This is a genomic window from Flavobacterium zhairuonense, assembly GCF_004352915.1.
In the GTDB taxonomy this organism is placed as follows: domain Bacteria; phylum Bacteroidota; class Bacteroidia; order Flavobacteriales; family Flavobacteriaceae; genus Flavobacterium; species Flavobacterium zhairuonense.
On record NZ_SJSY01000069.1, the window covers coordinates 173,015 to 230,685 of the forward strand.

The 57,671-nt window shown below is 32.6% G+C and carries 53 protein-coding genes and 1 tRNA gene (2 of these 54 running past the window's edge); 32 read left to right on the plus strand and 22 right to left on the minus strand.

Going from position 1 to position 57,671, the window contains the following annotated elements; genetic code table 11:
* From EYY60_RS07525 to EYY60_RS07540, 4 genes are all read left to right on the plus strand, one after another.
* Positions 1-4,764, plus strand: the 3' portion of a protein-coding gene (locus EYY60_RS07525; RefSeq protein WP_132988768.1) for a DUF3883 domain-containing protein. 51 nt of this gene lie to the left of the window's left edge; the window shows 4,764 of its 4,815 coding nt (coding positions 52-4,815); the start codon falls outside the window, past its left edge; it ends in the stop codon at positions 4,762-4,764.
* 173 nt (positions 4,765-4,937) lie between these two features.
* Positions 4,938-6,155, plus strand: coding sequence for a DNA cytosine methyltransferase (locus EYY60_RS07530; protein ID WP_132988769.1), 1,218 nt, complete (start codon positions 4,938-4,940; stop codon positions 6,153-6,155).
* Between the two features lie 3 nt (positions 6,156-6,158).
* The gene (locus EYY60_RS07535) at positions 6,159-8,699 is read left to right on the plus strand and encodes a sensor histidine kinase (protein ID WP_132988770.1); all 2,541 of its coding nucleotides are present in this window, start codon (positions 6,159-6,161) and stop codon (positions 8,697-8,699) included.
* Positions 8,683-9,597, plus strand: a complete 915-nt coding sequence (locus tag EYY60_RS07540) for a response regulator (protein ID WP_132988771.1) — start codon at positions 8,683-8,685, stop codon at positions 9,595-9,597. Before EYY60_RS07535 ends, EYY60_RS07540 begins: the two co-directional genes overlap by 17 nt.
* A 45-nt stretch (positions 9,598-9,642) precedes the next feature.
* Here the strand turns inward: EYY60_RS07540 and EYY60_RS07545 are convergent, their stop codons facing one another.
* From EYY60_RS07545 to EYY60_RS07555, 3 genes are all read right to left on the minus strand, one after another.
* Entirely contained in the window at positions 9,643-11,199 is a 1,557-nt protein-coding gene (locus tag EYY60_RS07545; protein WP_132988772.1) for a PDDEXK family nuclease, read from the minus strand.
* Positions 11,200-11,350: 151 nt separating this feature from the next.
* Entirely contained in the window at positions 11,351-11,908 is a 558-nt protein-coding gene (locus EYY60_RS07550) for a hypothetical protein (RefSeq protein WP_132988773.1), read from the minus strand.
* A 72-nt stretch (positions 11,909-11,980) separates the two neighbouring features.
* Positions 11,981-12,979, minus strand: coding sequence for a hypothetical protein (locus tag EYY60_RS07555; RefSeq protein WP_132988774.1), 999 nt, complete (start codon positions 12,977-12,979; stop codon positions 11,981-11,983).
* A gap of 591 nt (positions 12,980-13,570) precedes the next feature.
* On the opposite strand from EYY60_RS07555, the gene EYY60_RS07560 reads away from it, so the two are divergent.
* Positions 13,571-13,795, plus strand: a complete 225-nt coding sequence (locus EYY60_RS07560) for a hypothetical protein (RefSeq protein ID WP_132988775.1) — start codon at positions 13,571-13,573, stop codon at positions 13,793-13,795.
* 30 nt (positions 13,796-13,825) lie between these two features.
* Here EYY60_RS07560 and EYY60_RS07565 read toward each other — a convergent pair whose 3' ends face one another.
* A complete protein-coding gene (locus EYY60_RS07565) occupies positions 13,826-14,416 on the minus strand; it encodes a riboflavin synthase (protein WP_132988776.1) in 591 nt (196 codons plus the stop codon).
* Between the two features lie 57 nt (positions 14,417-14,473).
* Here EYY60_RS07565 and pdxA point away from each other — a divergent pair, with 57 nt between their 5' ends.
* From pdxA to EYY60_RS07630, 13 genes are all read left to right on the plus strand, one after another.
* Positions 14,474-15,523, plus strand: coding sequence for a 4-hydroxythreonine-4-phosphate dehydrogenase PdxA (pdxA, locus tag EYY60_RS07570; protein ID WP_132988777.1), 1,050 nt, complete (start codon positions 14,474-14,476; stop codon positions 15,521-15,523).
* 105 nt (positions 15,524-15,628) lie between these two features.
* Positions 15,629-16,171 carry a YceD family protein gene (locus tag EYY60_RS07575; protein ID WP_132988778.1) on the plus strand — a complete coding sequence of 181 codons (543 nt, stop codon included), beginning with the start codon at positions 15,629-15,631 and terminating at the stop codon, positions 16,169-16,171.
* A gap of 9 nt (positions 16,172-16,180) precedes the next feature.
* Positions 16,181-16,375, plus strand: coding sequence for a 50S ribosomal protein L32 (gene rpmF, locus EYY60_RS07580; protein ID WP_008465217.1), 195 nt, complete (start codon positions 16,181-16,183; stop codon positions 16,373-16,375).
* A 173-nt stretch (positions 16,376-16,548) separates the two neighbouring features.
* Entirely contained in the window at positions 16,549-17,547 is a 999-nt protein-coding gene (locus EYY60_RS07585) for a beta-ketoacyl-ACP synthase III (RefSeq protein ID WP_132988779.1), read from the plus strand.
* 23 nt (positions 17,548-17,570) lie between these two features.
* Positions 17,571-18,056 (plus strand): acetyl-CoA carboxylase biotin carboxyl carrier protein, encoded by a 486-nt coding sequence (accB, locus tag EYY60_RS07590; RefSeq protein ID WP_026728324.1) that lies wholly within the window; start codon positions 17,571-17,573, stop codon positions 18,054-18,056.
* 110 nt (positions 18,057-18,166) lie between these two features.
* Positions 18,167-19,513: an acetyl-CoA carboxylase biotin carboxylase subunit gene (gene accC, locus EYY60_RS07595; protein ID WP_132988780.1), complete on the plus strand. Its 1,347-nt coding sequence runs from the start codon at positions 18,167-18,169 to the stop codon at positions 19,511-19,513.
* A gap of 293 nt (positions 19,514-19,806) precedes the next feature.
* Positions 19,807-20,103, plus strand: coding sequence for a hypothetical protein (locus tag EYY60_RS07600; protein ID WP_132988781.1), 297 nt, complete (start codon positions 19,807-19,809; stop codon positions 20,101-20,103).
* 75 nt (positions 20,104-20,178) lie between these two features.
* On the plus strand, positions 20,179-20,475 hold the full coding sequence (locus EYY60_RS07605) for a hypothetical protein (protein ID WP_132988782.1): 297 nt from the start codon (positions 20,179-20,181) through the stop codon (positions 20,473-20,475).
* 49 nt (positions 20,476-20,524) lie between these two features.
* Positions 20,525-20,821, plus strand: coding sequence for a hypothetical protein (locus EYY60_RS07610; RefSeq protein ID WP_132988783.1), 297 nt, complete (start codon positions 20,525-20,527; stop codon positions 20,819-20,821).
* A 23-nt stretch (positions 20,822-20,844) separates the two neighbouring features.
* Positions 20,845-21,132, plus strand: coding sequence for a hypothetical protein (locus EYY60_RS07615; RefSeq protein WP_132988784.1), 288 nt, complete (start codon positions 20,845-20,847; stop codon positions 21,130-21,132).
* Between the two features lie 19 nt (positions 21,133-21,151).
* Entirely contained in the window at positions 21,152-21,448 is a 297-nt protein-coding gene (locus EYY60_RS07620) for a PepSY-like domain-containing protein (protein ID WP_132988785.1), read from the plus strand.
* Positions 21,449-21,466: 18 nt separating this feature from the next.
* Positions 21,467-21,763, plus strand: a complete 297-nt coding sequence (locus EYY60_RS07625; protein ID WP_132988786.1) for a PepSY-like domain-containing protein — start codon at positions 21,467-21,469, stop codon at positions 21,761-21,763.
* Positions 21,764-21,912: 149 nt separating this feature from the next.
* A complete protein-coding gene (locus tag EYY60_RS07630; RefSeq protein WP_132988787.1) occupies positions 21,913-23,265 on the plus strand; it encodes a sigma-54-dependent transcriptional regulator in 1,353 nt (450 codons plus the stop codon).
* On the opposite strand, the gene EYY60_RS07635 is transcribed toward EYY60_RS07630, so the two are convergent.
* Positions 23,262-25,703, minus strand: coding sequence for a hybrid sensor histidine kinase/response regulator (locus tag EYY60_RS07635; protein WP_132988788.1), 2,442 nt, complete (start codon positions 25,701-25,703; stop codon positions 23,262-23,264). The two genes, EYY60_RS07630 and EYY60_RS07635, sit on opposite strands and share 4 nt — an antisense overlap.
* A gap of 180 nt (positions 25,704-25,883) precedes the next feature.
* Positions 25,884-27,785 (minus strand): S9 family peptidase, encoded by a 1,902-nt coding sequence (locus EYY60_RS07640; RefSeq protein ID WP_132988789.1) that lies wholly within the window; start codon positions 27,783-27,785, stop codon positions 25,884-25,886.
* Between the two features lie 261 nt (positions 27,786-28,046).
* On the opposite strand from EYY60_RS07640, the gene EYY60_RS07645 reads away from it, so the two are divergent.
* The 5 genes from EYY60_RS07645 (at position 28,047) to EYY60_RS22265 (ending at position 32,417) form a co-directional block, all read left to right on the plus strand.
* On the plus strand, positions 28,047-29,159 hold the full coding sequence (locus EYY60_RS07645; RefSeq protein WP_132988790.1) for an NAD(P)/FAD-dependent oxidoreductase: 1,113 nt from the start codon (positions 28,047-28,049) through the stop codon (positions 29,157-29,159).
* On the plus strand, positions 29,159-29,932 hold the full coding sequence (mtgA, locus tag EYY60_RS07650; RefSeq protein WP_132988791.1) for a monofunctional biosynthetic peptidoglycan transglycosylase: 774 nt from the start codon (positions 29,159-29,161) through the stop codon (positions 29,930-29,932). Before EYY60_RS07645 ends, mtgA begins: the two co-directional genes overlap by 1 nt.
* Positions 29,922-30,878: a lipid A deacylase LpxR family protein gene (locus tag EYY60_RS07655; RefSeq protein WP_132988792.1), complete on the plus strand. Its 957-nt coding sequence runs from the start codon at positions 29,922-29,924 to the stop codon at positions 30,876-30,878. Before mtgA ends, EYY60_RS07655 begins: the two co-directional genes overlap by 11 nt.
* Before the next feature lie 64 nt (positions 30,879-30,942).
* Positions 30,943-31,572, plus strand: coding sequence for a hypothetical protein (locus EYY60_RS07660; RefSeq protein WP_132988793.1), 630 nt, complete (start codon positions 30,943-30,945; stop codon positions 31,570-31,572).
* 668 nt (positions 31,573-32,240) lie between these two features.
* Positions 32,241-32,417 carry a hypothetical protein gene (locus EYY60_RS22265; RefSeq protein WP_162847861.1) on the plus strand — a complete coding sequence of 59 codons (177 nt, stop codon included), beginning with the start codon at positions 32,241-32,243 and terminating at the stop codon, positions 32,415-32,417.
* 115 nt (positions 32,418-32,532) lie between these two features.
* On the opposite strand, the gene EYY60_RS07665 is transcribed toward EYY60_RS22265, so the two are convergent.
* Positions 32,533-32,606 (minus strand) — tRNA-Ala (locus EYY60_RS07665).
* A 144-nt stretch (positions 32,607-32,750) separates the two neighbouring features.
* On the opposite strand from EYY60_RS07665, the gene EYY60_RS07670 reads away from it, so the two are divergent.
* From EYY60_RS07670 to EYY60_RS07680, 4 genes are all read left to right on the plus strand, one after another.
* Positions 32,751-33,515, plus strand: coding sequence for an enoyl-CoA hydratase/isomerase family protein (locus EYY60_RS07670; protein WP_132988794.1), 765 nt, complete (start codon positions 32,751-32,753; stop codon positions 33,513-33,515).
* A 71-nt stretch (positions 33,516-33,586) separates the two neighbouring features.
* A complete protein-coding gene (locus EYY60_RS22270; protein WP_162847857.1) occupies positions 33,587-33,763 on the plus strand; it encodes a hypothetical protein in 177 nt (58 codons plus the stop codon).
* A 33-nt stretch (positions 33,764-33,796) separates the two neighbouring features.
* Complete coding sequence (locus EYY60_RS07675) at positions 33,797-34,249, plus strand: 6-pyruvoyl trahydropterin synthase family protein (protein WP_035653234.1); 453 nt, start codon at positions 33,797-33,799, stop codon at positions 34,247-34,249.
* An 80-nt stretch (positions 34,250-34,329) separates the two neighbouring features.
* Positions 34,330-35,073, plus strand: coding sequence for a UDP-2,3-diacylglucosamine diphosphatase (locus EYY60_RS07680; RefSeq protein WP_132988795.1), 744 nt, complete (start codon positions 34,330-34,332; stop codon positions 35,071-35,073).
* Between the two features lie 82 nt (positions 35,074-35,155).
* Here the strand turns inward: EYY60_RS07680 and EYY60_RS07685 are convergent, their stop codons facing one another.
* The 11 genes from EYY60_RS07685 to EYY60_RS07735 form a co-directional block, all read right to left on the minus strand.
* The gene (locus EYY60_RS07685; RefSeq protein ID WP_132988796.1) at positions 35,156-36,367 is read right to left on the minus strand and encodes a cytochrome c3 family protein; all 1,212 of its coding nucleotides are present in this window, start codon (positions 36,365-36,367) and stop codon (positions 35,156-35,158) included.
* Between the two features lie 83 nt (positions 36,368-36,450).
* Entirely contained in the window at positions 36,451-36,807 is a 357-nt protein-coding gene (locus tag EYY60_RS07690) for a hypothetical protein (RefSeq protein ID WP_132988797.1), read from the minus strand.
* 85 nt (positions 36,808-36,892) lie between these two features.
* Positions 36,893-37,756, minus strand: a complete 864-nt coding sequence (locus EYY60_RS07695) for a carboxypeptidase-like regulatory domain-containing protein (RefSeq protein ID WP_132988798.1) — start codon at positions 37,754-37,756, stop codon at positions 36,893-36,895.
* A 196-nt stretch (positions 37,757-37,952) separates the two neighbouring features.
* Positions 37,953-38,309: a hypothetical protein gene (locus EYY60_RS07700; RefSeq protein ID WP_132988799.1), complete on the minus strand. Its 357-nt coding sequence runs from the start codon at positions 38,307-38,309 to the stop codon at positions 37,953-37,955.
* A 146-nt stretch (positions 38,310-38,455) separates the two neighbouring features.
* Positions 38,456-39,370, minus strand: a complete 915-nt coding sequence (locus EYY60_RS07705; RefSeq protein WP_132988800.1) for an alpha/beta fold hydrolase — start codon at positions 39,368-39,370, stop codon at positions 38,456-38,458.
* Positions 39,370-40,650 carry an MFS transporter gene (locus EYY60_RS07710; RefSeq protein ID WP_132988801.1) on the minus strand — a complete coding sequence of 427 codons (1,281 nt, stop codon included), beginning with the start codon at positions 40,648-40,650 and terminating at the stop codon, positions 39,370-39,372. Before EYY60_RS07710 ends, EYY60_RS07705 begins: the two co-directional genes overlap by 1 nt.
* On the minus strand, positions 40,640-42,340 hold the full coding sequence (gene recJ, locus EYY60_RS07715) for a single-stranded-DNA-specific exonuclease RecJ (protein ID WP_132988802.1): 1,701 nt from the start codon (positions 42,338-42,340) through the stop codon (positions 40,640-40,642). Before recJ ends, EYY60_RS07710 begins: the two co-directional genes overlap by 11 nt.
* 237 nt (positions 42,341-42,577) lie before the next feature.
* Positions 42,578-42,922, minus strand: coding sequence for a HopJ type III effector protein (locus EYY60_RS07720; RefSeq protein WP_008465164.1), 345 nt, complete (start codon positions 42,920-42,922; stop codon positions 42,578-42,580).
* Between the two features lie 2 nt (positions 42,923-42,924).
* Positions 42,925-43,344: a hypothetical protein gene (locus EYY60_RS07725; RefSeq protein WP_132988803.1), complete on the minus strand. Its 420-nt coding sequence runs from the start codon at positions 43,342-43,344 to the stop codon at positions 42,925-42,927.
* Between the two features lie 6 nt (positions 43,345-43,350).
* A complete protein-coding gene (rsmI, locus tag EYY60_RS07730) occupies positions 43,351-44,067 on the minus strand; it encodes a 16S rRNA (cytidine(1402)-2'-O)-methyltransferase (RefSeq protein ID WP_132988804.1) in 717 nt (238 codons plus the stop codon).
* A 111-nt stretch (positions 44,068-44,178) separates the two neighbouring features.
* Positions 44,179-45,231 (minus strand): hypothetical protein, encoded by a 1,053-nt coding sequence (locus EYY60_RS07735; RefSeq protein ID WP_132988805.1) that lies wholly within the window; start codon positions 45,229-45,231, stop codon positions 44,179-44,181.
* Between the two features lie 245 nt (positions 45,232-45,476).
* Between EYY60_RS07735 and EYY60_RS07740 the strand changes: the two genes are divergently transcribed.
* Both EYY60_RS07740 and EYY60_RS07745 read left to right on the plus strand, forming a co-directional pair.
* A complete protein-coding gene (locus EYY60_RS07740) occupies positions 45,477-46,067 on the plus strand; it encodes a thymidine kinase (RefSeq protein WP_132988825.1) in 591 nt (196 codons plus the stop codon).
* A gap of 29 nt (positions 46,068-46,096) precedes the next feature.
* Positions 46,097-46,534 (plus strand): hypothetical protein, encoded by a 438-nt coding sequence (locus EYY60_RS07745; protein WP_132988806.1) that lies wholly within the window; start codon positions 46,097-46,099, stop codon positions 46,532-46,534.
* A 285-nt stretch (positions 46,535-46,819) separates the two neighbouring features.
* Here the strand turns inward: EYY60_RS07745 and rpoN are convergent, their stop codons facing one another.
* The 3 genes from rpoN to EYY60_RS07760 form a co-directional block, all read right to left on the minus strand.
* Positions 46,820-48,280, minus strand: coding sequence for an RNA polymerase factor sigma-54 (rpoN, locus tag EYY60_RS07750; protein ID WP_132988807.1), 1,461 nt, complete (start codon positions 48,278-48,280; stop codon positions 46,820-46,822).
* A 142-nt stretch (positions 48,281-48,422) separates the two neighbouring features.
* Positions 48,423-49,868, minus strand: a complete 1,446-nt coding sequence (gene asnS, locus EYY60_RS07755) for an asparagine--tRNA ligase (protein ID WP_132988808.1) — start codon at positions 49,866-49,868, stop codon at positions 48,423-48,425.
* A gap of 411 nt (positions 49,869-50,279) precedes the next feature.
* Positions 50,280-52,646 carry an efflux RND transporter permease subunit gene (locus EYY60_RS07760; RefSeq protein ID WP_132988809.1) on the minus strand — a complete coding sequence of 789 codons (2,367 nt, stop codon included), beginning with the start codon at positions 52,644-52,646 and terminating at the stop codon, positions 50,280-50,282.
* Between the two features lie 218 nt (positions 52,647-52,864).
* Between EYY60_RS07760 and EYY60_RS07765 the strand changes: the two genes are divergently transcribed.
* The 3 genes from EYY60_RS07765 (at position 52,865) to EYY60_RS07775 (ending at position 56,692) form a co-directional block, all read left to right on the plus strand.
* Positions 52,865-53,626 (plus strand): sensor histidine kinase, encoded by a 762-nt coding sequence (locus EYY60_RS07765; RefSeq protein ID WP_132988810.1) that lies wholly within the window; start codon positions 52,865-52,867, stop codon positions 53,624-53,626.
* Entirely contained in the window at positions 53,589-54,308 is a 720-nt protein-coding gene (locus tag EYY60_RS07770) for a LytR/AlgR family response regulator transcription factor (protein ID WP_132988811.1), read from the plus strand. Before EYY60_RS07765 ends, EYY60_RS07770 begins: the two co-directional genes overlap by 38 nt.
* 113 nt (positions 54,309-54,421) lie before the next feature.
* Entirely contained in the window at positions 54,422-56,692 is a 2,271-nt protein-coding gene (locus tag EYY60_RS07775; RefSeq protein ID WP_132988812.1) for a cation:proton antiporter, read from the plus strand.
* A 314-nt stretch (positions 56,693-57,006) separates the two neighbouring features.
* Here the strand turns inward: EYY60_RS07775 and EYY60_RS07780 are convergent, their stop codons facing one another.
* Positions 57,007-57,671: the final stretch of a DUF5686 family protein gene (locus tag EYY60_RS07780; RefSeq protein WP_132988813.1), read on the minus strand. Its footprint extends 1,828 nt past the window's final position; only the last 665 of its 2,493 coding nucleotides appear in the window; its start codon lies off the right edge, out of view; its stop codon occupies positions 57,007-57,009.

The following is a 57,671-nucleotide window of genomic DNA, read 5'->3' on the forward strand; positions in this document are numbered from 1 at the left end:
GATTATACTTCATCTCCAGCTTATATACTTGAACATTACAATATTGAGAATCAAAATATAGAGTCTTATAATGGTAGACAGCTTCTTGAAATGATTCAAAATGCTGATGATGCTTCTGAATTCGCATCTGAGAAAAAAGTTTTAATTAGGCTTGACAATGAGTATCTAACGATTGCAAATAATGGAGAACCATTTACCGAAGATGGATTTCGTTCTATAATTTATAGTAATTTGAGTTCTAAAACTCGGCAACAAAATAAAATCGGGCAAAAGGGACTGGGCTTTCGCTCTATTCTAAGTTGGTCAGATAAAGTTATTATAGAAAGTGGAGAAACAAAACTGGCTTTTTCTGAAAAAATTGCAAAAATATTTCTAGACGAACTAATAGCAGAATCTCCCAAAGTTTCATCGTTTATTAAAAAGAATAGTAAAGTAAAATCTCCGATAGCAATTTTAAGAGTGCCAAAATTATTAAATAATGGAGTTAGCTCAAAAAAAGAATTCGATACTATAATATCAATAAAACTAAAGAAGAGGATTGTTGAAGATGTTAAGGAGCAAATTTATTCCATAATAAATAAAGAAACATTAATATTTCTTAACAATATTGAAGTAATTGAAATAGATAGTCCTGAAAGAAAAATTATATACACAAAAAAATATTCAGATATTAATAAAACTCAAGTAACAGTAGAGTGTGTGGATTTTTTAGACGGAAATAATGAAATAAAAACATGGACAATTAAGAGAAGAAATGGTGTTCATAAAGATAAGAACTTTGAACTAGCAATTGCTTGGAATGAAGATTTAGATGAAACAGAAAATGTATTGTTTAGTTATTTCAGAACAGAAGTTCGATTCCCTTTTCCTGCATTACTTCATGGAACCTTTGAACTCACGCAAGATAGAAATCAATTAGTAAATGATACTCGAGGACATAATGAGTTTCTTACTGGTGAACTTTCGGAATTATTAATTGATACAGCTCTAGAAATTTCTATGTGTAAAAATGCTAATTATTTACCATTGAGTATTTTAAACATAGAATTTGATAAGGTTGACACTGTTTTACAAAAATTTAATTTTAAAGAAATACTTGTTAATAAGATTAAATCAAAGCCTTTATTTCCAAGTGTAAATGATTACTATATAAATTATAAAGATAATCCAGTGTATTATAATTTTTCACTAGCTTTAACAGGTGAAGATGTGTCAAATTTGATGCCGATTTGTGATAATGAGCCACTTGTGGAATTTCTAGAAACACTTCCATTGTTTTACTATAGAATAAAGAATTTCACCAAAATAATATCTAAGCGAGCCCGAAATATTGAAATTACTGAATTATCTAAACTAATTTTTCACTTGTTAGAATATGATTCTTATAAAAAAGATTTGTATTCAAATGAATTCAATTTATCAAAACTTCATGAATTCTTATTAGATTCAGAAGAAAACGTTATTAATTGGAGTTCAAAGATTTTCATTCAACCTAAAAATGACAAGGAATTTAAACTTCCGAAATCTTTGCAATCAATAGTTCGTTTTCTTAATCAAGATTTAGTAAATGCCTTATTAATTGACTTCAACATTGAAAATGTAGAAAAATTACTAATTAAGTTAGAACCATTTGGGATTAAAAATTACTCTTTCTCTGAAATAGCAGAAACTTTGATTGAGCATTATAATTCCGCAGATAAAATTGAGGTAGATGACGTAATTGAATTACATACATTTTTATTTCGACTCTTTAAAAATGAGTTAGAAAACAATCAGCAACTTTTATTGCCTTCAAATATAGATACTCCTATAATTTCAATTAAAAGAAATGTTGGAAGTGCAAAAAAAATTTATTTTGGGAAATACTATGATAATCCACTTACAGAAGAGCTATACAAATATGATAAGTCAAAGTTATTAGCGCCTCCAATAGAGTTTGGATTAAACAGTGAAAGCAAAAGTGAGTTGAAAAATTATTTTAAATGGTTGGGAGTAGTCGAATTACCGAGAAAGATTAAAATAAGGGCAAGTGAAAATTTTGCAGAGTACACGTTTAAAAAATTTGATTATAAAAATAAAATTGGATGGGATAAACAGTTTAATAATTTTATTCATTTTAATAATTCATTGAGCTGGTATGGCGATGTAATTGTTCAATCGATTGATGACTTTGAAAATATTTTAAGTAAAAATAATTGCGAAACAATTATTGCTTGGCTTTGCGCTGATAATGAAATTTATAAATTACTCGAATTAGATTCTGAGCCAACGGGTAGTGTGGTAGGAGCAAATTTTGGTAATAACTCATATGATAGAGAAATTAGAGGGAAACAGATTCCCAATTATATAAAATGGAAATTATTAAATTTTAAATGGCTTAACACAAAAAGTGGGACTTTGAAAGAACCGAATTTATGTACTACATCCGCAACAATAACAGAAGATTTTAGTCCTTTAATAGAAAAGCCGAATGTTAATTATGATGCATTTATTTTAAAATCAAACAAAATAAATCCAGATAAAGTAGACTATTTATTACATCTTGTTGGTGTAAATAAAACTATTTCATCATTTGAAACGAGGACATTATACTCTATTTTGAGTAAGCTTCCAGAAATTGATAAAGATGGAAAAAAAGCAAAAACACTATATAGAGAATTAGCAGTAAATTTTGAGGATAAAAATCTGGATATTAGTGAAAAAGAGTATACGGATTTTTATAAAGAGGGAAAAGTGTTTTGCAAGAAACATGGATTGTATAGCTATGAGAATAATGATTCTGTTTTCTATGTTGATAATAAAAGATATGGGGAAAGCATTATAAATCAATTTCATACAATTGAAATTGAAAGAAGAAGAAGCCAGGAAAAGATTGAGAAAATTTTTGGTGTGAAGCCTTTAAAAGGATTAAAATTGACTTTAGCTTCTAGCCCTGCTCTTCATGAAATGAATGGAAAATTTGAGCAAGAAATAGAAATGTTCAAACCTTATGTTTATGTTTTTAGACAAGATTTAGACACGAGTGGTAGAGAAAAAAGCCTTATTAAAGATGTCCGATTCCAATTAGTAAAAGATTTAAGTGTGTTGCTTGAGAAGGAAAAAGAAAAATCAATATTTAGTTTATCTTTTTACGAATATCTATATCTGCCAAAAAATAAAACAATCTATATCAAAACACCGACATATATTGATGATGAAAGAAAATTAAAAGAGGATGTCAGTTTCTGTTCAACGATAGCAGAAGCATTTTCTGCATTAATCGATGTAGATGCACAAAGGCAACAAATCAGAGAGTTATTTTCAAAATCTGCCACAGGAAGAGATGATATTATTCGTTCTGAATTGGATGATGTTAATCTAGAAAAGCTTCTTACAGCTAAAAACAAATTAGGAATTGTAAATCATCCTAAGTTTCAATTTTGGACTGCATTCTTAAAATGTTTTCCAACAAAGAAAATCCAAAAGGAAAACTTTACAGATGTGGAATTACAAAGTGAATTAAAAAAAATATTTCCTAATCTAAGTAAAATTATTTCAAGTTCGTTTGAGCAAATTAACTATGAAGATTATAATGAGGAAAGCTCATTAAGAATTATTGTAGAAATACTGAAAGAAGCGGAATTATCTTTAATCGATTTTAACAAATATATCTATCCTTCAATTCAGCTCACTGGATTATACGAACTCGATTTAAAGAGAATAAAAGATATTAAGAAAAGAGATTTTAAACAGGCCTTATATAGGCAATGTTTGAATTCTGAACGCAAAAAAAGTGAATTTTTAAAGTGTTTAAAGCAATATGATTTTTTAAAAGGAAACTTTCAGAATGATATAGATTACGATGTTGAGAAAGATTTGCTCTTTCAATTAAGAGAAGAATTTAGTATGGATACGATAGAAAATTATAATTATAATTTTGAAGAAATCTATTCTAAAAATAAGAAATTATATGAGATAAAATCTGAAGAACAAAAAATTTCAAAAGAACTAGCAAATTTATTTATAAATGAAAATTTAGACATAGAAAGCCTTTTGTATTTTGAAACTGAGATTCAAACATTACTAAAGAAATTAAATGATTGGATTCCCAAAACAAATCGAGGACACGTAAATAATGCCAACATGGCGAAAAGAAGGATTAAGGTAGGGAATTCTGATTTGTTGTATGATGATTTTGAAGATTTGTTTAACCAATTAGAGAATAGAAATGAATTTCAAATTAATCTTTCTAAAATAAAAATCGAGAGAGTTGAAGATAAAAATTCCTCTTCAAATAATAATACACAAAGAACTTCAAAAAACTCCTCAAAAAAGACTAGACAACAGATAGAAGAATTAGGTTTTTTTGGTGAATGGTTGGTTTACAAGCATCTTTTAAATTCTATTAAAAACAAGGACAGCGTAAAGTGGGTTTCTGAATATGCAAAATTAGCGGGAGTAAATTCTGATGGTAGAGATGGTCTGGGGTATGATTTAGAATATATTCCAAATGATGGCAAGCATTCACGATATATAGAAGTTAAAGTTGTGGGTTGGGAAAATGCTTTTCACATTTCCTCTACTGAAGTGCTTCAAGGAGAAAAATTAAAAAAGCATTATGAAATTTTCTTGGTTAGGAATATTACCGATTCATCTAATGTTTCAATTGAAGTTATTAGAGGACCATTTGATTATTCAAGACAAAAAAGTTTTAACGATAATGAATTGTTTTCAGTAATAAATGATAATTACATTTTAAAATTTCAAAAAGTAAATGAGTCTTGATTTGAAACTAATATATCAAAAAAATAGTTTGCTAAAGTAAAAATTATTGGAAAATGAAATAGAATTTGCAAAATTAATTGAGAGTTTTTAGAAATAAATTAAAATTATTTTCTAGATTAATTATTTTTTTGTATGTAGGGAATTTTGTATACTTTTGTCAAATAACATTTTTTATGCCAAAAGAATTAACCTACATAGATTTATTTGCTGGATGCGGTGGACTTTCTCTTGGTTTACATCAATCAGGATGGAAAGGGATTTTTGCTGTTGAAAAAAATCCCGATGCTTTCAAAACACTAGAATTTAATCTAATTCAAAATAAAAATCATTTCAACTGGCCTAAATGGTTGAAAGTAGGTTCTTATGATATAAATGTATTATTAGACCAATATTCAACACAATTAGAGAAACTGAAAGGTAAAGTTACTATGGTAGCTGGTGGACCACCATGTCAAGGCTTTTCGATGGCAGGAAAGCGAAATGAATATGATTTAAGAAATGATTTAATAAATTCCTATATAAAATTTGTACAAACTGTTGAACCTAAAATTATATTTTTCGAAAATGTAAAAGGATTCACAATGGAATTCAAAAAAAATGCAGGTAAAGGAGTTGCTTATTCATCTATTGTTACTAAAAAGTTAGATGAAGCAGGCTATTTTGTAAAGGGACAATTGGTGAATTTTGGTGACTATGGAGTTCCGCAAAAAAGAACTCGTTTTATTTTAGTTGGGATTAAAAAAGACCTAAAAAATGCATCCCAAGAAAAAGTAGAGACATTCTTCTCTTTGCTCAAAGAAAATAAATTTAATTTTTTGGAAGGAAAAGGGCTAACAACAGAAACTAATCTTAAAGATGCAATTTCTGATTTGTTCAAAAAGAATGGATTAAAACCTACTCCAGATTCTTTAAATTTCGAATCAGGAATTTATGGAAAACAAAATAATAATTATCAAAAATTAATGCGTCAAGGAGTAGAGGGCAAAATACCAAATAGCCATCGTTTTCCAAAGCATTCGCCACATATTTTAAAACGGTTTGAAGATATTCTGTCTGTAACTAAAAACAGAAGAAATTTAGATTTAAGCAAAGAAGTACGAGAGCGCTTTAATATTAAAAAACATACAGTAATTCCTTTGAATGGATTGGATAAAAGTCCTACAATAACAACACTTCCTGATGATTATATCCATTACAAAGAACCACGAATTTTGACTGTTAGAGAATATGCAAGAATTCAATCATTTCCTGATTGGTATATTTTTCAGGGTAAGTATACGACAGGTGGAAAAAGAAGAACGCAAGAAGTTCCAAGATACACTCAAATTGGTAATGCAATCCCCCCATTATTCAGTGAGCAAAGTGGACTAATTCTTAAAGAACTTATATAAGTAATGGCGAAAGTAAATTTCAGAACGAATGTTTTGCTAAAAAGTATTATCGGTAAAGACTTAATTACGGACGATAATATTGCCGTTTTAGAATTAGTAAAAAACTCTTTTGATGCAGGCTCAAACAAAGTAGAAATTGAGTTTAAAAATTTATTAAATAATACTCAAGCAACTGACACTTTACAGTTTCAAAATAATACATCTCAACTTATTATTTCGGACAGAGGTAAAGGAATGTCTGAATATGATTTAATTAACAAGTGGCTTAATATTGCTTATTCGGAAAAAAAAGAGAAAAGAGAAGAATATGGTAGGATTTTGGCTGGTAACAAAGGGGTTGGCAGATTTTCGTGTGATAGGTTAGGGAGATATCTAACAATTTACACGAGACAAAAAGGAGGGGAATATACTAAACTTTTTATAGATTGGGAATGGTTCGAAGTTGATGGTGATATCAATTTAAATATTCAAGATATTCCATTAGAAACTGTCGAAATTTCAATTGAAAAATTTGAAGAATTAACAGGCTGTAAATCTTTTCAAAGCGGTACTTTGCTTGTAATTAATTCTTTACGAGAGGCCTGGAGTCATAATAAAATACTTTCGTTAAAAAGGGAACTTGAAAGGTTAATTAACCCAAATCAATCTTTTAAATCGTCCGTATTTGATATTGAAATACATGCTCGCGAATTTGAAGCTTTTGAAAAAGAATTTGAAGATTTTGAAAAAATAAACGGTAAGGTAATCAATAGAATTTTCGAGAAGCTAAGTTTTAAAGCTACTAGTATTCAATCCAAAATCACTCGTAATGGGAAATATATTGTAACGCTTTTAATTGATAGAGGAAATACAATATTTACGCTTGTTGAAAAAAACAAATATCCTTTGCTTAAAAGCATAAAAATATATGTGTATTATTTAAATCCATATTCGAAAGCCTATTTTACAAAACAAACGGGTATTCGTTCCGTTGATTTTGGTTCCATATTTTTATTTATTAATGGTTTTAGGGTACCTCCGTATGGAGATTATGGTGATGATTGGTTAGGGATGGAACAAAGGAAAAGCCAAGGATATAATAGATTTTTGGGGACACGTGAAATTGTTGGAAGAATTGAAATTCAAGATGAAGATGAAAAATTTAAGGTTATTTCAAGTCGTACTGGCGTAGTAAATAATGATTATTTTGTTCAATTAACTAAAAGTGATAGCCCATTTGGCTATTATTACAAGACATTTAAGAGATTAGAAAGATTTGTTGTAGAAGGTATACGTTGGGATACAGTAGTTAATTCCAAACAGATAGAGGAAGAAATAAATAATCCTGAGTGGGATGAGTCAAGAGAAGCATTCGCAGAAGATTCTTTGAGCAGAAATAAAAGGATTTTAAAGATAATCAAAAATATTATAGATTGTAAAAATGATGACTTAATACGCTTAAGAATAAATGAAAATTTCGTTTCTGATTTAATTCAAGAACAGACTGAAAGAGTAAGGATTGAAGTAGAGGAAATGGCTGAAAATCTAAAGTCTAAAAATCTTACACCAAAAGAGATATCAATTATTTTAGATAAAATAAATCTATCAAGAGAAGAATTAAAAGCGTTATTTAACATTGTTTCGCCTTATACTAATGATTCATCTTTGATTAATGAAGTTGATAACAATCTAGAAAAAAAACATAATAATCTATTAGCAGAAAAAGTACAATTAGAGCTCAAATTAAAAGAGGAAGAAATTGCAAGACAAAAAGCTGAGGACGAGAAAAAGGAAGCCGAAAGAAAACTTGCAGAAGCTGAAGAAGAGAGAAAATTAGCAGAAGAAGCTTTAGAAGCAGAAAAAAGAAAAGGGGCTTTTCAAGGAGCACTAATTGGAACTGACAAAGAGCGAATTATTGGATTGCAACACCAAATTTATCATTCTTCTAGCCGAATTTCGAGAAATATTAAGTTGTTATTACAACATATTAAGAGGTCAGAATTAGATGAAAAAACAAAAAAGCATATTGGTATAATTTCACTTGAATCATCGAAGATTAATGCGATTGCTAAATTCATCACAAAAGCTAATTTTAATTTGCAAGCAAGTGAAATCAAAACTGACCTTGTTGGATTTATTAAAGATTATGTTGAAGAAATATACACCTCAGAAGATTCGAAAATAGTAGATTCAGATATAAAAAATATAAGTCTAAATATAGAGCAGAATTTAAATCATGTGATTGAGTTTAGACCTTTGGAAATCTCTGCTTTAATTGACAATTTTATACAAAATTCAGAGAAGGCAAAAGCAAGTCAATTATCATTTAATTTTCATAAAATCAATAACGGGATAGCTATAGAAATTAAAGATAATGGAATTGGAATAGAAGAGAAAAATCTTAAAAATGTTTTTGATTTTGGTTATACAACTACCAATGGTTCAGGAATAGGATTGTCTCAAATTAAAGATATTGTCTCCAAAATAAATGGAGAAATTAGTGTGGAATCAAAAACGAGTAATGGAACAACCTTTAAAATTTCTTTAAATGAAAATAGATTATAAAATTTTATGGCTTGACAATGAAATTTCTGCTTTTATTGATGATGATGTAGTGTCAGAAATCGAACAACATTTAGTAGAAGAGGGATTCAACCCAGTAATCGTAACAACTTCTGATGAAGATGATTTTTTGGAGAAGTTAGATGATTCATATGATTTAATTTTAACAGATTATCATTTGAATAGAATTAACGGCGATAAAATAGTTGAGGAAATTAGAAATCCAGCTAGGTCTATTTTTACAGAAATTTTATTTTATACCGCTAAAGCTGATTTAAAAGATACAAACAAAATAAGTAGAATATCTTTTTTAGAAACAAATGGTAGGACTACTTCTCATCAAGAAACGATAATTCAGGAGGTTAAAAAACTGATAGATTTGACTATAAAAAAATTCCAGCATATTGTAGCAATGCGCGGAATGATAATGCATGAGACAAGTCAGCTTGATTCGAAAATGTTAGATTTAATATTAAAATCATTATCCCATGAAAAAATCGATTTTAAAGAGCTGGCAGAATCAATATATGACCAATTAATCGAACTTTATAAAACTAAAAGTGATTTTGTAAGTGTATGCAAACAAAAGTCTAAATTTAAGGACTTAACTAAAGATACTTTTGTATTTAGCTCAGACTATAAAATTCAAACATTAAAGCAGATTATTGATTCATTAGGCGATATTGAGGATTTTTCTGCTCACTATAAGGAAGAAATAATATCTATCAGAAATAAATTTGCACATGCTATTCTTCATAAAGATGAAACTGGTCGTGAATATTTTAAATATATGGAGGATGGAATGACTTTTAACGAAGAATTATGCAAGAAAATTAGAAAAGATATAGCTAAACATAAGAAAAATATTGATTCTCTGGAAAGTAAACTTCATGGGAATTAATTGGAAAACTAGAGCAGTTAAGTTTTCTAGTTTTTTCATAATTTCTTAGCCTTTATTTTTTTTAAAGTATTTATTTTTTATTAACTGATATTGATTTAGATGTCTTTCCAATTCATATTTAGACCAAGTGAAGGATACATCAATATCCATATTTCTATTGAATCCATCAAGCATGTCATATAAGGTTGCATCAATTACAGTCGTAGTAAACACTCCATAGCCTTTTGCTCCGTATTGCATAATAACATTTCCTGCATTTGCAATTTTTGTAGCAGACAAGGATTTATCATCGGAAAAAAATTTGCATTGAAAAATATACAATTCTTGCTCCTTAGTTGGATTTTTTCGTGTCTTTATTGTGATATCGCGACCTCCGTCTCTTGACCTAGATTTGCCCATTTTTTGAATTGTTGAATGGTCAAAATATGGATGACAATAAAGAATATCGTAGCAAAGTTCTTCAAAAATATCGTCATTTAATTCTTGCCAATTGCAATTCTCTGAAATAGACATGTTTATTAAGTTTTGTGTCTTGGAATAGGCTGGAAATAGAAAGGCATGCAAATCTTTAATTTCTTGAAAGTTTAAAGTATTGTTTACGAAAAAGACGTGCGTAAATTTATTGTATTCAATAGTAACTACATCTCCATATTCAGAAAGTTTATATTTGATTTTAGTTTTATCAATATTGATATCACTATGGTAATTTGTCCTTTTTTTTCTGTTTTTTTGATTTATATTTTCTCCAAATAGATTTAAAGTATTGCTTTCGTTTATTTTATTGTTTTCTGGAGTTTTATTCCTATTTAGAACTCTTTCAGTACACTTAATAGCATTTAATAGTTGTTCATGATAATTAAAGTATACAGCTGTGAAGTTATTTATTAAGACCGTTCTTCCTTTATATTCAATCTTATCCGAATCCTCAAGGAGCAAATCCTTTTCTTCTATTCCAGAGTATGCTTTCAAAGCAATTAATGTGTTACTATTCGGAGGGATTATCCAGCTTTCAGTAGAAAAATAAATAGTCTCTTTGAATTTATTTGATAGCGGTCCCTTCCAAAAACCAAAACGGTGTTCAGGAAACTTTTTGTATGTTTTATTAAAAAATTTACTTTCCGATTCATAATATTCAGATGCGATTTCCCAATAAGCGCCATTTATTAAATTTGCCCAATAATTATTTATTAATTCAGGAAATACAAAAACTCCCTTATTGTAATTTTCTTCATGTTCAGAAATTTCATCTAGAAATGACATACTATCTAATTCGTCATATAAAATAAACTCCCCGTTTATCATTTCAGAGAAATACAATAATTCGTCTGTCAGACTTTCAACATCAATAGCTATGCACCTTATTTTAAAATCCGTGTAATATTTATCACGTATAACAAAATTAGAATTCAATACAGTAATATATTGGACTATTTTTTCAGAACAAAAAGAAACTTCTGAATAATCACGAATAACATCAATCCTACTTTGAGAATAACCAATTGAAGAAAGTGGAAATGAAATTTCAAATTCTATACCTTTAGAAATTTCCTTTTTGAAAATTTCAATGTCAAGTTCTTGAAAATCGGTTACTATATAATTCATTTTTAATGTAATTGTCGTTAATTAGTTTATTGAAAGTATAGATTATATTAAGGGCTTATTTTTTCGAGATTTAGTATGTCTGAGCATAGTAGTATTATGTAAACCTAAAAGTGTTTTTGATAGGGGAATAATGGTTTTCTTCATCGTCTTCTTATTCAATGACCTTTTTTAATTTTTCACTGTCATATACAATAGAAGTGCTAATTTTATTGTCATTAAAAAGAGTTATTTGTTGTTTGTATTGATATCCTTCTTCTGTATTGTAAATCATTAGAAAATTATGAAGTGTTAATCGGTTTTTCAAAGTACAATCGGTATAGAATAATTGATTTCCGTCATCTGTGTTTATAGTTGAATTAATGCATTCTTCGTTATTAATGTCGTATTCAACATCAATAGAAATTATTGCACAATTTTTATTAGAATTAGTAAAGTGAAATTTAATTCTATTATTTCCCAAAACTTCCACTTTAACTATTATAGTTGGTCTTCTTATATTTTTATCTTGCTGTTTTTGTTGAGTGACTAGTAATGTTAGTTTGTCAGCAATATCTGTTATTTTTTCAATCTCTTTTTCTCTTTCTTTGTCTCTTGACATCAGTTTATATATAGTAATTAATGTTGCAGGAACAGCTATTACAGCACATATAGTTTGTAAAATATCTGAGTTGGTCCCCCAAGTGCTAGTTAAAATTAATAATTGATTCATCTTAATATGTAAAGTTAGTTTGTAGTGTTGTGTTTCTGATAATATTTAAAAATTGTTGGTTTAGGAATTAAATTATTTATGGATAAAAACACTTAATTCATCCATAATTTTATTTTCATTATATTCCTTTTGAAGCATTTCAAAATCTTCTTGAGAGTATAATGGATAAAAAGTCTGAATTCTAAAAAATTGTATATTCCCTTTTATGCCTTTTACTTGTTTAAATCTTTTTTGAATGTATAATCTATAATGTACACCTTTAAATTTAAATATTATATTATCAGTTTTGTTTATGTCAATCAAATTTAATTTGTCTATTTCTAATAAAATATTTTTCAAATCTATATGTAACTCAGTTGGAAAAAAGTTCTCATAATGATAAGTTTTATCTTCATTTTGTTTTATAGGTTCGGCATAATGTCTACTTACAATGTGCACTAAAGAATATATTGTGAATTCTATTGTTTCATTTGAAAAAGGAATTTCAAAATCTTTATTATCATTGTTTTCTATTACTGATTTTACAAGTAAATAAATGAATTTAGATTGTAAAATAATTTTATCTTTTCTTAATTTGTAATCGTCTTTTTGTTTGCGGAAAATTCTATTTAAACCTGTAAATTTTTGGCTTAAAGACTTTAAATCTCTTCTTGTTTCGAAACCTATTTCCTGAAGAATTGGATTTTTGTGATTTTCAATTTCAATTTGCTTTGACCATTCGTCAGCAACTTTCATTAAATAAGCAAAATCTTTAATTTGTTCATCTGGAGATACCTCTATTATTTGGGTTTTGTGTACTTTGAAAAAAGGACCTTCTAGATTATTATGGAAATAAGTTAAATATAATTCTTTAAATTCGTAATCGTTACATATTTCAAATTCATGTATGTGTCCATCATTCCATTGTGATAACTTAAGGCAGGTGCAGAAAAAATCTTTTTCTCTTTCTAAGAATGTTTTACCATCATGAGCTCTTTTTTTTAAATCTTCAAATACTTTTCGTGTTCGCAGCTGTTCTTCAGCTGAAGCATTCTTAAAATTTAATTCGTGGAGGGGATAATGGTTCTTCATATTCATTGTTTTGAAAATTGTTTAACATTTTTTGAATGGATGGGTTTTGTTGCAGAATATCTATCTAAAATTGCGCATATGTAAGTGGTTGTTATAGAGTTATTGTAAAATCTAATATACGTTTTAATCTTTACAAATTATCTAATAAATATTTTTAACTTGCTAGATTTTAGGGTAAGATTGTAATCTGTGATTTTGTATTTTCTTAAGAAAAAGTTTTTTGTAATCTTTTCAATTGCCTTTGATTTGGAATTAGATTTTAGATTTAAGAGTGCACTTGTTAAGTGGAAAAATGCATAAAAATGATGGATTTTGTAATTATGCAGATTTGTAAGTGATTATTACCCAGATATGCAGTTTAATAGTTGTGTTACTCATAATCAGGTGGTCCCTGGTTCGAGCCCAGGTGGGACCACTTAAGAACAAAAGCTTCATAAAATTTTATGAAGCTTTTTTTGTTTTTAGGGTTGTATTTCTGTAAAAATCTTCTACATTTGTCGGGTGAAGCTCTTTATTATTAGGGCTTGTACGAAATTTCATAAAAGACCCCAAGTCTAATTTAAAACCGCTTGTCTAGGCAAGTTTAAACTTATGAAGATAAAGAAAAGTATTTTTTTTGCAGTTTGTATTGTCTTAATGACTGTTTCGAGTATTTTGGCTGCTCCTTCATCGATGCCTGTGCCACAACAGTCAGGTCCACCGCCTCCGCCACCAGGCCCAATTGATGAGAATTTAGCTGTTTTGATGGGATGTGCAATATTATTTGGGATATATGCAATTCGCAGATATAATTTAACAAAAAAAGCTTCAATGTAAATTGAAGCTTTTTTTGTGAGTAATTTTGTTTTACTTGTTTATGGCGTACAATCTTGAAATGTATTTGCCAACAACATCAAATTCTAAATTTATTTTTGTTCCAACTTTAAAGTTTTTAAAGTTAGTGTTCTCAAAAGTGTAAGGGATTATCGAAACGCTAAATTCATTTGTTTTTGAATTTACAACAGTAAGACTTACACCATTTACTGTAATAGAACCTTTTTCTATTGTAATGTTGTTAAGGTTTTTGTCGTATTCAAAAGTGTAATTCCAACTTCCATTGGCTTCTTCGATTTTTACGCATGTCCCGATTTGATCTACGTGTCCTTGCACAATATGTCCGTCCAGACGATCGCCGAGTTTCATGCCACGTTCAAGATTGACAACGTCTCCTGTTTTCCAGTCTCCAATATTAGTTTTTAAAATCGTTTCATCAATCGCGGTTACAGTATAAAAAGAATCTTTTATGGCAACAACTGTCAAGCAGATTCCATTATGTGAAACGCTTTGGTCAATTTTTAGTTCGTTGGTAAAAGAGGAGTCGATTGTGATGTGAAGATTGTTTTGATCTTTTTGTATTTCATGAACCCTTCCTAGGGTTTCTATAATTCCTGTGAACATTGTTGTTTTATTTTACTAAATTTGCACATCAAAATTAGTAATAAATAAGCTGAGCTCATGAATAAAAAAGCAGAAAATATAATTGTTGGAATTTCAGTTGGAGATTTAAACGGTATTGGAAGCGAAGTTATATTGAAAACATTCGAGGATTCTCGTATGCTGGAGCTATGTACGCCGGTTATTTTTGCAAATGCCAAAATATTGTCTTTTGTGAAAAAGAGTTTTACATCTTCGGTTCAGTTTCATGGCGTAGATAAATTAGAGCAAGTTTTGCCAGGAAAAGTCAATGTTTTCAATCTTTGGAAAGAAGGTGTTGATATTAGCTTTGGTAAAAATGATGAGAAAATTGGAGAATATGCTATTAAATCATTTACGGCGGCAACTAAAGCTTTGAAAGAAGGTTTGATAGATGTTCTGGTTACTGCTCCAATAAATAAATATAATATCCAGTCAGAGGAGTTTAAGTTTCCTGGTCATACGGATTATTTAGATAAAGAGTTAGAAGGCGATGCTTTGATGATGATGGTGCAAGATAACTTGAGAGTGGGGCTTTTGACGGATCATGTGCCGTTAAATGAAGTTTCGTCGCATTTGACTGAAGAATTGATTACCAGAAAAATTGAAACAATAAGAAAATCGTTGATTCAGGATTTTAGTATCGTAAAGCCAAAAATTGCAGTTTTAGGATTGAATCCGCACGCAGGTGATGGCGGCGTTATCGGGAAAGAAGATGATTTGGTTTTAAAGCCAGTTTTAAAAAAAATGTTTGATGCTGGAACAATGGTTTTTGGTCCATTTCCAGCAGATGGTTTTTTTGGAAGCGGTCAGTATGAAAAATATGACGCAATTGTTGCAGCATATCATGATCAAGGGTTGATTCCTTTCAAAACATTGTCTTTTGGAAAAGGAGTGAATTATACAGCAGGTCTCAATAAAGTGAGGACTTCGCCAGATCATGGTACAGCTTATGATATTGCTGGAAAAGACATGGCAGATTTTAATTCGTTTAAAGAAGCGGTTTATCTTGCGATCGATATTTTTCGCTCGCGTAATCAGTATGAGGAGATTAGCCAAAAACCTCTAAAAATAAAAGAAAAACAGTTATAAACAAAAAAAGGTGAATAAGATTATTAGATTTGTAATAATTTTATATCTTTGCACCCCAATTCAGATATCTAGTTTTAGAATTGAATTGATCAAATTGATGTTGAAATGAGCAAAACAAAAGAATTTTTAATTCCTTTCGTAGGATTAAAACTAGGAAAACACCATTTTGAGTATCAAATAAATAACACGTTCTTTAAGGACTTTGAGTACGATGAGTTTCAAAGTTCAGATATTAAAGTCAATTTGCTTTTCGATAAGAAGAGTAATATGTTAGAGTTAGAATTCAAACACAAAGGAACAGTAAATGTGCCTTGTGATCTGACAGGCGAGGATTTTGATTTGCCTATAAAAGGGAAAATGAAGTTGATTGTTCGTTTTGGAGAAGAATTCAATGATGATAATGAAGAGTTGTTGATTTTACCACATGGTGAGCATGAGATTGATGTGGCGCAATATATTTATGAAATGATCGCGCTTTCTGTACCTCAAAAAAGAATTCATCCAGGTGTTAAAGATGGAAGTCTGAAAACAGATGCTTTGACAAAATTGAATGAATTAAGTGTAAAAGAACAAAAGGAAGAGAGTAACAAAGAAGAAGATATTGACCCGCGTTGGGAAAAATTAAAGAAACTATTAACGGATAAATAATATAGTAAAATGGCACATCCTAAGAGAAAAACCTCGAAAACAAGAAGAGATAAGAGAAGAACACATTATAAAGCTACTGTAGCTCAAATCGCTACATGCCCTATTACAGGTGAGGCACATTTATACCACAGAGCTTACTGGCATGAAGGTAAAATGTACTACAGAGGGCAAGTTGTTATCGATAAATCTGAAGCGGTTGCTTAATACGTTTTTGTAAATTATACTAGAACTCTCACATAGTGAGAGTTTTTTTTGTTGGTTATAATTTTCGTTTTTTAGGAAAATATAGACAAATTCGTTACGTTTTTTTTTGTAATTTTCAAGTCTTTTAAAAATTTTTCAAATACTCTGTATTTGAAAGGAAATAATAGAATATAATGAATACAATCACAGCCGCAATTACCGCTGTTGGAGGCTACGTTCCAGACTTTGTGCTTTCGAACAAAGTATTGGAAACAATGGTAGATACCAATGACGAATGGATTACCACTCGTACAGGAATTAAAGAAAGAAGAATTCTGAAAGATGCTGATAAAGGAACATCATACCTTGCAATAAAAGCAGCTCAGGATTTAATTGCAAAAGCAAATATTGATCCGCTTGAGATTGATATGGTTATAATGGCAACAGCAACACCAGATATGATGGTGGCTTCTACGGGAGTTTATGTTGCTACAGAAATTGGAGCAACAAATGCATTTGCATATGATTTGCAAGCTGCATGTTCAAGTTTCTTATACGGAATGTCAACTGCAGCTGCTTATGTACAGTCTGGACGTTACAAAAAAGTACTTTTAATTGGCGCAGATAAAATGTCGTCAATCGTAGATTACAAAGATAGAGCAACTTGTATCATTTTTGGTGATGGAGCTGGAGCAGTTCTTTTTGAACCAAATTATGAAGGCTTAGGCTTGCAGGATGAATATTTAAGAAGTGATGGTGTTGGACGCGATTTTCTTAAAATCCCTGCAGGAGGTTCTTTGATTCCACCTTCAGAAGAAACTGTAAAAAACAGACAGCACAATATTATGCAAGACGGTAAAACTGTTTTCAAATATGCTGTTACAAATATGGCAGATGCCAGCGAATTGATTTTGCAAAGAAACAATTTGACAAATCAAGATGTTGACTGGTTAGTGCCACACCAAGCTAATAAACGTATTATTGATGCTACCGCTGGAAGATTGGAATTAGAAGAATCTAAAGTTTTGATAAACATTGAAAGATATGGTAATACTACTTCTGGAACTTTACCATTAGTATTAGCTGATTTTGAAGACAAGCTTAAAAAAGGAGATAATGTAATCTTTGCTGCTTTTGGTGGTGGATTCACTTGGGGATCAATCTACTTAAAGTGGGCTTACGATAAGAAATAAATTAAAACTAAAAACGAATCATTATGGATTTAAAAGAAATTCAAAACCTAATCAAATTTGTAGCAAATTCGGGAGTTGCTGAAGTAAAGTTGGAAATGGATGATGTAAAAATCACTATCAGAACAACTTTAGAAACAAATGTTACTGAGGCTACTTATGTACAGCAATTGCCAGCTCAAGCTGCATTGCCACAAGCTGCTGCTCCGCAAGTTGCTGCGCCAGTTGTTGTAAATGTAACTCCAGAAGCGCCAGCTGCTAACGATTCTAAATATGTTACTATAAAATCTCCTATCATTGGAACATTCTATAGAAAACCATCTCCAGACAAACCTGTTTTCACTGAAGTAGGAAGTACTGTATCTAAAGGAGATGTTCTTTGCGTAATTGAAGCAATGAAATTATTCAACGAAATCGAATCTGAAGTGTCAGGAAAAATTGTTAAAATTCTTGTTGACGATATGTCTCCAGTTGAATTTGATCAACCTTTATTCTTAGTAGATCCATCATAAATAAATTTAGATTTTAGATTTTAGATTTTAGATCGATTCACATTAAGAAATTTTGTAATCATCTAAAATTATCTAATTATCAAATTGTCTAATTATCTAATTAAAATAAGATGTTTAAAAAAATATTAATTGCGAATAGAGGAGAAATTGCACTTCGTGTAATTCGTACATGCAAGGAAATGGGAATTAAAACGGTTGCCGTTTACTCTACAGCCGATGCGGAAAGCTTGCATGTTAAGTTTGCTGATGAAGCGGTTTGTATTGGTCCCCCGCCAAGTAACTTATCGTACTTAAAAATGTCAAATATCATTGCTGCTGCAGAAATCACAAATGCAGATGCAATACACCCAGGATACGGTTTTCTTTCTGAGAATGCTAAATTCTCAAAAATTTGTCAAGAGCACGGAATCAAATTTATTGGTGCAGCTCCTGAAATGATCGACAGAATGGGAGATAAAGCTTCTGCGAAAGCTACAATGAAAGCAGCAGGAGTTCCATGTGTGCCAGGTTCAGACGGATTGTTAGAATCTTACGAACATGCACAAAAAACAGCAGCAGAAATTGGTTACCCTGTGATGATGAAAGCGACTGCTGGTGGTGGTGGAAAAGGAATGCGTGCCATCTGGAAAGAAGAAGACCTTTTAAAAGCTTGGGAAAGTGCACGTCAAGAAGCTGCTGCAGCATTTGGAAATGACGGAATGTACATGGAAAAACTTATTGAAGAGCCACGTCATATCGAAATTCAAGTTGTTGGGGATTCTTACGGAAAAGCATGCCACCTTTCTGAAAGAGATTGTTCGGTTCAACGTCGTCACCAAAAACTTACTGAAGAAACACCTTCGCCTTTCATGACAGACGAACTTCGTACAAGAATGGGAGAAGCTGCTGTAAAAGCGGCAGAGTTCATTAAATATGAAGGAGCTGGAACTGTAGAATTTTTGGTTGATAAACACAGAAATTTCTACTTCATGGAAATGAATACTCGTATTCAAGTTGAGCACCCAATTACTGAGCAGGTAATTGATTACGATTTGATTCGCGAGCAAATTATGGTAGCAGCTGGTATTCCGATCTCAGGGAAAAATTATTTGCCACAATTACACGCTATCGAGGTTCGTATTAATGCTGAAGATCCTTATAACGATTTTCGTCCTTCACCAGGAAAAATTACTACACTTCATATGCCAGGAGGACACGGAGTTCGTTTAGATACTCACGTTTATTCTGGTTATAGTATTCCGCCAAACTATGATTCTATGATTGCTAAGTTGATCACAACTGCACAATCTCGTGAAGAAGCTATCAGTAAAATGAGAAGAGCTCTTGACGAATTCGTAATCGAAGGTGTGAAAACTACAATACCTTTCCACAGACAATTAATGGATGATCCAAAATATATTGCAGGTGATTATACAACTGCTTTTATGGAAACATTCAAAATGAATAGTCAAGAATAATTTTAAAGGCTGTCGGTTTTCGGCAGCCTTTTTTATTTCATCTCAACCCAGCGAGTTTTATTTCTCGCTGGGTTTTGTCGTTTTATTGGGGCAGGAAACACTTAGAGTGTGTAAAAATTACACACATTTCAATCGGATTACACACTTTTTTAAAATGTCTTTTTTTGGCATGATCTCGAAAATTCCTTTAAAAACAAGGGTTTAAGTAATGTGAAGTGCAATTTGTGGTTTACGGCATAATAATTTCATTATCTAAAGCGTAAACAACTACAAACAAAACTAAAATATACATTATGAAAAAGCTATTCTTATCAGCCGCTATTGTTTTGGGAAGTTTAACTTCATTCGCAGCAAATTCTTCAATTGAAGATTCTATTATAAAAACGATTTCTATTCAAGATGAATATACTGAAATCAAATTAGAAGAATTGCCAGCTCCAATAACTGAGGCATTAAAAAAATCATTTCCAAATGCAGTAGTTTCTAAAGCATACAAAAATGAAAAAGCACAGTATAAACTAGATGTAACAGTTGGAGGGAAAGAAGGAAATCTTTTTGCAAACGCAGACGGAACTTGGATTCAAAAATAATCTAAAAGACGCGTTCCGTGTATTTACAAATAAAAAATACTAAAATTAAATTAACGATTTTAAAATACTATTATCATGAAAAATTTATTTCTATCAGCCGCAATCGTTTTGGGAGGTTTAACATCATTTGCTTCAACTTCTCCAATATCAAATTCAATCGTAAAAACAATTTCAATTCAAGACGAGTACACTGAAATTAAATTAGAAGAAGTTCCTTCTGTAGTTACAGATGCTCTTAAAAAAGCATATCCAGATGCAGTTTTAAATAAAGCTTACAAAAATACTGCGTCACAATACAAACTAGAAGTTGCAGTAGGAGATAAAGTAGGATCTCTTTATGCTAATGCAGACGGGACTTGGATTAAAAAATAATCCCTTTTTGTTCCAATCAAATTAATTAACTCTATTAAATATACACACTATGAAAAATTTATTTTTATCAGCCGCAATCGTTTTGGGAAGTTTAACATCATTTGCTTCAACTTCGCCAATCGCAATTACAACCGTAAAATCAATTTCAATCCAAGATGAATTTACAGAAATTAAAAATGAAGAAGTTCCAGCTGCAGTAACAAATGCACTTAAAAAAGCATATCCAGATGCAGTTTTGAACAAAGCATACAAAAATGCTGCTTCTCAATATAAATTGGAGATTACTGTAGGCGACAAAGTTGGTTCTTTGTATGCTAACGCAGACGGATCTTGGGTGAAAAAATAATCACTAACTAAAAAATTATCATTATGAAAAAGATATTCTTATCGGCAGCCATACTTTTAGGTGGACTGTCAATACAAGCCACACCGATTGTTGTTGGATCAACAACAGAATTAGTAAAATTTCAAGATGAGTACAAAGAAGTTGATGCTGTTCCGGCAGCAATAAAAACAGCTTTGGATAATGCTTATCCTGGTGTAAAACTTGAAAAAGCTTACGTAAACGATAAAAAAGAATACAAAATAGAAATTATCGTTCGTGATGTAAAATCAACTGTTTACACTGATGCACAAGGAAACATTCTTAAAAAGTAACTAATAAATTATCCCCACTATGAAAAAGTTAATCTTATCGGCAGCAGTTCTTTTGGGAGCTTTGTCAATGCAAGCAACAAATGTTGCAGTAACAAATGAAATGGTACAATCAGTTCATATTCAAAATGAATTTACTGAAATTGGTGCAGATGCCGTTCCGGCTGCTGTAAAATCTACGATTGAGAAATCTTTTCCAAATACTAAGCTTGAAAAAGCGTATAAAAACGAAAAGAATGAGTACAAACTAGAAATTTCTAGTGGAGATAAAAAGTACACTGTTTTTACAGATGCTTCTGGAAACATTATTAAAAAATAATTCTAAATCTTGAGCAATATGAAAAAGTTAGCCCTAGCAGCAGTTGTTATTCTGGCAAGTTTGTCTGTTCCCGTAAATGCAACAACTACTCCAAATAAAACAGCAATGTCGGTTTCAGTTCAAACAGAATATACGGAAGTAACTGCAGACGCTGTTCCGGCGGCTGTAAAAACTGCTCTGCAAACTGCTTATCCAAATGCAAAATTGGAAAAAGCGTATGTAAACGAGAAAAAAGAATACAAATTAGAAATATCAGTTAAGGACCAAAAGGCTACTGTTTACTCAGATGTCAATGGCAATTGGCTGAAAATATAATAAATATATTATAAATATAATTAGGTGAATTAGATTTATGTTTTTGGTGAAAAAGAGATTGCTTATAGCAGTCTCTTTTTTTTTTGCATAATTTTGTGAAAATACAACTTTAATAGTATTATTTTAGCAAAAAAAGTCCTTAAAAACAGATGTCAAAAATATTATTGATAGAAGATGATATTTCGTTTTGTAAATTATTAGAGAAGTTTCTAATAAAAAAAGCATACGATGTAACTATAGCTTTCTCTGCAGCAGAAGCCAGAGCAGCAATCAAAAGCGAATCATTTGATTTGATTTTGACAGATCTTCGCTTGCCAGATTCTGATGGCATAGGACTAATGACAGAATTTAAAAATTCGCATCCTCATATTCCTGTTGTCATGATGACAGGCTATTCTGATGTAAATACAGCTGTAAAAGCAATCAAAAATGGTGCAGCTGACTATATTTCGAAGCCATTCAATCCTGATGAGGTTTTATTAGTTATTACAAACGCGCTGCAAAATAATAATGAAGTCGAAGAAGTTGTTTCTAAAGAAAAAAAGCCAACTAAAAAACAAGTTTCTTCAGAAAATGAATTCGTCAAAGGAATTTCCGTTGCTTCTCGAAAATTGCTAGATCATATTCAATTGGTAAGTCCAACAGACATGTCAGTTTTGATTATTGGTGAGAGCGGTACTGGGAAAGAAATTATAGCGAAAAGCATTCATCAGCAAAGCACTCGCAAAAACAATAATTTTATTGCAGTTGATTGTGGCGCCATTCCGAAAGAATTGGCAGCAAGTGAATTCTTTGGGCATTTAAAAGGATCTTTTACCGGAGCGATAAGTGATAAAATGGGGTATTTTGAAGCTGCAAACGGCGGAACGCTTTTTTTAGATGAAATTGGAAATCTTTCTTATGAAAATCAAATCCAACTTTTGAGAGCGCTTCAGGAGCGAAAAATAAAACCAGTTGGAAGCAATAAAGAAATAAACGTCGATATCCGAATTATAACGGCAACAAATGAAGATTTGCGTGAAGCAGTGAAAAACGGCGATTTTAGAGAAGATTTATACCATAGAATCAATGAATTTTCTATTCTGTCTCCTTCATTAAAAGACAGAGAAGAAGATTTGATGGTTTTTGCCGATTATTTTCTTGAAAAAGCCAATCAGCAACTAAACAAAGATATCATCGGATTTTCGCCAGAAGTTGTATCGATTTTTCAAAAATACAATTGGCCTGGAAATTTGAGGGAACTCCAAAATTGCGTAAAACGCGCTACACTTTTAACGCGTGGCGATTATATAGAAAGCGAAGTACTTCCAGCAGAATTTTTTCAGATTCAGAAACAAAACTCGGCAGAAACAACGGGTAGTTTTTCTTTGTCAGATAATGAAAAGGAAACCATTATCCATGCATTGTCAAAAACACAAAACAATAAGTCTGAAGCCGCAAAACTGCTTAAGATTACCAGAAAGACTCTTTATAATAAATTGAAGCAATACAACATCGATTAAACGATTTCCTGTTCCAAGACTTCAAAAAGCGATTTGATTTTGGCTTTTAGATCGGTTTGAATATTTTTTATTGTAGTAATTTCAAATTCGTTTTTCTCTAGGTTTAATAGAATACCCGCAATTTCGTTTGCTTCAATTTGCTTGAACATAGGCGCAATGCGATGCGCGATAGCATTTATTTCATCTTTATTTTCATCGTTTATTGCATTTTCTAGATAAGCTAAATTTTCATCTGTACTTTCTATAAAAGATTTTAAAACATCATTTAAAGCATTTTTGTCGTTGGCCAGAAATTCTTTTAAGGTGTCCAAAGAATACAATTGAGAATTTGATTTTTCAGGCGTTTCATTTAGAATATCTTTTGGCAAGCTGTCACTTTCAGAAATTATTCGGATCGTGTCGAGTAATATCCTTGGCGAATAAGGTTTTTTTACCACAGTTGTAAAGCCGCAATCTGAATAAACTGAGGTTTCTAAATCGGTTCTTCCAGTCAAAGCAATCACGGGCTGATTTTTATAAAATGAAGTGCTTTTAAGTTTTTTCAAAAACATAAAACCATCCATTTCCGGCATTTGAATGTCGGTAATTACAAAATCAAAATTAGTTTTTTCAATGGATTCCAAGGCTTTGATGGCGCTGTTAAAAGACAAAACCTGATGTTTTTCTTGTCTTAAGACACCACTCGTTAAATTCAATAAATTAATATCATCATCAATAACAACAAAAGTTTGTGGTCTGATATTCTGATTTTGAAATGCAGGTTTTTTTATTTCTTCGGTTGTATTTGTACTGGTGTCGAATAATAAAGGCAACTGAATTTCAAAAGTGCTTCCTTGGCCAAAAATACTTTCGAGTTGCAAACTTCCGCCAAGAATTGAAATGATTTTTTGGCAAATGAAAAGTCCTAAGCCTGTTCCGCCATATTTTTTTTCAATGTTTTCATTCGCCTGAGCAAATTCTTCAAAAACTAATTTCTGATTTCCTTTTTCAATTCCAATTCCTGTATCTTCAATACTAATGGCGAAAAAATCATTTTTTTCAGTCAAAAAAGCACTGATTCTGATATAGCCATCTTCTGTAAATTTATACGCGTTTCCAATGATATTGGTCAAAATCTGTTTCAGTCGAAAAGGATCGCCAACAATTTTCGCATTTAATTTTTCATCAACATTAATTATTAAATCAATCTTTTTCTGTTTGTAAACTGTTTGTATGCTTTTAGCTACTTCGTCAATAACTTCGGGCAAAAGAAACGGAACTTTTTCAATCGTAATTTTTCCTGCTTCAATTTGGGAGAAATCAAGCAAATCCTGAACTAATTGCGTGATATATTCAGATGAATTTTTGATGTTTTTAATGAAATAGGACTGTTTTGTATTAATATCTGAATTGCCCAATAGTTCTGAATAACCAACTATGGTGCTCAAAGGTGTTTTTAAATCATGACTTACAGTCGAGATCAATTGTTCACGGCTTTTTAGGAGGTTTTTTGTTTTGAAATTTGCGATTTCAAGCTGTTTTTTATACAACTGTGATTTTGAATAATCGCTTACAATCAAAATGGAAAAGAAAATAGTCAACACCAAACCGATAATCGCCGAAGCCGTTACGATTTCATTGACTTTTTTAAGCGATTTTTCTTTTAATGAATTGTTTTTTATTGAGTTGATGATGATTTCCCGCTCAATAATTCGGAGTACTTTTCGAAGTTGTTCAGAAATCGCAATTTCGTTTTTCAGCAATTTGTTTTCTTCAAAATTCAAAGATTCTTTTTTCTTTTCAGCTCTCAATTTTACCGAGCTCAAAAGTTTTTTGGAATTGGCCAAAATCGAATCAGAAGCTTTTTTGCTTAATGTATTTGTACTGTCATCAGGAATATTTTGATTGAGATAATCAACATATTTTTGAAGCACATTTTTTTGATAAGCGCCTAGCTGATTCGGATTTTTAGTGAAATCTTGAAGTTCTAATTTGCGGAGTTTGAACTCCATTTTCGTAATTTCATCAATAGCTGAATTTACAGAGACTTCATCATCGGCCTTGTTTTTTATGGTTTTAAGTTGCTGAATATTTTTGGTTTTTTCTGCCAATAAATAAGTCACGCTGTCTAAAAGGACTTTTTGATATTCTGTAGTAACAATTTGTTTCAAAGTATCGATTCGGGCGCGGAGCGAATCGGTTTCAATAACGTAGCTTTTAAAGTCTTTATCAGAATTGGTCTGAATAGTTTTTCGTGCTAAGCTTTCTGTTTTATAGACATTCGAAAATAATTTGCTGACTCTTAAAATCTTTGTTTTTTCAAACGCAATCTTGTCTTCCAATTTGTTGTAAACGACATTTTCAGAATACAAAAACCATCCTACGGTAACCACTAACGCCAATAATGCAACATAACTGAAGAGCACTTTGATTGCTGTATAACTTTTTTTGCTCTCCATAGATTGTTATTGTTGAAATTTTGAAGTTTTACCATTAGAATTCACTGCAATTTATTTAAAAAAATCTGTTTTAAAAAGAGAAATACAGGCGAAAGTGTTACATAATTCAAAGCTTTCAAAAAGAAAACAGCCTCAGATTATATAATAAATCTGAGGCTGTTTTTAATATTTAAGCTTAAATTATAGCGTTTCGTCTAGCCATTTAAAAAATTCACTTTGCCAAACTTGAGCATTTTGAGGTTTTAAAACCCAGTGATTTTCATCTGGGAAATAAACAAATCGGCTTTTGATACCTCTTAATTGTGCTGCTTGAAAAGCTTCTTGTCCTTGCCCGATTGGCACACGGTAGTCTTTTCCTCCTTGGAAAATCAAAATTGGACGATTCCAGTTTTGTACCAAAGTTGCAGGGTTAAAAGTCGTATACGATTTTTGAGCAATCGCATTGTCTTTTTCCCAATATGCGCCGCCAAAATCCCAGTTGTTAAAGAAAACTTCTTCAGTTGTTCCTAACATAGAAACAGTATTGAAAACTCCGTCGTGAGCGATAAAAGTCTTGAAACGGTTTTTGTGAATTCCAGCTAAATAAAATACTGAATATCCTCCGTAACTCGCACCAACACATCCTAAACGGCTTTTGTCGACATAGCTTTCTTTTGCAACATCATCAATTGCAGAAAGGTAATCATCCATAACTTGTCCACCCCAATCTTTACTGATTTGTTCGTTCCACGCAACACCATGTCCTGGCATTCCACGACGATTTGGCGCAACAACTACATAACCTTTAGCAGCCATTAATGAGAAATTCCAACGGTAAGAATACGATTGTGTCAATGCGCTTTGTGGTCCGCCTTGGCAGTATAAAAGCGTTGGGTATTTTTTTGAAGCGTCAAAATTTGGAGGAAGAATAACCCAAACCAACATTTTTTTGCCATCAGTTGTAGTAACATAACGTCTTTCTGTTTTGCTTGGCGTTAATGTTTTATAAGTATCAGTATTTACATTTGAAATTTGTTTCCAAGTGTTTTTCTTTAAATTATAAGAATAAATTTCAGCAGCATGATTCATGTCTGTTCTCGTAACAATGATATCATCACCAGAAAAACCAACCAAATCGTTGACATCAAAATCGCCATTTGTAATTTGGCGAACGTTAATTGCCATTTTAGTCAAACCAGGAAAATTAACTGTAAAAAGTTGTTTTGTTCCGTCAACTGCAGCAACAAAAAATACATTTTTACCGTCTTTGCTCCAGATAAAATGATCTACCGTTCCATCCCAGTTTGCAGTCAAATTGGTTTTGATTCCTTTGAACTCAACTATAATATCGTTTTTATCTGCTTCATAACCGTCACGTTTCATTTGCAGCCAAGTCAAATTTCCAGTTGGAGAAAATTGTGGAGCGGTATCGTAACCTAAATTACCTTCAGTTCTATTAATCGTTTTTTGAGTTTCTAAATTGTACTCATAAATGTCTGTATTAGTAGAAATTGCGTAATCAGTTCCCGCTTTTTTCTTGCATACGTACAAAATGCTTTTTCCGTCAGGCGACCAGATATAATCTTCGTCGCCACCAAAAGGTTTTTGAGGAGAATCAAAAGTTTCACCTTTTAAAATGTCAACTCCTTTTGCGCCGTCTTTGTTTTCTTTATAAAAAACATGGTTGAATTTCCCTTCGTTCCAAGTATCCCAATGACGGTAATCTAAACCATTATAAATTTGAGCATCAGATTTAGTGAGATTTGGATAAAAATCTTTTCCTAAAACTTTCTCGATTTTTACTTCATCATTATAAACTAAAAATTTTCCGTCTGGCGAAATATTTTTGTCTTTCAAAACATCTTTAGTGTCCTTAATTTCAGTTGCAGTTCCACCATTTACAGGAATAGTATAAATTTTAGAACTCGATTTGTTTTCTTCTACAGAAGGTGTGGAAACCTTGAAAACAATATTTTTTTCATCTTTCGAAAGTCCGAGTGGTGTTACTCTTCCTAATTTCCATAACAATTCCGGTGACATCACATTCTGTCCGATAGCGTTTAAACTCATCATTATTAAGGTTGTTACTACTACTTTTTTCATAATCTAATATTCTTTTTTTGTGGCGCTAAAAATACAACATTTAAATCCCAATCAGTTAAATTTTGAATTCCAATTTATTGTTAAAGTTTATTGCTTTTTAAGTAGGGTTGTCATCTTGAGCGAAGTTGAAGGGTGCACAGTGAGGAGGCCTCGACTTCGCTCAGCCTGACATCGATGCATAATGTGAGATTAATTTTTTAAATGAACTTATATTGCTTATATGGTTCGAAAAAATCATTATTTTTATAAAAAACTCTAAAAATGGAACTAAGTTATTGGGAGCTCAAAAATTGGTTTACAAATGTTGATTATACTATTGTAGGAAGTGGCATTGTTGGTCTTCATGCTGCATTACGCTTGCGCGAAAGATTTCCGGCTTCTAAAGTTTTAGTTTTGGAAAGAGGAATGTTGCCACAAGGCGCAAGTACAAAAAATGCTGGTTTTGCCTGTTTTGGAAGTCTTTCCGAAATTTTGGATGATTTGAAAACGCACTCTGAAGATGATGTAGTGAATTTGATCGAAAAACGTTGGAAAGGTCTGCAGTTGCTCCGAAAAAGATTAGGAGATTCGGCAATTGATTTTAAACCTTTCGGCGGATATGAATTGTTTTTGAAAGAAGACGAATCTGGTTTTTCAGAATGCATTTCAAAAATTCCTTTTATAAATGAAGTTTTAAAGCCACTTTTCAAAGCCGATGTTTTTTCTAAAGAAGTGGATCGTTTTGGTTTTGAAAATATTCACGAGTATTTGATTTTTAATCCTTTTGAAGCGCAGATTGATACCGGAAATATGATGCAGGAATTATTAAAACAAGCCGTTTCGGCAGATATTTTAATTTTAAATCAACAAACGGTAACGTCTTATCAAGATTCAGGAAATCATGTAGAAGTGGTGTTGAATGATTTTAGTTTCAAAACTAATAAACTCCTTTTTGCAACCAATGGTTTTGCCGGATCTTTGACAAATGGAGCTGTAAAACCGGCTAGAGCTCAGGTTTTGATAACTGAGCCAATTCACAATTTAGATATCAAAGGCACGTTTCATTTAGATCGTGGTTATTATTATTTCAGAAATATTGGCGACCGAATTTTATTTGGCGGAGGCCGAAATCTGGATTTTGAAGGGGAAACCACAACCGAATTTGGTAACACGAAAATTATTCAAAATAAATTGGAAGATTTGCTGAAAAATGTAATTTTACCAAATCAGGATTTTCAGGTAGCGCATCGTTGGAGCGGTATCATGGGAATGGGAAACAGCAAGAATCCTGTCGTGTCACAACTTTCTGAAAACGTGTTTTGTGGAGTGCGTTTAGGCGGAATGGGAGTGGCGATTGGCAGTTTAATAGGAACAGAATTAGCAGATTTAGTATAATGGCAGCAACCAAAAAACCAGCACCAAAAAAGCCGGCAACAAGTAAAACAAAACCAGCAGCAAAAAAGAAAGGCAATCGTACGTTTGGCGAAAAAGTCAAATGGTTTTTTATCAAAGCAATGTTGTGGTTTTTTGGCTTGTCAATTGGCTCGGTGATCTTTTTTAAATATGTGCCCGTGCCTTTCACGCCTTTGATGCTAATTCGCGCCATCGAAAATAAATGGGCTGGGAAAGAAGTTTATTTTGATCATGACTGGGAGCCAATTGATAAAATTTCAAAGAATCTTCAAAAAGCCGTAATTGCCAGTGAAGATGGAACATTTTTAACGCACAATGGCTTTGATTTTAAAGCACTTCAAAAAGCATATAAAAGCAACGAGCGCGGACGCCGAATTCGTGGTGGAAGTACGATTTCGCAACAAACTGCGAAAAACGTTTTTTTATGGCAAGGAAAAAGTTACTTGCGTAAAGGTTTAGAAGCTTATTTTACTGTTTTGATTGAAATAATTTGGGGCAAGGAAAGAATTATGGAAGTGTATTTGAACAGTATCGAAATGGGCGACGGCGTTTATGGCGCTTATGCCGCAACGGAACATTGGTACAGACGTGATGCCTCAAGCTTAACGCCGATGCAAGCTGCAGGAATTGCCGCAATTCTTCCAAATCCGAGAAAATTTAAAGCTACGGGTTCTTCAAGTTATATCAACAGGCGAAAAGAGCGAATTGTTCGTGAAATGCGTTATGTTGGCAAACTAAATTACGATGGTAAATAAAAACGTTTTTCTTGCGGTTTTTCTGCTCACAACAACTTTTGTTTTCGGACAGGGAAATACAAAAGAATTTGGTTTTATTTCGGATAACGACTTATATACATCGTCAAAAAATGACATGTATTATACCAATGGTTTAGAGCTTTTTTTTCGTTATTTATCCAAAAACGAAAATGAAAAAATCGATAAAAAAATAACCGAGTTTCGTCTTGGGCAATATATTTATAATCCGAGATTTATTAATGAAACGGCAGTAGATATCAACGATCGTCCTTTTACAGGTTATCTTTTTGCCGAAGCCGGACGCAGTTTTTTCTATCAAAGCGAATCGGTTTTGAAAACAGATTTTCAGTTGGGTTTTATGGGGCCAAATGCTTTTGGGCGACAAACTCAGGAAAGTTTTCATCATCTTATTGGCTATAAAAAAGTTTTTGGCTGGGAAAATCAGTTACATAATGCTCTTGCCGTGCAGGCGCATGTGATGTATTCGAAAAAATTATTTCCGAGCAAACACAATGATTTCATAGATCTCCATTTTCAGTCAGAAGCTAATTTAGGAACTATTTTTACTGGAGTTTCGACAGGGTTTCTAACCCGAATTGGGTTTAAGAAACTTTTGCCCATTTACGATTCGAATTTGCATGATGCATCTGTAAGTACTGCGGTGCAATATGATATTAGAGAATTTTACTTTTATGCGATGCCAAGCGTCAACTATCAGTTTTATGATGCTACAATAGAGGGAAGCAGATTTAGTGATACAAGTCCGATCACTTTTGAATTGGAACCGCTTCGTTTCAACGCTGAAGCAGGAATAAAATACCGCCACAATAAATTTAATATATCCTATTCTTTTATTTATCGAGGCCGAGAATTGAAGGATCCAGGAATTGATACGAATTCTGGGTATTTTTATGGAAGTATTCGAATGGGGTTTTTGATTAGGTGAGGTTTCTTTTTGATTAACTTATTACTAAAATTTTAGTTTTTTAATTTAATGTAAAACCATATATATGATTAAAAAAGCATTATTGTTTATTGTGTCGTCTGTGTTGATTTTGAGCTGTTCTAAAGAAAAAAAGCAAGAAATAAAACAAAATCCCAAACAAGAAAATATTCACGCAGATAAAGAATTTGAGGCTTTTAAAAAATATCGTTATTTTGATTATGATCGTGTAACAGAAGCTAAATATAAAGTTTTAAAAGATGGAGATAAATTTGCGTATGCCGAACTAGAACTTTTTTTCAGTTATAATAAATCTAAAAATTTTGAACTTTTACCTTATTCAATAATTATGGTTCAAAAGCATAAGAAATATGGCAAATGCACAAATGTTTTTGATGGTATTTTACAGACTTTTGCTAATGTAGAATTTGGAGAATATTATAATGGAGAAGATGAAAGTTTGATTGGGTACTTGAAAAATGTAGAGAAATTAAGTAATGAAGAAAAAGATTATGCAATCTCATATTTGAAGTTAGGTGCAAGAAATGATGATTATCTCAGTGTATCATATTTGGAAGTATTATATAGAAATGGTTTCGGCGTTTCAAAAGATTTTAAAAGGGCTGAAAGTTTAGCGGTATTAAAAAATGATATTGCAATAAAATTGGGATTACATTTGAGTAATAAGCATAATTGAGGTTGTTTTTTTAAGACAATTTTTAATAAAAAGAGCCATAATATTTGTTATGGCTCTTTTGGTTTTTATCTATAATATGAACTTCCTATCTTAATAATTTCGGGGTACTAATTCAGAAATATTTAAAAATGATACTTAATTCAAAAACAGATATTTATTCTTTTCTTAAAGATTTGAGTGCGCTTCAGCCTTGTTTAGTCTCATATTGTACTCAAATTTTTTGCAAAAGTACAAACAACATGTTGATTAATTCTCAATTTAAGGTTAAATTTTTGTTTTTTATTTAAAATAGTGTTCTTAAAAAGCTTCAAAATTGCTTAATAGTTAATTTTAAAACAAAAAAGCTTTTGAATTAATGCGTTCAAATTGTTTTTTGTAATCTGATAGCGCGGATTTGAAATCCGTGCCCACAAAGTATAATTCGGTAATCCAAATCAAAAAGATCTCCTAGAAACAAAAACATCTGGTTTAGCCCCGATGGGAACGGCATCCTTTTTCCTGCTTCTTTAGCAGGGAAAAGATATAGTGTACAGCGGGACGAGTCTTGTCTTGAAAACGGAACTTCTGCTTCTAATTTTTTTAAATACCAAATCCTAGAATGATGTTTTAACCTTTTGATAATATGATGAATAGTTTATTTTTGTTATATTTAAGTAAAAATTCACGTCATGGATATCAATTGGAATATAATAGTAATTGTGGCAATCTTGGTTGTGGTTTTGGTTGTGTTGACAATCAGAAAAAATCAGAGAGAAAAAAAGAAATTGGAAAATTTGCTGAACAACGATTTCAAAAAAGCAGAAAAAGATAGAGTGGATGCTGATGATTCGGCAAATGAGAAATAGTTGTCAATCTTTGTCGATTCGCGAGTGTGATTTCTCGTTCCTCGAAATGACAAGATTGCGAAATTTTAGAAAAATAAAACCCTTGTAAAAATAATTTACAAGGGTTTTTAGTTTGTGGAGAATACCGGATTCGAACCGGTCACCCCTTGCCTGCCAGGCAAGTACTCTAGCCAAATGAGCTAATCCCCCTTTTTATATGGCGTTGAAAAATTAAATGAGCTAATCCCCCAAAGCGTTAACAAATAAAGTCAAATAATTTTCAAAAAACAAATTTCGGTGTGTTTCTGGAGTATTATTTTTCAAAAGCGTAACTTTACTTTCAAATCTGTTTTTATGAGTTTAGAAAATGCTAATGGAAGTCTGGAGACTTCTTTTCAAAATACTATCGCAACCGTTCAGTTTGGTCATCCGGCGAGTAATTCTTTTCCGCGTCAATTATTGGATCGTCTCACGGCTGAAATTAATTTGTTAAGCCGAAATGAAAATGTTTCTGTTATTATTTTAAAAAGCGAAGGAGCAAAAGCATTTTGTTCTGGCGCTTCGTTTGATGAGCTTTTGCAGGTCGAAAATGAAGAGCAAGGAAAGGAGTTTTTTTCTGGTTTTGCTCATTTGCTCAATGCAATGCGCAATTGCAATAAATTGATCATTGGGCGCGTTCAAGGAAAAGCGGTTGGAGGCGGAGTCGGAATTATCGCGGCTTGCGACTACACTTTCGCAACATTACTGAGTGATGTAAAATTATCTGAACTTGCTATAGGAATTGGACCGTTTGTGATTGAACCTGCTGTTTCCCGAAAAATTGGTAAAATGGCTATGGCTGAAATGACATTAGCTCCTGAAAAATGGAAAACGGCTGAATGGGCTTTTAATAAAGGGTTATATTCTGTTTTATGTGACGCGGCAAATCTTGATTCGGAAGTAAATAATTTTGCTGAAAAATTGAGTTCTTATAATCCTGAAGCTTTATACGAAATGAAAAAAATCATTTGGGAAGGCACTGAAAACTGGGAATCGCTTTTATTTGAACGCGCAGCAATTACGGGAAAACTCGTTTTGTCTGATTTTAGCAGAAATGCTTTGTTTCAATTTAAAAAATAAAGAAAGAAGTCATCAGTAACTTTGTCAAAGTTTTAAACTTTGACAAAGTTGGAATCATAAATAAATTACTCATGAAAATTATTTCATTACTGCAAAAAGTCGATGTTGCAGAAAAAATTAAAAACGCGCCAGACAGCGGTTATCAGATTGGTGTCGTGATTGGATCTTTTATTCCGTTCCTGGTTTTGGGCGGAATTGCACTGTGGATGTATATGCGTGCTAAAAAAAGAGACGAAAACGGTTATTAATTTGTAAATTTGCAAGCTTAAAATTAAACATCGATGAGTAATATCAGAATTACAAAACAATTTAGTTTCGAAACCGGCCATGCTTTGTACGGTTACGACGGAAAATGCAAGAACGTTCACGGACACAGTTATAAATTGTCGGTAACGGTTATTGGTTCGCCAATTACGGATCGATCGAATGTGAAATTCGGAATGGTGATTGACTTTTCGGATCTAAAGAAAATTGTAAAAGAAGAAATCGTCGATCAGTTTGATCATGCAACGGTTTTTAACCAAACAACGCCACATATCGAATTGGCAAACGAATTAAAAAATCGTGGACACCATGTGATTTTAGTGGATTATCAGCCAACAAGTGAAAATATGGTGGTTGATTTTGCTGAAAGAATTGTAGCAAGACTTCCAAAAGGAATTTCTCTTTTCTCATTAAAACTTCAAGAAACAGAATCTTCGTTTGCAGAGTGGTACGCTTCTGATAATTTGTAAAAAAGTTAAAGTTGAAATGTGAAAAGTAAAATGTTTTTTCATTTCACATCTTTCATCTCACAATTGACATCTCACATTAAATGAAAAAAATATATTTTGCTTCAGATCAGCATTTTGGTGCGCCTACGCCAGAATTGAGTTTACCGCGCGAAAAGAAATTTGTGGCTTGGTTAGATGAGGTTAAAGAAGATGCTGAAGCGATTTTTTTGCTGGGTGATTTATTTGATTTTTGGTTCGAATATAAAACGGTTGTTCCAAAAGGTTTTGTTCGAATTTTAGGAAAATTAGCTGAAATTCGCGACAGCGGGATTCCAATTTATTTCTTCGTTGGAAATCATGATCTATGGATGAATGATTATTTTGAAACCGAATTGAATATTCCGGTTTATCATGATAATAAAGAATTTACTTTTAACGGAAAAACCTTTTTAATTGGTCACGGCGACGGAAAAGGCCCTGGGGATAAAGGTTATAAAAGAATGAAAAAAGTCTTTACAAATCCGTTTTCAAAATGGCTTTTTCGTTGGTTGCATCCTGATGTTGGCGTTAGTTTAGCGCAATATCTTTCGGTTAAAAACAAATTGATTTCTGGCGACGAAGATGTAAAATTTCTTGGTGAAGAAAACGAATGGCTGGTTTTGTATGCCAAACGTAAACTCGAAACCAAACACTACAATTATTTCATTTTCGGCCATCGTCATTTGCCAATGATCATTCCGGTTGGCGAAAATTCAAATTATGTGAATCTAGGCGATTGGATTGGTTATTTTACTTATGGCGTTTTTGACGGCGAAACATTTGAACTTAAGAAATTCGAGAAATAGGTAATTAGTCAAAAGTCAAAAGTCGAAAGTTGAAAGTCGAAAGTTGAAAGTCAAAAGTTGAAAGTCGAAATTTTAAGGCAAATTATTTTGTGTTCGATGGATAAATTCCAATTTTATGCGTTCGCAAAATATATTCTGAAAGCTGTTTGCTGTCTGAAAGCTGAAATTTAATTGCTCCAGAAGCTTTTTTAGGCATATGGCATTCTACGCAATTAGAGGCCATTAGTTTTTCAGGCATTATTTTTTGAGTCTTTTCATCGTGCTTCAAACCTTGATGACAGCTCATACAGATTTTCGAGTATGAAGCCATATTCTTTGATGCATTTTCATGCGGATTATGGCACGTAATGCAATCCATTTTTTCGCTATTGATAAAACATTTGCTTTGCGCCATCAAACGGAATTGATTTCCATGGACGTCAAATTTTGCTGTATCTGTAATGCTTCGAGTATCTCTGTAAAAATCAGATAAATTATTTCCAGGCTTAAAGTCGAAACGTGATTTCATTTTCATTCCGTCATTACCGGCATGACACAAGGCGCAGGCATCCAGCCTTTGTTGTCTGCTTAAATTTCTGAAGCTTGTAATGCTGTTTGCTATTTTTACATTTGGATTTTTCAGATGAAATTCAACATGTTTTTTTGCTGGGCCATGACAGCGCTCGCAATCAATTCCGTAAACAATTGTCTCTTTTTTAATAATATCCTCAACATCCATAGACATCATATTTCGCTCTTGAGAATTTTGATTCACCATTCTGCTGCTTGCATTTGATGCATGGCAAGAATAGCAATCTTTAACAACCATTCTGTCAAAATAAGGCTTGTCAGCAGGAAATCCCGGACTTGTAGCCCAATTGTGAATGGAGCTATAATAAGAAAGAGGAAGTTCGTAAGTGTTGTTTTTTTTCCAATAAACAGAAGTCTGCGCATGCTTAATTCCAAAGATAATGTCAAATCGGTGCGCTTCGACTTCTTTTCCGTTTTTGTATAAAACTTGAAATAGACTGTCGCCACGTTTTTCCATGACTAATTTTGTGTTTTTATCATAGATAAAAGTGTGATCACCTTTGTCAAAATCTCCTAAAACATTTCCTTCGCCTGCGGGCGCTGTGGCTTTAAAGTGAGAACTTTTCAAAGCCATATCATATTGCGTTTGATGACATTGAATACAGCTTTCAGAGCCAGCATAATCGGTACCACGCGGATCAATATAGTCGTCAGACGAATTTTTGCAGTTGGTTAAACATACTGCTAAAAGTATAAGGGCAAAAAGTAAACGCATTTTTTTCATTGCCGTAAATATACTTTTTTTTGAAGCAAATCAAAATATATTTCAATAATGAAAAAATGATGTTAAAATATTTAGAATAATTCTTAATTCATACCTGGTCCATAAACATATTCGTCTAACTCAATTTTGAACAATGAACCTTCAACCAAATCTTTTATCGATTTTAATTCGGTCATATTTACGGCCAAATCTATTGAATTGCATGGTGTTTTCAATAAAAATTTATGGCAAGAATATTTCATTTCGCAAGCTTCGCAACAAGCATTTTCGATTAAGCTATCTTCAATTAAATCACAAAAATGATTCAATTCTGGGATGGTAAAATAAAAGCCAGTTTCTTTAAAAACCAATTGTACTTTATCATGAATAGTTTGACTGTTCTGTTTCCAGTAAAAAGCTATTCCAAAATTGTTATGATAGATTTGTTCTATTTCTCTCATCGTAAATCCTTTTATTTCAACAAATATAAATATTATTTATATTAATTCTAAATAAAAAAATCATAAAAAGAATGTAATTTTATTTTTATTGGCACATTGTGTTGAGGTAAAAGGTCAAACTCTGGCTGGTTTTAGACCAATTACTCATATTTCGTTCTCTATAAAAGCTGGATTCGGTGACAGATGTGGCTGTTGATATAGAAAAGAATTTACTTTTTTCATCAGATTTTACGCTTTCAATCCATTGAATGGTTACCGCAATATCTCCCATTTCTTTATCCAGATAAATGTCAAAAGGCTTTAAGTCAACCGTAAATAATCCAAGCTTGTTGTCTTTTACTTCAAAAATGATATCTTTTTCAATCAAGATTTTGGAAGGCAAATCATTTTCAATTTTATAAAAGTTAAGCCTGAATTTAACCGATTTAAATTCGTTTGAAGTAATATTGAAATTAAAATCATCGACTTTGCAATCTTTTTTGATGTGAAATTTCATTCCCCTTTCGCGGCTTAAATAATCGTCGACAGTTTGATCAAAAGCATAGAAAAAATTAGAATGCATAAGGCCTAATCCTTTCGCACTTCTTCCGAATTGTTTGGGTTTTGGTTTTTTAAATGAAACAACAACTTCTTTCAACGTATTTTCTGAAGGAATCATTTCAATACTATTATTGGTTTCTTTTAACTGACTTACGAGTATTTTTTTGGTTTCATAACCAATATGAGAAAATACTATAGTGTCGGTTGGTTGGACCTTATCATTCAATTTTAATTTAAAAATACCTTTCGAATTGGAGACCGTTCCCACATTTTTATTTGTAATTCCGATATTAACATAATCGAGTTCTTCGTTGTTTTGTGTGCTTTTTAGTTTTCCAGAAATTGTCGATTCCTGGGCGAAAATTGTACATGTAAAAAGAAAAGAAAATAATGATGTGGTATATTTCATTTGCTTGATTTTTAGAATAAAGAAATGAAATAAGATTAGAATTGAATTCTATTTTATCCAATTTTTAACATTTAAAAGAAATTGTAAAATGCTAGAAAAGAGTGCTTAAATAGAGGTAATCTAGGCTTGTATAAACAAAAAGCCTCCCATTTAATAAGGAGGCTTTGTAAATATTAAGTTTAAAAATAGTTAACTTCTAGTTCATTCCAGAACCGTAAATATATTCATTAAGATTAAGTCGAAATAAGGAACCGTCAACCAAGTCTTTTATGGAGTTTAATTCATTCGGTGATATTTCTAAATCTATCGCAACATAAGGTGTTTTCAATAAAAATTTATCAAAGGCACGTTTTACACCAGGGGTATCATAATCATTATGGTCTGTTACGCAGTCTTCGATTAATTCATGAAATTCATTTAATTCTTGAACTGAAAAATAAAATCCCATTTGTTTAAAAAGCAACTGTATTTTATCTGATATAATTTCGTTGCCTTCTTTCCAATAAAATGAAATTCCAAAATCGTTTCGGTATATCTGTTCGATGTCCTTCATGGCAATTTTTTTAGACGGCAAAGATACAGCTTGTTTGTATTAATATTTGACTAATAAAAGCATAAAAAAAAGCTAAAAAATCTTGTTAATAATTGATTTTTAGTCGCTTATATTGGTTTTGAAGATTTCGTTTTTTCTGATGAAAATTATTTTAGCCAATGTTTTAGGTCGGAGAGAAATTCGTTTTGTTGATCAACAAATAAATAATGTGAGCAATTATCTAAAACAGAAAAGTGATTTCTGCCAACTAAATTTCTAATGGAAGTAATTTGTTCTGATGAAAAAATACCATCTTCGTTTCCGTAAATTGCAAAAATTGGAACTCCGGAAGCTTTAATTTTCTTTAAAATCGGACGCGTATCAATGTTGTTTTGCTTTTCATTTTGATAAAAAAGCAATGGCGCGTTTTTATTTCTAATATTGGTTTTAAAGAATTCTCCAGTTTCATAATCAGCATATAATTTTTTAGATGCTGAAGTTGGATTCGGCATCTTAAAAAAGTTGTTTTCACTTGCAAGATCAAAACAGCCTTTTCTGTATTCGGCAGAATTTTTATTCAGATTTTCTACGATATTTATTTTCTTTAATTGCTCAGAATCATTGTTGTATTTTTTCTTCAGCGTTTCTAAAATATGATCGTAAGTTTCCTGTTGAGAAAATAACGCTCCAGCCAAAACTAAAGCGCTAACATTTTGCGGATATTTATTTGTGTAAAGTGTAGCAACTAAACCACCAAAACTATGACTAAGTAAAGCTGCTTTTTTTAAGTGATATATTTTATAAATGGCATTTAAATCCTGTAAAGCTTCTTCATAAGTAAATTTCGCCTCTGGATCTGTAGATCTTCCTTCGCCTCGACGATCGTATGCAATAACATAAAAGCCTAAATCAGCTAAATTTTGAGCTGTTGTTGCTTCAAATAAAGTCGCATTTCCACTTGGTCCTCCGTGAATAAAAATTACTGGTTTGTTCTTTTCATTTCCGTAGGTTTTGATATAAAGATTTTGTCCATTTAGGAAAATGGATGTGATCAAAGAGGTAATCAGAAGCAATTGTTTCATTACTCCTGATTATGGTGTTCTTCCATATCTTTATGAAGATCTAAATTTCTAAAAGTAGGAGAGATAAATCCAAAACCTAAAACAGTCAAAAGTGTAACGCTTCCACCAAAAATAACAGAGGTTACAGTTCCCATTAATTTAGCTGTTGCGCCGCTTTCAAAAGCACCTAATTCATTAGAAGATCCAACAAAAATTGAATTTACTGCGCCAACACGTCCTCGCATATGATCTGGAGTTTTGAGCTGTAAAATGGTCTGGCGAATAACTACAGAAATTCCGTCAGCAAGTCCGCTTAAAAATAAAGCGAAAACAGAAAGCCAGAAATAAGTCGAAACACCAAATAAAATAATCGATAGTCCAAAAACAAAGATGGCAACTAAAAGTTTTTTCCCCGCATTTTTATATAAAGGGACATAAGCTGAAACGAGCATGGTAATAAAAGACCCAACGGCAGGCGCAGCTCTTAATATCCCAAATCCTTCAGAACCGACTTTTAAAATGTCTTGCGCGAAAACAGGCAATAAGGCTACGGCGCCTCCAAAAAGTACGGCAATCATGTCAAGCGATAAAGCTCCTAAAACAATTTGGTTTTTAAATACAAAAGTCAAGCCTTCGGTAAGACTGTCTTTTATCGATTCTCCAATTTTCGGATTTACGATTGGTTTTTTGCTGATTTGAGATAAAGCAACTAACGCAAGAAGCGAAAATCCAAAAACCATGCACATTGACCAGTGAACACCAATCCAGTTAATCGAAAATCCAGCCAGAGCCGGACCCATTACGGCTCCAATCTGCCAAACCGAACTACTCCAAGTAGAAGCATTTGGATATACTTTTTTAGGAATAATTAGCGATTGTAGAGAGAAAGTAGTCGGACCTAAAAATGCTCTGACCAATCCACCCAAAAAGACTAAAGCATAAATAGAATATAAAACGACAGTTGGGGCTAAATCACCAACAACTTTTGGCCAAGTCAATAAAAATAATCCAAAGCTGATTACTGAAAATCCCAGAATGCATTTTACAAGCATTCCTTTTTTTTCACTTTGATCGACAATATGCCCTGCAAATAACGCCATTCCTACAGCCGGAATAACTTCCATTAAACCAATAATTCCTAACGAAAGCGGATTTTTAGTTAAGCTGTAAACTTCCCATTCGATCACAATAAACTGCATTGCCCAGGCAAAAACCATGCAGAAACGCAGTAATAAAAACACGTTGAATTCTCTATAACGAAGTGCCTGATATGGATCTGGCTTGTTTGATTTATCTTTCATTTGTTCTAATGTCTTTCAGCATAAGCTGTGTTGAAATATTGCCGTTCCATTCGTTTTCGGCAATTGTGTATGCCAGTTGAAACGTATTTTGATTTTTTGTAATATCTATTTTTTTTCCGAGCCCGAAACCAATTGCAGCAATTCCTTCTGTTCCGAATTGTTTTGCAAAAAGCCTCAAATGTTCTTCGTCTGCGCCTAGAGTTTTAGCATAACCCGTATCTTTTACATCCGAAGTCATAAAAACCGGCGTCATATTTTGTGGACCAAAAGGCTCAAATTGTTTTAAAATCCGAATGAGTTTTGGAGTAATGTCTGAGAAATTAATCTCGGCATCAATTTCGATTTCCGGAGTTCGCATTTCTGGAGAAATTGTTTCAGAAACCTGTTTTTCAAAAGCATCTTTGAAAGTTTGATAATTTTCCGCTTTAAGTGTCATTCCGGCAGCGTACATATGACCTCCAAATTGTTCCAAATGTTCTGCACAAGCGTCTAATGCATTATAAACATCGAAACCTTTTACAGATCTTGCAGAAGCAGCATATTTGTCTCCACTTTTAGTGAAGACCAAAGTTGGACGATAATAGGTTTCAATTAATCTTGAAGCCACAATCCCGATAACGCCTTTGTGCCAATCTTCTTGAAAAACAACTGTCGAAAAACGTTCTACTTCATTGTTATCCTGAATTTGCTGAAAAGCTTCTTTGGTAATTTTTTTATCTAAATCTTTCCTGTCGGCATTATATTGTTCAATTTCTGAAGCAAATTGCTGTGCTTGCTCAAAATTAAATTCGGTTAATAATTCAACAGCATGATTTCCATGTTTGATTCTTCCTGCGGCATTTATTCGAGGCGATATAATAAAAACAACGTCGGTAATGTCTAAAACTTTCTTTTTTACTTGATGTACTAAGGCCTTAATTCCTGGCCTTGGTTCGCTATTGATTACTTTCAATCCGAAATAGGCTAAAACACGATTTTCTCCCGTAATTGGAACAATATCGGCAGCAATTGCAGTAGCAACTAAATCTAAATACGGAATTAAATCTTCTATTGTTTCATTTCGGTTTTGGCCTAAAGCTTGAATCAATTTAAATCCGACACCACAACCGCATAATTCGTCGTATGGATAGGAGCAGTCTTCTCTTTTTGGATCTAAAACGGCAACAGCATCCGGAAGAAATTCTCCGGGTCTGTGGTGATCGCAAACAATAAAGTCGATGTTTTTTGCTTTTGAGTAGGCGATATGATCAATTGATTTGATTCCGCAGTCTAGTGCGATAATTAATGAAATTCCGTTATCGTCTGCATAATCAATTCCTTTGTATGATATTCCGTAACCTTCGTCGTAACGATCCGGAATATAAGTGGCAATATTTGGATAATGCGATTTTAAATAGGAAGAAACCAAAGAAACTGCCGTTGTTCCGTCAACATCATAATCACCAAAAACCAAAATGTTTTCTTGATTTTCAATTGCCGATTCGATTCGGGAAACCGCTTTGTCCATATCTTTCATCAAATATGGATCATGAAGATGTTCTAATGAAGGACGAAAGAAATTTTTAGCGTCTTCAAAAGTTTCAATACCACGCTGAATCAACAGTGTTGCTACAAAATCTTCTACATTCAAGGCTTGCGCCAAATGTTTGACTTTATCTTCAGAAGGTTTTGGTTTTAAGGTCCAACGCATGGGTTGATTTTAGATTTTAGATTATTGATTTTAGATTGTAGATTTCTAAAATCGTTTAATCTGATTGTAATTTTTTTTGCCACTCCCGATAGCTATCGGGATAAAGGATTTAAAAGGATTTTTTAATCTGTAGTAGAGATATTCACTTTTTAACTTTGTCAAAGTTTCAAACTTTGACAAAGTTTTTTAGAATGCAGATTTCAGAAATCTAAAATCTACATTCTAAAATCTAAAATATTATTTCGCTTCTAAAGCATTTCCTTCAAACTGAATTCCGTCCCAGCCTAAGTTGATGAAATTTCTAATGTTTTGGTGGTTTGTTCCGTTTGGATCTCCTAAAACTTCTTCAAAATAGAAAGCGCCAAAACACGCTAATGTTTCTTCTTTACTTAAGTTTTGCAATTTTGCGAAAGAAAACAATTTACAAGAACCAGAATTTTCGCCTGCTGCATTATGTTGTGTTCCGTTTTGAAAAGCAGTTGGTGTAAAATTGTAATTTTCCTCGATTACTGCAATAGTTTCAGGAAATGTGATTTGAGTTGGAGTTTGTTTTACTTTTTCTAAAAAGGCTTGAATGCTCATGATTATAATTTATTTTTTTTAGGCTTATCTAAATGTTGTCTTTTTTCAATGTCCATCAACTCTTTGTGGTTATACTGAAAAATATGCTCCCCATCATTTTTTTGATATATTCTAACAATAACGTCGTTATAGGTAATATTGTTTTTTGTTAAGTGGGCTTTTAATAAAACTGCAATTTTATCGGAATGTAATTTTAAATTTTCTTTATCCTTTTTTAATACATTGCTATTGTAAATTTTGATTTCAAAATTACTTTTTTCAGAATATGTTGATGACAATTTTTCAGGTCGATAAAAATGTGCAATCTTTTGAATTTCTGTATTGTTAAATCCTGTGCTGTCAGGTTTGTTTTCTGGTTCAGTTTTCTTTTGAGTGCATGAGAAAATGATAAGCAATATTAAAAAGCAGGTTATTTTTTGCATAAATAATTATTCTTCGTCTTTTGAATACTTACTTTTCTTAGCTTCCTTTTCTACTGTTTTTCCGGCAACAACCACAACGATTTCGCCTCGCGGTGCTGTTTTTTCAAAATGAGCTAAAACTTCTTTTGCTGTACCGCGTACATTTTCTTCGTGTAATTTTGATAATTCTCTTGAAACGCAAACTTGTCGGTCTTCTCCAAAATATTGCACAAATTCAGCTAAAGTCTTAACGAGTTTATGCGGAGAAACGTATAAAATCATCGTTCGCATTTCTTCGGCTAATGCCAAAAATCGAGTCTGGCGTCCTTTTTTATCAGGCAAGAAACCTTCAAAAACAAATTTGTCATTTGGTAATCCGCTGTTTACAAGCGCTGGGACAAAAGCCGTTGCGCCCGGAAGACATTCGACTTCGATTTTATTTTCAACACAAGCGCGCGTTAATAAAAATCCCGGATCTGAAATTGCTGGAGTTCCTGCGTCTGAAATTAAAGCGATAGTTTCACCAGCTTTCAAACGGGCAATTAAGTTTTCGGTTGTTTTGTGTTCATTGTGCATATGATGGCTGTGCATGTGTGTGCCAATTTCAAAATGCTTCAATAATTTTCCGCTTGTTCGCGTGTCTTCCGCCAAAATCAAATCGACTTCTTTCAAAACCCGAATGGCTCTGAAAGTCATGTCTTCAAGATTGCCAATTGGCGTTGGAACGATATATAATTTTGACATAGCTTTTATATTATAACACGAATTTCACGAATTGACACAAACTTTTCTTTGTGAAATTTTTTATAAGCAATTGTAATTTGTGCTAATTCGTGAAATTCGTGTTTTATTTTTTTATGAGAATTTTTTCTCGATAATTCCAAGAAAACGCTCAGCGTAATCGTCTTTTCCTTCCCAATTATTATAATCTGGTTTTACCATGTTTTCGATAAAATCTTTTGCTTCTGCATAAGAATCAAAAGTTAAAAGCTGATTTAAAACACGGCTGTAATCTTCAGTGCTGTTTCCGAAAAGGTTTTTAGTAAAAGCAATTCGGTCATTCAAATCAACGTGGAAACCTTTTGCCAGTTTTTCATTTAAAGTTACTGGTTTTGGCTCAGCTGGAGTTTCAAGAATTGCAGTTTCAATGCTTTTCTTTTCTTTGAATTCATTGATTGAAGGCGCTGGAGAAACAGCTTCAAAACTATCTACTTTTACAAATTGCGCATCGGCATAATTGATTCCGAAATCTTCAAATGCAATTGTAGGTTTTGATGATGTTTCGATTTTAGGTTCTTCTTTTTCTTCGATTTTCTCTTCAGGTCTTTCTAACTCAAAAAGAGGTTTGAAATCTGGAATCGGATTTGAATCGTTGACTGTTTTAAAGGAAAGATCATTTGCTTCGATTGTTTTTTTTGCTTCAGAAACAGCTTCCTTGATTTTTTCAATAATTAGATCTTCGGCACTTTCTGCAGTTTCAGTTTCTTTAACGGCTTCTGTTTCTTCTTCTTTTTCAACAACAGGTTCTTCAATTGATTCCTGAATTTCTTCTTCAATTGGTTCTGGAGTTGTTTCTTCTGGAGTTTCTGCGGTTATTTCTTCAACAATTACTGGTTCTGGAGTTTCTTCTGCTTTACTTTCTTCAACAGGAACAGGAGTTTCGTCAACAACTTCAACTGGGGTTGTTTCTTCTTCTTTATCAAAAATAGTTTCGATTTCAGAGCTGATTTCGCTATGACTAATTGTTGGTTTTACTTCGTCGAAATTCTCATCAACAAATTTTAAAATAGCCAGTTTTTCATATAATTTCTGTGTTTCAAGATATAATTGATTGATATCGGATTTGTTTTTAAGCTTTAAAATTCGATGTGCAATGCTTATTAAATCAGCTTCCAATTTTTTTTTCATAACTGTTGAAATTATAGTGAATAAGGTATTTTAGTGTGTTTGATGCTTGAATGTCTTTAATCCTGAATAAAATTGAGAGATATTTTAAAGATGTTTTTTATTTCTGTTAATAAACATTTCCCAATCTCTCGTTTGATAAAAATTTTCTACTTTTGAAAAAATGTAAAACAGCACATTTTTACGTCAATTTATTACCAGTACAAAGTAATAAAAACTATTCATTTTTAAAGGTAGAAAAATACAAAATGTTTCTCGAAAATACAGTAAATCACAAAGAACAATTTGGGTGGATTGAAGTTATTTGTGGATCAATGTTTTCGGGTAAAACCGAAGAGTTAATCCGCAGATTAAAACGTGCCCAATTTGCCAAACAAAGAGTTGAAATTTTTAAACCCTCGATAGATACCCGTTATCATGACGAAATGGTAGTGTCTCACGATGCCAATGAAATTCGTTCAACTCCGGTTCCGGCTGCCGCCAATATTTTGATTTTGGCACAAGGCTGTGACGTAATAGGTATTGACGAAGCCCAATTTTTTGATGATGAAATTATTACCGTTTGCAATGATTTGGCGAATCAGGGAATTCGTGTAATTGTCGCCGGATTGGATATGGATTTTAAAGGAAATCCTTTTGGGCCAATGCCGGGACTTATGGCAACAGCCGAATATGTAACCAAGGTTCATGCAGTTTGTACGAGAACAGGGAATTTGGCGAATTACAGTTTCAGAAAAACCGATAATGATAAGTTGGTTATGCTGGGTGAAACGGAAGAGTATGAGCCGCTGAGCCGTGCTGCCTATTTTAATGCAATGAAGAAAATCCAAGAAAAATAAACTTCAAATTTTATTTAGATTTATAAATTATGCAGGAAAAACAAAGCCGTAAAAAACAAAATATTTTATTATTTGCAGGTATTGGAATCGCCGCTCTTTTGGCTGTTTTTTTTCAATTTTATCTTTCTGAAAATCGAAGTGAAGTAAAAACTGAAATAGTAGATTTAGTTTCAAAATACAATAAAAATTGTCCACTTACAATTCAAGAAGGTATTCGATTAGACAGCGTGAGTTTAAATGAACAACGTGCTGTTCAATACAATTTGACATTGCTGAATGTTGAAAAAGCGACCGCCGAAATAAATGTAATTCAGGAAGAAATTCAAAAAAGCCTTTTAAGCACCGCAAAAGCAAATACGGGACTTCAGGTTTTTAGAGATAATGATTATACGCTGATTTATAAGTATAACGACAAAAAGAAGGTCTTTTTGTTTAATGTGAAAATATTGCCAGATCAATATAAATAACAAAGAAAATATACGTTGGTAAACCCGACAGGTTTTTAAAACCTGTCGGGTTTGTTGTTTTTATAAACTCTTCTGAATCTAAACCTAAACTGGACTGAAGTCCAGCCCTACAAAATAGTTCGTTCCTCCGGAACTAAAAAAGAGCCAAAGGCTCGATCCATATTGTAGAGCTGGACTTCAGTCCAGTTTAATATAGGAACAGAAAAAACAAACCCGACAAATTTATAAAATCTGCCGGGTTTGCTATTTTAAATGAACCTATATCTCTTATATGGTTAAAAAGAATTATATCTTCTTTCTCATTCTCGCCACAGGAATATCAAGTTGTTCACGATATTTTGCAATCGTTCTTCTTGCAATTGGATAGCCTTTTTCTTTTAATATTTCAGCCAATTGATCGTCTGGAAGCGGTTTTCTTTTGTCCTCTTCTTCAATTGTGTTCTGAAGAATTTTTTTGATTTCAAGAGTCGAAACATCTTCTCCTTGATCATTTTTCATCGCTTCAGAGAAAAATTCCTTAATCAGTTTTGTTCCGTATGGTGTTTCAACATATTTACTGTTAGCAACACGCGAAATTGTCGAAATATCCAAACCAACCATATCGGCAATATCTTTTAAGATCATTGGTTTTAGTTTGGTTTCATCGCCATCTAAGAAATATTCTTCCTGATAATGCATAATGGCATTCATGGTCACAAAAAGGGTTTCCTGGCGTTGTCTAATCGCGTCGATAAACCATTTAGCCGAATCCAGTTTTTGTTTGATAAATTGGACCGCATCTTTCTGTGCAGTCGATTTGTCACGAGATTCTTTATACGTCTGCATCATTTCTTGATAATCTTTAGAAACGTGCAGGGAAGGAGCATTTCTTCCGTTTAAAGTTAATTCCAATTCACCATCCACAATTCTGATGGCAAAATCTGGAACTACATTTTCGGTAACTTTATTATTTCCAGCAAAAGAACCACCCGGTTTTGGATTTAATCTTTCAATTTCGTGAATGGCTTTTTTTAGCTGTTCGTTTGAAACGCTGTATTTCTGCAAAAGCTTGTCGTAATGTTTCTTCGTAAAAGCATCAAATTGATTCTCGATAATGTCAATAGCTAAATCAACATATTCAGTTGGTGTTTTATGTTTTAACTGAAGCAGTAAACATTCTTGCAAATCACGCGCACCAACTCCAGAAGGTTCCAGTTCATGAATTACAGTTAGCATTTTTTCGACCATTGCTTCATCAGTATAAATTCCCTGAGTAAAAGCCATATCGTCTACAATGTCTGGAACACTTCTGCGGATATAACCCATATCGTCAATACTTCCTACTAAGAATTCAGCGATTTCACGCTCTTCGTCATTCAAAATAAAAGTATTCAGCTGATTGATTAAATCCTGATGAAAACTGATTGGCGCCGCAAAAGGCGTTTCGCGTTCTTCATCATCACTATAATTATTAACCTGAGTTTTGTAATCAGGCGTATCGTCGTCGCTTAAGTATTCGTCGATGTTGATATCATCTGCTTCGATTCTGTCAGATTCGGCATCATCATAATCGTCGTAGTCTTCATTAGCGTATTCATCAGCTTCGTAATCGTCTTCTTTTCCAGCTTCAAGAGCCGGATTTTCGTTCATTTCTTCTAATAAACGCTGTTCAAAAGCTTGCGTAGGCAATTGAATTAACTTCATCAGCTGAATTTGCTGTGGAGATAATTTTTGGGATAATTTTAAATTTAAAAATTGCTTTAGCATATTTTGAGTTAAGAGTTATAAGTTATGAGTTATGAGTTTTATACTCATGAACTTGCAACCTATAACAGTTAAATATTTCTCTTAAATGATTATGAGTTAAGATTTAACTCTTAACTCATAATTTATAATTCATAACTTTCTATTAAAATTCCGCGCTACCAGGAGTTCTAGGGAAAGGAATTACGTCTCTAATGTTTGTCATTCCTGTTACAAACAATACCAAACGTTCAAATCCTAAACCGAAACCTGCGTGAGTTGCCGATCCAAATCTTCTAGTGTCTAAGTACCAGTATAATTCTTCTTTGTCAATTCCAAGTTTTTCCATTTTTTCAACCAAAACATCGTAACGTTCTTCTCTTTCAGAACCACCAACGATTTCTCCAATTCCAGGGAAAAGGATGTCCATTGCACGAACAGTTTCTCTTCCTGGTTCTGTGTTGTCGTTCAAACGCATGTAAAACGCTTTGATGTTTGCTGGGTAATCGTATAAAATTACTGGACATTTAAAGTGTTTTTCAACCAAGAAACGCTCGTGTTCTGATTGTAAATCAGCACCCCATTCGTTGATTAAGTATTGGAATTTCTTCTTTTTATTTGGAGTTGAATCTCTTAAAATATCGATTGCCTCAGTATAAGAAACACGTTTGAAGTTGTTTTCTAAAACAAAGTTCAGTTTCTCTAACAACGCCATTTCGCTTCTTTCCGCCTGAGGTTTAGATTTTTCTTCTTCCAAAAGTCTTCCTTCTAAGAATTTCAAATCATCTTGACAATTGTCTAAAGCATATTTAATCACATATTGAATAAAATCTTCAGCCAAATCCATGTTGTCATCAAGGTCATTGAAAGCAACTTCAGGCTCGATCATCCAGAATTCTGCCAAGTGGCGAGAAGTGTTTGAATTCTCAGCTCTAAACGTTGGTCCAAAAGTATAAATCTGACCCAAAGCCATTGCGAAAGTTTCACCTTCTAATTGTCCAGAAACGGTCAAGTTGGTATGTTTTCCAAAGAAATCTTTTTTGAAATCAATGTTTCCTTCTTCGTTTTTTGGAAGATTATCCAATGGCAACGAAGTAACTTGGAACATTTCTCCGGCACCTTCGGCATCAGCTCCGGTAATAATTGGCGTGTTTACATATACGAAACCTTTTTGCTGAAAATAGCTGTGAACTGCATAAGATAAAACCGAACGCACACGCATAATCGCACCAAAAGCATTTGTACGTACACGCAAGTGAGCGTTTTCACGTAAAAATTCTAAAGAGTGTTTTTTAGGCTGCATTGGGAATTTCTCCGCATCAGAATCTCCAAGAATTTCAAGTTTGTTCACTTGAATTTCATATTTCTGGCCCGCACCTTTACTTTCAACCAAAGTTCCAATTACAGAAACCGCAGCTCCAGTTGTGATTCTTTTTAAAGTTTCTTCTGGTGTATTTTCAAAATCAACAACACATTGAATATTATTAATTGTAGAACCGTCATTAAGCGCGATGAACTGATTATTTCTAAAAGTTCTCACCCATCCTTTTGCATTCACTTCCTGTAGCGTCGTCGTACTGTTTAATAAGTCTTTAACCTTTGTGTGTCTCATTTTTATATATAATTGATATTAAATAATATTCATTTTGAACAACTGCAAATATAATCGATAATAATTAATTTTTGAAGCTGTTTCCCGCTATCCGCTATATCTTTATGTTTTTAAAGAAAAAACATAAAGGATGCCGCTACTATCGGGGCTAGGGCACTCGGTTTCAGGAGAACCGAATTGTTTTTCTTTTTGTCATTCCGAGGAACGAGGAATCACACTAGTAATTCCGCAAAGAAATTCGCCAATCTTTGTCGAGTTTCGAGTGTGATTCCTCGTTCCTCGGAATGACAAACTTTGTGCAAACCTTTGTCAAAGTTTTAAACTTTGACAAAGGTCTATTATTTTGAATTCGCGTCAATTCGTGACTCGAGCGATAGCGAACAGGCGAAGCAAATTCGTGGCAAACAAACCTTATTTGTCCAAATTCTCCAATTCCTCTTTCTTAGTTTTCTTCTTCTCAAAAGTCAAAACTAGCGAAGGCAATACAACCAAATTCGCAAACATTGCAAAAGCCAAAGTACAAGAAATCAATCCTCCCAAAGCAATAGTTCCGCTAAAACTTGACAATGTAAAAGTTGCAAAACCTAAGATCAAAACTACCGAGGTATAGAAAGTACTAATTCCAGTTTCTCTTAAAGCACTGAAAACCGATTTCTTCACTTTTCCGCCACTTTGAATTAAATCATGTTTGTATTTCGCCATAAACTGAATCGCATTGTCTACTGAAATTCCAAACGCAATACTAAATACTAAAATAGTCGAAGGTTTTAACGGAATTCCGAAATAACCCATTAATCCAGAAGTAATGCAAAGCGGTAAAATATTTGTAATTACAGATGCCATTACCATTTTGAACGAACGGAATAAATACAGCATCAATATTGCAATAACTGCAATCGCAAAAATCAACGATTCGATTAAATTATCAACTAAATACGAAGTTCCTTTCTGGAAAACCAATGCTTTTCCGGTAACGGTAACTTCGTAACGGTCTTTCGGGAAAATCTCGGCAATTTTTGAGTTTAGCTTTTTCTCTACTTTTGCCATTTCGTCCGTTCCAATATCTTTCATGAAAGTCGTGATTCGGGCATATTGTCCAGTTGAATCAACATACGCTTTCATTAGGTTTTCTTTGCTGTTTTTCGTCGCATTTTTAGCATAACTCAAAATAAAAGCTTGCTCTTGCGAAGTTGGTAACTGGTAATATTCTGGGTTTCCGTTATAAAAAGCCTGTTTTGAATATTTAACCAAATTCACAATCGAAACTGGCTTTGCTAATTCTGGAATTTCTGCAATTGTATTTTGCAATTCGTCCATTTTACGAATCGTCGAAGCTTTCATGACACCTTTTTTCTTTTTGGTGTCAATCATGATTTCCAATGGCATTACACCGTTGAACTCTTTTTCGTAAAATAAAATATCTTTAAAGAAAGAAGCGCTTTTCGGCATTTCGCCAATCAAACTTCCTGAAACTTTCATTTGAGCAACACCAATTACACTGAAAACCAAAAGCAGACCATAAACGATATAAACGATTTTACGTTTTGATTTAACCAAATTCTCAACAACATTTAATAAAGTCGAAATATAGGTTTTAGTCAAGTGATATAAATGCTTTTCTTTTGGAAGCGGCATGAAGCTGTAAATGATTGGCACAATAAAAAGTGTCAATAAATAAACAGAAATCACATTGATTGAAGTTACTAATCCAAATTCAAAAAGCAAATCGTTTCCGGTAATCATAAACGTTGCAAAACCAATTGCCGTTGTCAAATTCGTCATTAAAGTTGAAACTCCAATTTTAGAAATTACACGTTGTAATGCTTTTGCCTGATTGTTATGCAATTTGATTTCCTGCTGATATTTGTTGATCAAGAAAATACAATTCGTAATTCCGATTACAATAATCAGCGGTGGAATGATTGCGGTTAAAATTGTGATTTTATAGCCAAATAATCCAAGTGTTCCGAAAGACCAAATTACGCCGACAATTAAAATGCAAATCGAAATAAAAGTCGCTCTGAACGAACGGAAAAAGAAGAAGAAAATCAAAGAAACGGTCAATAAAGCTGCTCCAATAAATAATCCGATTTCGCCTTTCATATCATCAGCATTGATGGTTCGGATATAAGGCATTCCTGAAACTTTTAAGTCAATTCCGGTCGTTTTTTCGAATTTTGTGATTTTCGGAACTAAATTTTCAAGGATAAAAGTCTTTCTTTCCGGAGTATTAACTAATGCCTTGTTGATGTAAATTGCCGAACGTACACTGCCGCTTTCTTTGTTGAATAATAATCCTTCGTAAAAAGGCAAATTATGAAACAGATCATACTGAATACTCTTCAAGTAAGCAGGATCTAATGCTTTGGTTTGGTCAATAAACGGACTTAAAACGAATTTTTCGTTAATCGTATCTTTTTCAAGTTTTTTCAAATCATTCAATGAAACAACTAAATCAACTTCTTTTGATTTTTTTAAGCCTGTCATCAATTCGTTCCAAGCGGCGTAGTTTTTTGGAGTAAAAAAGTTTTTATCTTGAAAACCAATAACAACTAGATTTCCTTCTTCACCAAATTTGTCCAAGAATTTTTGATAATCTTTATTGGCAATATGATCTTTTGGAAGCAAGTTTGCTTCGGTATAAGTCATAGAAAGGTTTTTCCACTGAAAACCAAGAAAAATGGTCAATGCAGAAAGCAAAATCAGAATTGTTATTCTGTTTTTAAGTATAATTCGGGCCAATTTCTCCCAGAACCCAACTTGAATAGCGTTTTTCATAAATTCTTTAAAAATGGTTGCAAATGTAGTGAAAATGCCTCAAAATCATAAACAATCGATTGTATTTTACGCAATGTTAACACAATTTTGCAAGTTTTTTGATTGTGCTAATTTTCTTGTTTTTTACTGTTTAATCATTAGCTTTTCTCATATTTGTAGTGAAAATCTAATTTTTGGGTTATTCATAAAAAATTAACTTTTAAACTTTAACTGATAAAATGCAGGAAAACAATACTACAACTTTTATCTTTTTAGCGATTCTGTTATTGCTTGTGATCATAATTTGTTTTATGATTTATTTGTTGATGCAGGCTAAAAAAGCAAAAGATGATGCCGAAAAAAGTTTTTATGCGCTCGAAGTAAAAGTAAATGACTTGCAGTTAGAAACTTTAGAGTCAAAACTGAATCCGCATTTGTTTAAGAATATTTTGAATTCGATTCAATCACATGCTTATCAGACTTATTTCGCTTTAGATAAATTGGCAAATGTGCTCGATTATATTTTATACGAAAGCAAAAAGAAATTTGTTACTGCGAAAGAAGAAATTGATTTTGCACTGAATTTGATCGAAATCAATAAAATAAAGATCAGCCCGCTTTTTGAATTGAAAATTAAAACGAATATTAATAAAGAAGATAAATTGTTTGATCAGCCTTTATTAGCGCCACTAATTTCGATTGATTTAATTGAAAACGCCTTTAAACATGCCGATTTGCAAAGTGCAGATGCTTTTATTTCGGTTGTTTTTGAGTTTAAAGACAATGCTTTTTTTATGACGGTTTCCAATAAAATCTCTGATAAAAAAGTAATGAAAAAGGAAAGAAGCGGTTTTGGCCATGCGACTCTCGAACATCGTTTAAGGATTATCTACAAGAATAATTTCAAACTCGACAAGTTTGTAGAAAATGATGTTTATATTGCTCATTTAAAAATAGATTTACTTGGATACAAAACTGAAATGCTTGCTTCTGGACGATGAACTTCCGGGATTGACGTACTTGAAAATGCTTTGCGAACAAATTCCAGATCTGGAAATCGTAAAAACATATAATAATCCCGAAAAGCTTTTGTCTGATATTGCCGATCTTGATTTTGATCTGCTGATTTCGGATATCGAAATGCCAGGAATCGATGGGTTGCATTTGGCCGAAATACTCCAGGATAAATTGGTGATTTTTTGTACTGCTTACAAAGAATATGCAGCTGATGCTTTTAATATTGATGCCGTAGATTATATCACAAAACCCGTAAAATTAGAGCGTCTTCAAAAAGCGATTTCGAAAGCAATTGAACGTTTCGACAAACCAGAATCTAAAAAGAAATTTATTCAATTAAATACTGACAAAGGCAAAACGTTACTGTATTTTAATCAAATTCAATATATAAAAACGGCTCTTGGTGACAGTCGGGATAAAACGGTTTTGTTGACAGATGGCAGTTTTCTGAATCTGAAAAACATTAAATTTGATACGCTTTTAAAAGAATTGCCGGAAGCTGATTTTTGCCGAGTGAACAAAAAGGAAATCATTGCCGTAAAAGCAATAAAATTTTTTAATCACAACGAAATTGTGTTGTATCATTTGGAAGAAAACAATAAAAATGCAACTTCGATTTTGAGTGAAACCTATCGCGCTGACTTTTTGAAAAAAGTCAAATTATAACTTATTACAAAGTTTTGCAGACTTATTACATACATTAAAAATTAGCTGCAAAATTGCTTTTTCACGTAAAATGGACTTCTGATATTTGTTTCATAATTTTAAAGAATTAGGTTATGAATAACTTTAAAAACTCTCTTTTTTACATTACAGTTATTGGCGGTTTTACAACTTTGATTTATTGGATCATTTCGGAAGGCGCGTCTCTTGAAGAAGGTCGAAATGTAATTGAAAAAAAAATCGAAAGTAATCATTGGAATGACTTTCTGCATTCAATGGTTGAAAACCTCCAGCATCCTCTTGCCATTTTATTAGCTCAGATTGTTACGATTATTTTAGTTGCACGTTTGTTTGGCTGGTTTTTTAGAAAAATCGGACAGCCATCTGTAATAGGAGAAATGATTGCAGGGATTGTTCTTGGGCCATCTTTGGTAGGAATGTATTTTCCAGAGTTTTCAGCAGCTTTGTTTCCAAAAGAGTCCTTAGGAAATCTTCAGTTTTTAAGTCAAATCGGTTTGATTCTTTTCATGTTTGTGATCGGAATGGAATTGGATTTGAAAGTGCTGAAAAATAAGGCACATGATGCTGTTGTAATTAGCCACGCCAGTATTGTTATTCCGTTTGCTTTAGGATTGGTTTTGGCTTACTTTATTTATGGAACTTTTGCGCCTGAAGGAGTGGCTTTTTCTTCGTTCGGATTATTTATGGGAATTGCTATGAGTATTACGGCATTTCCGGTTCTGGCGAGAATCGTGCAGGAGCGAGGCCTTCAAAAAACCAAATTGGGAACCATCGCCATTACTTGCGCCGCTGCAGACGATATTACGGCTTGGTGCATTTTGGCAGTTGTAATTGCAATCGTAAAAGCGGGTTCATTAACAAGTTCATTATATGTAATTGGTTTGGCAATTTTATATGTGATAATCATGCTGAAAATTGTTCGCCCGTTTTTGAAACGAGTTGGTGATTTGAATTCAACTCGCGAAAGTTTAAATAAGCCAGTTGTTGCAATTTTCTTTTTGACACTTTTATTTTCTGCGTATGCAGCAGAATTAATTGGAATTCATGCCTTATTCGGTGCGTTTTTAGCTGGTGCGATTATGCCAGAAAACAACAAATTCAGAAACATTTTTATCGAAAAAGTCGAAGATGTTTCGATTATCGTTCTTTTACCATTGTTTTTCGTATTTACAGGACTGCGTACACAAATCGGATTGTTGAATGATCCTGAATTATGGAAAATCACCGGATTGATTATTGTTGTAGCCGTTGTAGGGAAGTTTTTCGGAAGTGCTTTGGCAGCAAAATTCGTAGGGCAAAAATGGAAAGACAGTTTGGCAATTGGTGCTTTGATGAATACTCGCGGATTGATGGAATTGGTTGTTTTGAATATTGGTTATGATCTAGGAGTTTTATCTACAGAGATTTTTACAATGATGGTCATCATGGCTTTGGTTACAACCTTTATGACTGGTCCCGCGTTAGACTTCATAAATTTTGTTTTTAAAGATAAAGTTACAGCAGTTCCTGAAGAAATTGGAGTTAAAAGCAAATACAAGATTTTGCTTTCTTTTGCAACTCCAGAAAGAGGAAAAAAATTGCTTAAAATTGCCAACAGCTTGGTGAAGAAGCAAGGCGATAATTCGATTGTAACCGCGATGCATTTGTCTTTGAGTACAGAAATACATTCATTTGATGTTAAAGATCATGAGCGAAAAATGTTGGTTCCTGTTATTGAGGAATCAAAACAACTGAATCAAAATATGCTGAGTATTTTTAAAGTAACAAATGATATTGACGCTGATATTATTGATACGGCTAATCAAGGCGAATATGATTTATTGCTGGTTGGTTTAGGACAATCTATTTTTGAAGGGACTTTGCTTGGGAAAATTCTCGGTTTTACAACCCGAATTGTAAATCCAGACCGATTGATTGATAAATTTACCGGAAAAGAGGGCTTGTTTGAAAATTCTCCTTTTGATGAAAGAACACGTCATATTATTGCGAAAAGCAAAATGCCAGTCGGTATTTTTATTGATAAGGATTTAGAAGAAGTTAATCAGGTTTTTATGCCGGTTTTTACTAAAGAAGATGCTTTTCTTATTGAATATGCGAAAAAATTAATCAACAATAATGGTTCGCAGATTACAGTTCTTGATGCTAGCGGAGAAGTGAAAAACACGCGCGATATTCAAGAAACGATTCGTTCAATCGAACAAATTGCACCAAATCATATTATGATTATGCACGACAGAACAATCAAAAAAGAATTTTTAGAAACTCAAAACTTAATGATTATCAGTTTGGACAGCTGGAAAAAATTAATAGAATCTCAAAGTACTTGGTTGAATAATACACCTTCTGTTTTGATTCTTAAACCATAGTTTTTTTGAAATTCCAATAAAAAAATCCCAAATTCCAAATTGATTGGAGTTTGGGGTTTTTTTTCTAAGCTTATCGGTTTGCGTATAGTTTGTCATTCCGAGGAACGAGGAATCTCCACAAGAAACTCTACAATCAAAATCGCCAATCTGTGTCGAGCTACTTGCGAAGATTTCTCGTTCTTCGGAATGACAAAAATGCATGAAGATCTTTTGCGTTCTTATTTCAGCAAATAGTTTTTAAGGTAAAGTTTTGTGATCTTTGCGTAAAAACTTTTGCGAACTTTACGGTTAAAGTCGCCACAATTGAAATTCAATTACAATCCCAAGTCAATAACATAGGAAATCTTAACCGCAATATTATCTTCAAACTTTAGTAATTGATTTGGTCCGTAACGATAAAATCCGCCTAAACCAAAACCTTTGAAAATTCGGTTTAACTCAATTCCAGATTCAAAATAACCTTTGTCTAAAGTCTTATAATCAGGTCCAACATGCTGTTCAGGTTTTTCCATATTTCCCCAAGCCATTCTGGTAACTAAAACCAATGAAGGACGAACTTTTTTCATGATTTTAATTCGGTCAAAACCATGTTTTATCTGGAAAAACACATATTGGCTTGAGAAAAACTCATTAAAATACATGGTTTCAAAACTGTTTCTTCCGGCAAAAGTAATACGCTGAATCACGGTTTCTTTAGTAAGATTGTTGGGCATTGTGTTGTATAGATGCGTAATTGGAACATCGCCCATTGCGTAACCTCCTTGCAACAGCAAACTAGTTTTTTGCCCATTAAGATATTTTTTTTCGTATTCTGTCTTGAAATCTATTTTGCTGAATGTGAAATCATTCTCCAAAACATTTGGCAACGATTGTGTGAACTGAAAAGTAAATCTAGGAAATCTTTTATCCGTTTCTGTTCTTCCTGTCGGAGTCTGCATGAATTCGCTGAATGGCGCCCAAACAATTGAAGCCATAGCGG

Excerpts from the sequence above, each read along its gene's own strand:
- EYY60_RS07530 (WP_132988769.1), top strand. The coding sequence starts at position 4,938 with ATGCCAAAAGAATTAACCTACATAGATTTATTTGCTGGATGCGGTGGA.
- EYY60_RS07535 (WP_132988770.1), top strand. The coding sequence starts at position 6,159 with ATGGCGAAAGTAAATTTCAGAACGAATGTTTTGCTAAAAAGTATTATC.
- EYY60_RS07540 (WP_132988771.1), top strand. The coding sequence starts at position 8,683 with ATGAAAATAGATTATAAAATTTTATGGCTTGACAATGAAATTTCTGCT.
- EYY60_RS07545 (WP_132988772.1), bottom strand. The coding sequence starts at position 11,199 with ATGAATTATATAGTAACCGATTTTCAAGAACTTGACATTGAAATTTTC.
- EYY60_RS07550 (WP_132988773.1), bottom strand. The coding sequence starts at position 11,908 with ATGAATCAATTATTAATTTTAACTAGCACTTGGGGGACCAACTCAGAT.
- EYY60_RS07555 (WP_132988774.1), bottom strand. The coding sequence starts at position 12,979 with ATGAAGAACCATTATCCCCTCCACGAATTAAATTTTAAGAATGCTTCA.
- EYY60_RS07560 (WP_132988775.1), top strand. The coding sequence starts at position 13,571 with ATGAAGATAAAGAAAAGTATTTTTTTTGCAGTTTGTATTGTCTTAATG.
- EYY60_RS07565 (WP_132988776.1), bottom strand. The coding sequence starts at position 14,416 with ATGTTCACAGGAATTATAGAAACCCTAGGAAGGGTTCATGAAATACAA.
- pdxA (WP_132988777.1), top strand. The coding sequence starts at position 14,474 with ATGAATAAAAAAGCAGAAAATATAATTGTTGGAATTTCAGTTGGAGAT.
- EYY60_RS07575 (WP_132988778.1), top strand. The coding sequence starts at position 15,629 with ATGAGCAAAACAAAAGAATTTTTAATTCCTTTCGTAGGATTAAAACTA.
- rpmF (WP_008465217.1), top strand. The coding sequence starts at position 16,181 with ATGGCACATCCTAAGAGAAAAACCTCGAAAACAAGAAGAGATAAGAGA.
- EYY60_RS07585 (WP_132988779.1), top strand. The coding sequence starts at position 16,549 with ATGAATACAATCACAGCCGCAATTACCGCTGTTGGAGGCTACGTTCCA.
- accB (WP_026728324.1), top strand. The coding sequence starts at position 17,571 with ATGGATTTAAAAGAAATTCAAAACCTAATCAAATTTGTAGCAAATTCG.
- accC (WP_132988780.1), top strand. The coding sequence starts at position 18,167 with ATGTTTAAAAAAATATTAATTGCGAATAGAGGAGAAATTGCACTTCGT.
- EYY60_RS07600 (WP_132988781.1), top strand. The coding sequence starts at position 19,807 with ATGAAAAAGCTATTCTTATCAGCCGCTATTGTTTTGGGAAGTTTAACT.
- EYY60_RS07605 (WP_132988782.1), top strand. The coding sequence starts at position 20,179 with ATGAAAAATTTATTTCTATCAGCCGCAATCGTTTTGGGAGGTTTAACA.
- EYY60_RS07610 (WP_132988783.1), top strand. The coding sequence starts at position 20,525 with ATGAAAAATTTATTTTTATCAGCCGCAATCGTTTTGGGAAGTTTAACA.
- EYY60_RS07615 (WP_132988784.1), top strand. The coding sequence starts at position 20,845 with ATGAAAAAGATATTCTTATCGGCAGCCATACTTTTAGGTGGACTGTCA.
- EYY60_RS07620 (WP_132988785.1), top strand. The coding sequence starts at position 21,152 with ATGAAAAAGTTAATCTTATCGGCAGCAGTTCTTTTGGGAGCTTTGTCA.
- EYY60_RS07625 (WP_132988786.1), top strand. The coding sequence starts at position 21,467 with ATGAAAAAGTTAGCCCTAGCAGCAGTTGTTATTCTGGCAAGTTTGTCT.
- EYY60_RS07630 (WP_132988787.1), top strand. The coding sequence starts at position 21,913 with ATGTCAAAAATATTATTGATAGAAGATGATATTTCGTTTTGTAAATTA.
- EYY60_RS07635 (WP_132988788.1), bottom strand. The coding sequence starts at position 25,703 with ATGGAGAGCAAAAAAAGTTATACAGCAATCAAAGTGCTCTTCAGTTAT.
- EYY60_RS07640 (WP_132988789.1), bottom strand. The coding sequence starts at position 27,785 with ATGAAAAAAGTAGTAGTAACAACCTTAATAATGATGAGTTTAAACGCT.
- EYY60_RS07645 (WP_132988790.1), top strand. The coding sequence starts at position 28,047 with ATGGAACTAAGTTATTGGGAGCTCAAAAATTGGTTTACAAATGTTGAT.
- mtgA (WP_132988791.1), top strand. The coding sequence starts at position 29,159 with ATGGCAGCAACCAAAAAACCAGCACCAAAAAAGCCGGCAACAAGTAAA.
- EYY60_RS07655 (WP_132988792.1), top strand. The coding sequence starts at position 29,922 with ATGGTAAATAAAAACGTTTTTCTTGCGGTTTTTCTGCTCACAACAACT.
- EYY60_RS07660 (WP_132988793.1), top strand. The coding sequence starts at position 30,943 with ATGATTAAAAAAGCATTATTGTTTATTGTGTCGTCTGTGTTGATTTTG.
- EYY60_RS22265 (WP_162847861.1), top strand. The coding sequence starts at position 32,241 with ATGGATATCAATTGGAATATAATAGTAATTGTGGCAATCTTGGTTGTG.
- EYY60_RS07670 (WP_132988794.1), top strand. The coding sequence starts at position 32,751 with ATGAGTTTAGAAAATGCTAATGGAAGTCTGGAGACTTCTTTTCAAAAT.
- EYY60_RS22270 (WP_162847857.1), top strand. The coding sequence starts at position 33,587 with ATGAAAATTATTTCATTACTGCAAAAAGTCGATGTTGCAGAAAAAATT.
- EYY60_RS07675 (WP_035653234.1), top strand. The coding sequence starts at position 33,797 with ATGAGTAATATCAGAATTACAAAACAATTTAGTTTCGAAACCGGCCAT.
- EYY60_RS07680 (WP_132988795.1), top strand. The coding sequence starts at position 34,330 with ATGAAAAAAATATATTTTGCTTCAGATCAGCATTTTGGTGCGCCTACG.
- EYY60_RS07685 (WP_132988796.1), bottom strand. The coding sequence starts at position 36,367 with ATGAAAAAAATGCGTTTACTTTTTGCCCTTATACTTTTAGCAGTATGT.
- EYY60_RS07690 (WP_132988797.1), bottom strand. The coding sequence starts at position 36,807 with ATGAGAGAAATAGAACAAATCTATCATAACAATTTTGGAATAGCTTTT.
- EYY60_RS07695 (WP_132988798.1), bottom strand. The coding sequence starts at position 37,756 with ATGAAATATACCACATCATTATTTTCTTTTCTTTTTACATGTACAATT.
- EYY60_RS07700 (WP_132988799.1), bottom strand. The coding sequence starts at position 38,309 with ATGAAGGACATCGAACAGATATACCGAAACGATTTTGGAATTTCATTT.
- EYY60_RS07705 (WP_132988800.1), bottom strand. The coding sequence starts at position 39,370 with ATGAAACAATTGCTTCTGATTACCTCTTTGATCACATCCATTTTCCTA.
- EYY60_RS07710 (WP_132988801.1), bottom strand. The coding sequence starts at position 40,650 with ATGAAAGATAAATCAAACAAGCCAGATCCATATCAGGCACTTCGTTAT.
- recJ (WP_132988802.1), bottom strand. The coding sequence starts at position 42,340 with ATGCGTTGGACCTTAAAACCAAAACCTTCTGAAGATAAAGTCAAACAT.
- EYY60_RS07720 (WP_008465164.1), bottom strand. The coding sequence starts at position 42,922 with ATGAGCATTCAAGCCTTTTTAGAAAAAGTAAAACAAACTCCAACTCAA.
- EYY60_RS07725 (WP_132988803.1), bottom strand. The coding sequence starts at position 43,344 with ATGCAAAAAATAACCTGCTTTTTAATATTGCTTATCATTTTCTCATGC.
- rsmI (WP_132988804.1), bottom strand. The coding sequence starts at position 44,067 with ATGTCAAAATTATATATCGTTCCAACGCCAATTGGCAATCTTGAAGAC.
- EYY60_RS07735 (WP_132988805.1), bottom strand. The coding sequence starts at position 45,231 with ATGAAAAAAAAATTGGAAGCTGATTTAATAAGCATTGCACATCGAATT.
- EYY60_RS07740 (WP_132988825.1), top strand. The coding sequence starts at position 45,477 with ATGTTTCTCGAAAATACAGTAAATCACAAAGAACAATTTGGGTGGATT.
- EYY60_RS07745 (WP_132988806.1), top strand. The coding sequence starts at position 46,097 with ATGCAGGAAAAACAAAGCCGTAAAAAACAAAATATTTTATTATTTGCA.
- rpoN (WP_132988807.1), bottom strand. The coding sequence starts at position 48,280 with ATGCTAAAGCAATTTTTAAATTTAAAATTATCCCAAAAATTATCTCCA.
- asnS (WP_132988808.1), bottom strand. The coding sequence starts at position 49,868 with ATGAGACACACAAAGGTTAAAGACTTATTAAACAGTACGACGACGCTA.
- EYY60_RS07760 (WP_132988809.1), bottom strand. The coding sequence starts at position 52,646 with ATGAAAAACGCTATTCAAGTTGGGTTCTGGGAGAAATTGGCCCGAATT.
- EYY60_RS07765 (WP_132988810.1), top strand. The coding sequence starts at position 52,865 with ATGCAGGAAAACAATACTACAACTTTTATCTTTTTAGCGATTCTGTTA.
- EYY60_RS07775 (WP_132988812.1), top strand. The coding sequence starts at position 54,422 with ATGAATAACTTTAAAAACTCTCTTTTTTACATTACAGTTATTGGCGGT.